The following is a 57,671-nucleotide window of genomic DNA, read 5'->3' on the forward strand; positions in this document are numbered from 1 at the left end:
GTGCACATCGGGGTTTTAGGTTCGCACGGGTGAGTGCAGTGGGACAAAGTGGCTCTTTAACAGGTTGTTATTAAAGAAAAAATCCCGGCCAAAAAGTATGGTCGTGTCGGGGCAGTCCCTAAGACCCCTTTGGATTGATGGTTGTTACTGGTGTGACCAAAAATGGACTTTCCCGAGTGAGCCCTGAATGGCGAAGACTTTATGGTCCAGCAACAATGAGAGACCACCATCTGATACCCCAAGCCATGATGAATGATAAAACGTTCATGATACAAATGAAAAATGCAGGAATCTCAGATCCAACAGACTATATTCATCGACAAATATCCAGGATACCAAATACTCAACATATAGATGTTCATGATGCTGGTTGGAACAAACAATTTAAACAATGGTTTAAAGATAATCCTAACTTCACGAAACAAGAATTACAGAAAAATATTAAAGAAATGATGGTGGAACATAACATCCCTAAATCCTCAAGGAATGGTATACCCCGCTATAAGAAATGTGGAGGATAATATGAATCTATATTTGATAGAGAATAAGATAAACTCATGGGGAGATTGGGGAGAAATCCTTTGGGCAGGCTTTGCCCCTTGGGATGATAATAGTAATTTAGTTTATATAGAACGAACTGGTCCATTTACCCCATCTATTTATATTGCAGATGGAAATCTAATTATTTCTAATGAAGTAAAATTAAAATTAGAGCACTCTTCACTCAAAGGGATTTCATTCTCTTATAAACTTGAAAAGAAAAAAATAGTCAATATCGATTGGAGCAATTGGGATAAAAATGAAAATATATCATCATATGTTGATGATATACATGAACCAGAAGATCTAATCTATAACAACCCTCATGACAGTTGGACTATGAAAAATATGCCAGATTTATGGCTGGGTGAAATTGACAATAGAATACATCTAATTTCAGATCGGAGTAAAAAAACATCTACCCCATCAGATTATATATATATAGAAAATGGTTACAAAAATGAGAGCAATATTGATTTCTTTATGGGAATAGAAAGAATTGGGTACTTTATAACTCCAAAAGCAAAAGAATGGATGGAGAAAAATTGTCCAAATTGTTTTGACTTTTTCCCAATAGAACAAAAATAGAAAACATTTAGGAGGACAGAATAAAATGCAAATTTTTGTTAAAGAACCTTGGAAAATAGATGGTGTCAAAGTATTACAAGATTGGCCTTTGAGGTGATATATGGATTCTATTGAACAAGCTGAAAAATTACGACTGCTTTTCACTTCATTATGGGAAACCATGTATAACAATGGTGAGAGAAATTGGATAAATGGCATCAATATAATTATCACCTCTCTGACCCTGCCAAATTATAATAGCCTTGAAAATGCAAAAGATGCAATTGAAAGCGCTAACCAAACATTTGGCTCTATGTTAAGAGGAAATGGTAGTTTTTCTGATTATTTTATTTGGAAAGACGATTTCAAAGAGAGAATTAAAGCCAATGAAGAATTTGATAAAATAAAGAATGATATTTATAATTTACTGCCTTAATTAAATATTTTTTATCAAAAACAATTACAGCCGGAAGATAATAAGAGTTTTCCGGCTTTTTAATGTTAGATCGTAATGTTCAGGTAAACTTACCTTGCGTTGTCAGATAACAATAAGATGGGATATTAACTGAAGGTATTATCAGGCTAGGGCAGAATTACTCTAAGTAGTTGTTCCTAATACAGCTATAGTTGGCTTATTTGACCCGTTCGGTCTAGCACAATGTCCAACAGTTAAAGTTGATAAAAATGGGCGGTTACGCTCAGCAAGAACAACTGTAACCCCAGATGTTCTTGGAACAGGCTCAGTTACAAATGCATCATCTCGTAAGTATGCAAGATCGCTTGGTAATAACGATGATGATGCAGGACATATATTAGGTAACGTTCTTGGCGGTCAAGGCAGTAAAAAGAATGTATTTCCTCAATTGCCAGAAATAAATCGCGGTCAGTATAGGGTATTTGAAGATCAAGTAAGGCAATTTATTGAGACAAACGGCCTAGTAGACATCAAATGGAGATTTATATATGGAAATGGTGGTACAAGGCCAACAGAAGTTGCTTATTTGGTCTATCAAGATGGCCAGAGGATTCTTGGAAAGATCTTTAGTAATTAGGTGATTATATGAACAATATTGAGAGAGCACAATCTGTTCTTGAAACATTTATTCAAGAAATGAATAAATGGGAAGTATTTTATTACCGTGAGGGTAGCAGAAAAAGAAATACCCCTATAGTTAAGGAGAAAATGAAAAATGAGCTGGATGAAATTTTTTCAAAAAATTGTACCTTAAAAGAAAGAAAACAAGGGCGGCAAGTCTCATTAATGCTTAGTTCTCCTCCTGATAATGATGAAATCACCTCAAAAGAGCTGGATAAAAATAAGGCTATTTTTATAATTCAGAAACATACAGGATTTAAAAATAAATATCGTTATACATTGCACTTTAAGAATAATGAATGGCGGGTAGATAAGAAAGAATGGCTTTCTGGAGATAAGTGGAAGCAGGATTACCTTTAAACAAAAAAACCGGAAGATTACAAAGATCTTCCGGCTTTCTTATGATCTACCGTGGCGCATACCCACAGTATGCCAGTGCCGACTGGAGCTTAGCGATCGCATCCTTAATCTGATACGCTTCCTCGTCATTTACGGCACAGGCCCGTATCTCCGCCCAGTTCAGCCGCTTCACCAGTTGGGCTAAGGCCAGCGCTTCAAAGTGGGTTAACTGAATGTCCTGCAAATGTTCAATCACCACTTCAGATTATATAAGGAAGAATGCAGATCTTCGCAGATAACACGAACCTTTTGCGACGCCCTCTTTTCAACGAGGTTTGTCAGCAATCTGAGACAGAAGGGACATTTCGCCCCTTCTGTTGTTTCAGGTATTACCTTAGGACAGCGATGACACCAGCACCGACAGTGAAGCCTGACGGATTTGCGGCAAGTGCTCGCGGGCGCCGCCGGTATCAGGGAACGAGGCCATAGCCCCGCTCAGCTTGGCTAGGTTCGGTTTCTCCGCCCCCGGTACTGCGTCAACTGCATGGGTTGTGATGACAGGTTGATTGCTAGCCCAGGACAGTTCCATCAGACCTTCCTTGGTGTAACTCCGTCGGGTAAAGCCCTCGACTAGGTGGTCCACGTTGATCACCGACGAGGAACCTTCCAGCTCGATTTGCAGGTGCCGATGGGCCATAGCCTGACTGCCAAATACCTGACGCACCACCAGAGCCGTTCCGTTGCTGGAATCGGTTAACACCAAGTCGTCATCGTGGCGGTTCACTAGGATGCTCTGCGGATCAGCCAATGGTAGGATCAGGCGGTCTAGGGCTTGGCCTCGGTCGTCGTTATCGATGATGACTGTACGGTAATGGGACCACATCGCCTTGTTGAGGCGGTAGGTATCGTCATCGGCTCCGCCATGCAGAACCACACTGTCGACACCGGCAATGATCGGCGGCGTCAGATCATCTTTGCTGCCGCCAACTCCTCCGCCTTGGAGCAGAAGGGAAGAACCGATGCGCTCCACTGCCGTAAACTTGTTGAGCATCTGCGCGTTACCATCCTTGATCTGATACAGCGCCTGAGTCGTCGGACTGTATACATACGCCGCCTTTTCGCCTGCGGCAATCCCTACGAAGCGCAGATTGTCCGAGACAGGGATGCCATTACCCGAAAATATCTGACCGCTGCCGATATCGAACCAGCCTGGCTCCTTGTTGTCCTGCAAGGTCAGTATCCCTTTGGCCTGCCACTGATCGGCGAGTTTGGTGAGTGCCTGTGACAGTTGGGCCAAGTTATTCTGCTGCCAGCCTTTGTCAACGCCAACTAGCTGCAACTCGCCGTTGTTGGTTCGCAGCAAGATCTCGCCTTTGACCGTGATCAGGCGCATGCCGACGTCGACTTGTTGCGCTGACTTGAGGTGCAACTCGGGCGTCAACTCACTGGCAGCGGGAAGTTGCGCCGAATCGTCAAGCACTTGGTCGGCGCCAAAGGCTGCGGCCAACGCATTCGCGGTCATGGCTGGTTGGCGATACAGCTTGCCGCTTTCTGGCTCAAAGAGACGCGCGGAGGTGCCATCCATTTCGAATCCCAAGAACTGCAACGATTTGTCTGACAGTGCTGCCGAAGCCGCCACCACCTGGCCGTTGTGGTACCACACCGGTAACAGGCTCTTGCCGTCGCTACCTTTGATCCCGAACACGGCCAGAGTGGTGGTGTCGGTGATATTAGCCAGATCCCGCCACCAGTGGGTACGCCCCTTGAGCCAATGTTCGTTGACCGCTTCGTAGTTAAGTTGCCCTTGCGCATCGAGCCGGGCCACACGACCATCCTCGGTGATGGCGAGCAGGCTACCGTTCAGGTTGACCAGATTAGCCAACTCTGGAGTGCTGATACGCAATGCACTAGGATGGTTGGCGTCGAGAACAGTCTGGCCGGGACCTTCTTGACGGAACAGGGCTTTCTGTTCCTTGCTGTAGAAGAAGAATACTTCTGTACCCGCAGGGCGGGGAATGCTGCCCGCCAACACGAGATCGGCTGGGATCGGCCAGGCGCTGCGGGTCTGTTCGTGCGCTTCAAAGTGCAAGGTCCAATCCGCCGGTGGCGCCAGATTCGGCTTGATCAGCGTACCGTCGCTGGTGCGTATCCAGTAGCGATGCGCCACGCCAGCCGTATCCACGCCGAATACCGTGACCAGCGCCGCGCTGGTCGGCTGGATTAGTCGTGCGCCTAACATATACGTCGGAGTTTCACGCTGGGTGCTATTGCTCTCATAGCCCTGGAGTATGGTTTTGAGTTCATCACCATGCCGACCAGTACGTGCCGAAAGCTGGAGTAGCGCATCATCACCCACCGCGCTGACCAACTCCATTCGGTCACCGAGGAGCCGATAGCTCAGTTCAGCTTCCTTCCCTTTTAGCTGATAACGGCGAGCCAAATAAACCGCGTCCCCTTCTTGCCATAACCGACTGATCTGGCCCGCACTCTGGTTGAACCAAGGCTCAAACTGCGCGTCGATCTGTCCAGTGGCGATGTCTACCCGCCACGCCGCCGCGTTGTCGGCATCGTAGAAATAGGCATGGTTGCCCATCACTGCACCTAGTTGGGCATGCTTGGTCTGTTCGTGAGTGGTGTCGGTGAACAGCATCCGTTTGTTGGTCACGTCGTAGAACGCTCGACCAACATCACGCCCATTGTGGCTGTAGTTCTCTACCACCACATACTGCCCGTGCAACTGATGTGCCTTGGCTAGATCATTCAGGTGCTGCTCAATTTGTTGGCCGGGCACCTGCCACTTGCTCGCATCTTCGCTGACTACCTGAGCTGTCAGGCTGGCGAAGTCGACTTCGCGCACTTCGCCCTTGCGGTTGACTACCAGCACTTGCTCTTTCCAGTCTGAATCGAGTTCGACCGCCATTCCACCAACTACCAGTCGGTTCTTCGATACACTGATACTGTCACTGGCAAGCTGGCTGCTGTCGATGATCCAGCGCGATGGCGTACTGCCGACCAGATTGTGTGGGGCGTCGCTCGTGAGCTTCACGCTGGCGCCTTCGTTCAGCCCGATCAGGTACTCACCACCTGCGCCTTTGATCTCGTAATGCAGGTAGCCATGTAATTCCTTGGGCAGTTCGGGCACTATCAGTTGCCGGTTGCGTTGGTCGAGCACCACTTCGATCGGTGTCGCGACATACTCCTGATGAATCCTACGAATTGTTACTTCCCCCGGAAAGATGTAGAAGTCGTAGTCGAACCGTTTATCCTCTTCGAGCCTGCGGATCACATCAAAACCGGCATCATGACGCGTAGTCGCGCCGGGGAGCTGCATGTATTCGTAGTTGATGTAGGACTTAGGTGTACCCGGCAAGATCACAACATTGCTGTCGCCATGTTCAAGAGACCGGGAGGCATCCTTGTAACCAATGCCGCTGCGCACCTCGATCGCCTGACTACGGTCATGGACCATCTTTGGAAAGTCGCCGATCCAGAAGAAGTAATTGATTCTCCCTGAGCCGGTAGAGCCAGAATGGGTGCGGTAAATATATTGACTGTCGAAGTCGATCTGATTCTTGCGCAGATCCAGGGTTTTGATCACAGCCCCGGGCAGGGGTACCAGCACTTTCTTCTCGTTGTCATACCGATAGCCATTGCCTTTGTAGGCATCGTCGAGCGTGTTGAAGTAACGGCCTACCGCCTTGGCATCCTCGGCGACCGCGCCAAAGGCTTGCGCCAGTGCCGTAAAGCCTACCGCAAGCCCGCCAAGGATCACGCCAGCCCCACCGAGTACCGCCCCAGCTGTCGAGGCGCCCATCAACCCGGCGCCCACTCCGGCGGTACCGGTGACGAAGCTGGCTGAGTCGAACGCTAGCTGGGTACCGAATACCGCTTTCTGCACATCGTTCTCAGCATGGGCCAGCTCATAAGCATCCAGACCGACCATAGCGCCGCCAAACAGCACCCCTGCGCCTTCGTTAACAGTGTGCCCCAGGATGGAGGTAAAGTCCTTGAGTGAGGTTTCGGCGGCCATCACTTCGCCGCGCAGCGCCGTGCGCACCAGCGCAGTGATCTTGGTTACATCCTGTACGCCACCATGAGCCATCTGGACAAAGTTGAGGTAGCTGTGGACCTTGAGCGCGGTGGCCAGGTCAGGAGAAGCGATCCCACGTGCCGCATCGTTGCGGTTCTTGTCGGCAAACCATTGGATCAGCGTCTGTATTGCAAACCCGGCGTTTAACCCATCAACCGGAGCTGCTTCGCTGATACCGCTTTTAGGCCGTATCTGGCCGTGTTCGAAGGTGAAATGTTGGCTTAGGGTGAGCATATGTTCATCAACGAAGCGGCGGAATTCGATAAAGGTGGTATCGCCGCTGCTCACCCAACGGGTCTCCTCGGGTTGGTCGCGATTGATGAACTGGACTCGGTAGCGGCCTTCGCCTTGGTCTTCGGTATTACTAATCACCGGCATCCAGCGCTGGTCAAGGTTGTTTTCTTGGGCGAGCCGTGTGCTGGCCTCAGCGAACCTCGCTCCCCACTGTTCGGCGTCGAGGGTCGCCAACGCAGTGTGCAACCGAGCGTCCTTGGCAATCCGTACTTGGGCGTTAACCGCCTGTTCAACCTGCCGCCGTTGCTCTATGACCGTGGTTAGTTCATCGGGGCGGGTCAGGTCGGCCACGTTCAGGTCGTTGCCCACCGGCACCTTTGCCATCTTGCCGGTATCGATCTCCACCAGGTTGAAGATAGGGGTCAACTCGTCGCCAAGCGAACCGTAGTGGGCGGCCAGTTTGCGCCCCACCAAGTGATTCTTCATGGCCCGGAAGAAGCTGACTGCATCGTTGAAGGCAAAAATCCCGACATTCGGGTCATAGAAATAGTAACGACGTCCTTCGAGTCCGATTGTATTTCCCACCATCATTGAGTGATTTGGGGTATTGAGCGCGAACATTGAGGTTTTGGTCGCCCCTTTTAGCAGGGAAACTACTTCGGACAATTTAACCTGCCCCCGCGCCGTTGATGCTTGTACGGCCTCAACGTTATTGGAGTGTAGTCTGATCAGACTGTTTGTCAGTAGCGTGGAACTGCTTGCGTGGGGATCGGCGGCAGCCAGGAAGAGTTTTTCCACCAGACTGTTGATACCTGTTTCGCCGTTGTTAGCCAGCGCCACCGCCATCGCCCTGACCAAGGGGTAGCAACGGCCGCCGGACTTGTCGCCGACCAGTGACAGGTAAAAATCCTGTGGCGCCAGACGGTCGAAGCTACTTCCGGCGCGATGAAAGTCCTCGCTGTACACCGCCGTCCACTTCAATACTTTGTCGATGTACTCTGCCTGGCTGGTTTCAGTGATGTGAACGCTCAAAGCGCCTTGCTGCTCGGGAGTGAGCTGGCCTTTGAGAAACAGGCTCTTCATCTCCAGGGCCGACATTCTGTCGTACAGCCCGGGGATGTTGATATCGCGGAAGTGGCGCTGACCATTGGTAAACGCGGTACCATGCACATTATGTTGGTGAGCTTCGGCGATCGCATAACGTTCGCCCACGCTACTGGTATGCTCCGGTCCGCTGTTCTGCATGGACGTATTGTCGATCCGCACCACGGCGGCCATGCCGTCCCTGGATTTGATCTGCTGCCATAACCAGCTTTGTTCGACGAAGCTAGCTTCACGCAGAACCGTATCGTATTGCGCTTTGTAGTACTCCAGAGTGATATTGATCTGTTTTATCTGTTGGTCAATCAGGTCGTGCCGAGAGCTAGTGCGCCGCTCTTCATAAAGTTTGTCTCGCTTGTTCGTCAACTGCTTGGTATCAGTGTTAATCCTGTCGTAAACTTCGGTGCGCAGCTTGGTCCACGCGGCAATTGCGGGATGATCAAGAGAAAACTCACCCTCTCTGTATACACCGTCGGCGATCCCTTCGACTGATACCCCGAACTGGGCAGCTACTTTTTTTAGTCGTTGGTGAATTTCTTCACGGTAAGTGGCGAATTGAGCTTGGTTGCGTTCAATTACTTGACTGTCTGCGATCTGGATCGAGAGTGGTTCTTCGCCGCCGCGTAATTTTAGCCGAAGCGTCTGGCCGTCTTGCTGATACTCCTGGCGCTGGAGCGCTAACTGCCATTGGTCATTGACGTATTGCATGTACGCCACGGCGAGGTTTTCGGTGGTGGCTGCTGCTTGGTAATCTTTGTAGTCCACTGCCATCACCACGTTATCGTATAGCAGCGAACTGTTGACTCGGCCATCGTGGTAGACCCGGTAGGTATTGGCATCTAGGCTGGTCACCACCACCGAGCCGCCCGATAGCGTTCCGGTAAACAGAAAGCTTCCCGCGATCGCATGCTTAGGAATGTCTACATAGGCTGGTGACGCATTGGCTTGGTCGGTGCTGTCGTAGCCGAGAAAATACGCTGGCATGCTGTTAGCGCCTTCTGCCGCTACATCGTTATTAGCGTTTCGATCGGTGTAGTCTAGCTCGTACAAGCCTGAGCCGATTTTCACTAGCAGGGCGTTCCCTTCTGCCGGGAGGCTACCCGACCTGATCAGTGTTTCGGCGTTGATGGTGTTGGATTTGGCGAATAACACAGGATTGGCGGCGAACTGATGGATATCGGCGCTGCCCCGACGAGGCTCAGAGCCGCCATTCATGGGCACTAGCTCCCCTTTGAGTTCACTATCCCGTAGTGCTTGTGAGAGCAGCGCCGGGTTGTGTACATCGTACCCGCGCGTCTGCAAGGTATGCGCCAGGGCCTTCTCGATCGGAATATCGGTCAGCAAGGAGTGTGTACCTGCCGCCGCAATCAGTTGCGCTCGGGACTGACCATGACTGCTCGATCCGCCCGCGGCCGTTTCAGAATAGGAAATGCCTTTGCCCACGCGATACATACCAGTCGGAGTGTGTTCGACAAAGGCTGTCGCCGGTAACAGTTCGTTAAGCTTTTTGCCGATGGTTTGGGCATGCTCGATCCCGGCTCTGGAAAGGTAGATAACGGCTTGGTCGGTACGGCTGCCCAGATTTTTCGGCCCCATGATCTTGGCCTGTTCCAGCCAGCCGCGATTGTCATCATTGAACAATTGGGTCAATGCCCGGGCAAGCACGTTGAAATGCACCTTGCTAACGTTGATGGTCAGCCGTGCGCCAAGCTTGCCGCGGGCGCCATAACGTTGCGCAAAATCCTTGGGCAGCATTCGGAAAGCTTCAGCATTGCCCAAGGCGTCATCAGTTTGCGAAGCCAGAGCTGTTTTCTCATTGCCTTGTACCAAGATGTCGACTGTCGTGGCGCGTGTCGCCAGTGCCTTGATATAACCGACAAATGCCTGTTGCTCGTTTTTATCGAGGCTACTGATACCGACCGGCCTGTCATTACTGTAGCGCCGATAAGCGTTGCCCTCTAGCGTCTGTTCCAGCGTTTTCTGTTGCTGGAGAAGCTGAGGACTCCACTTGCGACCGTTTTCACGGAACCCCTTCTTGATCTCTTGGATCAGCATTTGGATCTTCGGTTTGCTCTTCATCTCTTTAAAGGTCGCCTGCGCAGATGCAAGCAGCGACTGGTAGCTGTTACTAGGCATGATGGTTCTCCTTAGGAAAATCCTACTTTGGTATTTACGGGTTACAACGCTTCATGAATGGCTGGATTACGGTGGACACGGTTGGTCGTTTGCGAGCTGAGAATCTTTCATCTGTAAGGTCCACAGCCGGGTATAGAGTCCGTCCAGAGCGAGCAGTTGCTCGTGGCTGCCCTGTTCGACCACTTGACCTTGGTCGATCACCAGAATCCGCTGGGCATGGCGCAGGGTATTAAGACGATGGGCGACGCTGATCACTGTACGGCCCTGAGCAATGCGCTGTAGGTTAGCCATCACCGCTGCTTCCGACTCGTAGTCCAGGGCGCTAGTGGCCTCATCCAGTAGTAGTATCCCCGGATTGGTCAGCAACGCTCGGGCTAGGGCGATGCGTTGGCGTTGCCCACCGGAAAGCTGGCCGCCACGCTCGCCGACTTGGGTTTCATAGCCTCGGTCCAGCGCGTTGATAAAACTATCGGCTCCGGCCAGAGTCGCTGCTTCATGCACCTCCGCATCGCTGGCTTGGGGTCGGCATAAGCGGATGTTTTCGGCGATGGTGCCGGCAAACAGCACGCTTTCTTGCAGTACTATGCTCATGTTGCGACGCAACGCTGCCGGATCTGCGATCGCCAAATCGATTCCATCCACCAACACTTGGCCGTGTTGGGGCACATAGAGGCGCTGCAACAACCGGGCTAGGGTGGATTTACCTGAGCCGGACGGACCTGTGATGCCGACGAATTCGCCGGGATGAATTTCGATGTTGAGGTTGCGTAACACCTCATGACCATCCTTGTCATAGCGAAAGCGCACGCCCTTGAAGCTCACTCCTCCCTGTAACTTGGGTACGGAGGCCAGGCCGCCATTGCCACTTTCCCCCTCCTCATCAAGAATGTCGCCAATCCTGCGCATTGAGATCAGGGTGTGCTGGAAATCCTGGCAGATCTGGGCCAGACGCAGAATCGGTTGGGTCACGTGTTCTGAAAGCATGTTGAAAGCCACCAGCTCCCCTGGGCTGAGTTTGCCCTCCATGACCAGAGTAACGCCCCACCACAGCAGCAGGGCGGAGGTTAGCTTCTGGATTAGGTCGATCCCCTGACCGGCCAGAATCCCTACCACTTTGGCGCGGAATGAGGCGCGGACGAAGGCGGATAGCTGCCGCTCCCAGCGGTGTAGGAAGCCGGCTTCGGTGGCGCTGGTTTTGATGGTTTCGATGCCGGTGACCGACTCGGTAAGGAAGGCGGTGTTGTCGGCCCCTAACTCGTATTCCCGTAATACCCGGGTACGCAGTATGGGTCCGATACATAGCCAGAACAGGAAGTAGAGCGCCAGGGAACCGAGTACCAGCCAGGTTAGCTCGGTGGCGTAGAGGAACATCACGGCTACAAACAGGCCAACAAAGGCCAGATCCAGTACCATAGTCAGCGCCGAACCGGTGAGGAATTGACGGATCTGGTTCATTTCGCGCACCCGGGCGATGATCTCTCCGGTCTGACGTTGCTGGAAATAGCTCATAGGCAGGGATGTTAGGTGCTGATAAAGGCGGCTGGAAAGCTCGGAGTTGACCTTGCTGGCGAGGTTGGCGAATAGCCAGGAACGAAGGAATCCATAGACTGGCTCGAACAAAGCCAGGGTTAACATGGCGATTCCTAGCACTTGCAGGCTAGATAGACTACGGCTGACCAGCACCCGATCGATCACGTTTTCGAACAGTATGGGAGTCACCAAGGCGATCACTTGTAGCATCAGAGACACTAAGATCACGTTCCTGAACTGGCTGACATGCTTACGGATGGAAGGCACGAACCAGCCGAAGCCAAATTTCTGCCGTTTCGGCGGTTCGGTCGCTTCCGCCAGCAGCACGGCGCCGCCTTGCCAATGGCTGGCGAGGACGGACCGGGGATAGCGACATGTCTTGCTCGCGCTTGGCTGATACAAGGTAACTAACTCGCCCTCGACTTTTTCTAGCACCAGCCAGCCCTGTTCCGTATCCAGCAGGATAGGAAGAGGCAGAGTGTTGAGACGGCTCATATCTGTGGTGATGTGGCGTGCCCTCAGGCCGATCCACTGGGCGCAGCGGCATAGATCTTGGCTGTTCGAGACTCCTTGGGCGCGTCCGAGACGGTGGCTCAGTTGTTCCGGTTCCACCGCCAAGTTGAAATGGCGGGCGGCATGAGCCAGAGCCAGTAGGCCGCCATCCGTTACAGCCTTGGATTTGTCGACGGTGGTCGGTTTCGACAGAATAGATTCGATGGTTGACATTATCGTTCCCTCAATGCTTCAGACTGGTACTGTTGCAGTGGGCTGAGTAGGTAGTCGATCACCCGCCGCTCACCAGTGCGGATTTCGGCGGTGATACTCATGCCTGCTTGTAGCGGTACCTCATGTTCGTCCATTGCGATGGAGGAGCGTTCCATCTGGATCTGTGCGGGGAATATCAAGCCTAGTTGTTCATCCTTGACCGCATCCTTGGAGACGTGGGCGACCTTACCCCGTATAGTGCCATAGCGGGTATAGGGAAATGAGTCGACTTTAATCTCCACCGGCTGGCCCGCGTGCACGAACCCCACATCTTTGTTCAACACCATCACCTCGGCCTCCAGGGGGGTATCATCGGGCACGATCACCATTAGCTGTTGGGCCGATTGCACTACGCCTCCCAGCGTGTGGATCGCTAACTGTTGCACCACGCCGTCGACCGGCGCCCGCAGGCTCTGGAGCCGCTGTTTTTCGCCGGCCTTTATCAATTGCTGTGTCATGACCGCGACGGCGGTTTGAGCTTCGTTCAACTGGTCGTAGTATTCCCGGCGGGTCTTGGTCAGGTAGCGGTTCCGGCTCTCCTCTAGTACCTGATATTGCGCCTTGAGGACGGCCAACTCGGCGTACTGTTGAGAAAGGATACGTTCGATCTCTAGTTTTTCCTTCTCCTGTTCTAGTAGCTCGACTTTTGGCAGTAGCTTGCTGGCGGCCAGGGTACGACGGGCCTCAAGACGCACTTTGATATTGGTTAGTAGTTTCTCCAGCTCAGTGATATCGGCGTTACGCGCACTCTGGTTCGCTTGGTTGACGTTCATCTCTCCATCCAGACTTTCTAAATTGGCGACCATCTCTTTCCAGATGCTGACCAAGTGCTCTCTAGCTAGCTCGACCTGTGCCTGCGGTATACTTTCCTGTACGGCGAAATGCTCAGTAGGGGTTTCGGTTAGCAGGGCCTGTAATCTAGCTAGCTCCAACCGCTTGAAGTTTAGTTGCTCCTGCCGCTCTTTCAGCTCGGCCTCGACTCCTATGGGGTTGAGTTTGATCAGTACATCTCCGGCCTTAACCTTTTGTCCGTCACGTACATGAATCGCCACAATCTCGCCGGGTTCAAGGGACTGGATCACCTTAGAGTGGCTGGACACCAGCAGCCGGCCTGTGGCGTTGGCATGAATATCTAGGCGACCGCCAATGGACCAGAGTAGAACCACCAGCAGAAATAGGGTCAATGCTATCGCTGTGCGCCTTGCCCAAGGAGCGGGAGGGCGTTCAACGATCTCCAGGTAGCCGGGCTGAAATTCGTACTCGTCGCGGGTGCGTTTCATCGCTTTAGGAGCGTTACGCTCCCGACGCCAGGCCAGGAGGACGGTTTTTAGGTGTTTCTTGAACGACATCATGCCGTCTCCTTTCGTAATTCTTGCTGTATTTGCCACAATCTGGCGTAGCAGCCTTCCTTAGCCAGCAACTGGTGATGGTTGCCTGATTCGGTGATAAGGCCCTGCTCCAAAGTGATGATGCGGTCGCAGTGACGCACCGTGGACAGGCGGTGGGCAATGATGATGACGGTGCGCCCTAGAGCGATCTCGGCCATGTTGGCTTGGATCAGCGCCTGGGATTCGTCATCAAGGGCGCTGGTCGCTTCGTCGAAGATCAATATCTTGGGATTAGCCATCAGCGCACGGGCGATGGCAATGCGCTGGCGCTGTCCTCCCGATAGGGAGCTGCCAGCCTCGGCCAGAACCGTGTCATAACCCAGAGGTAGTTGCAGGATAAAGTCATGTGCGCCTGCCAGTTTAGCGACTGTCATCACCTTCTCCAGCGAGGCGGAAGGATCTTTGAGTGCTATGTTGTGGCGCACGCTACGGTTGAACAGATAGTTCTCCTGTAGTACCACCCCAATCTGGCCGCGCAGGTAGCCGGGATCTAGCTGGTGTAGAGGAATGCCGTCGATTAAGATCTCCCCTTCGTCCGGAGCGTAGAGCTTCTGTAATAAGCGGGTCAGCGTACTCTTACCCGAACCGGAGGGACCGACAATGCCTAAGTTCTCGCCGGATCTGATATGCAGGGTAATCCTCTGCAACACTGGGGCTTGATGGGGCTGGTAGCGGAACACTAGGTTGCGTATTTGTAGATCGCCAGAGAGTGGTTGTTGAGGACGGATGTTCCCCTGCTCCTGCTCGACGGGCAGGTTGAGTATGTCGCCGAGCTTATCGACAGCGACCCGGGTTTGGACAAACTGTTGCCACAGGTCGATGAGTTTGGCGATGGGTTGATTGGTGTGGGATACCATCATGTTGAAAGCGATCAGTTGGCCTATGGTGAGTTCCAGAGAGATCACCATGTTGGCGCCCAGCCAGATGATCCCGACGCCGGTCGTTTTTTGTAGCAGCATAACCCCGTGGCTGATGAAGCTGTTGAGGGTCTGAGTGCGGAAACCGGCTTCGACCATGTTCGCGGTCTGGGATTCCCAGCGCCGTTGCATCCTAGGTTCTACCGCCAGGCTCTTGATGGTTTCAGCGCCGCTGACGGACTCGTTCAGGAATGAGGTATTGAGGGCCGCTGTCTGGAACTGTTGTTCGATGCGCTGTTGCAACGGTTTGGAGCTAAACCAGGCCAGCAGGAAATAGAGAGGTAATATCGCTAGTACCACACAGGTTAGGGACGGCGATAGCCAGGCCATTACCCCGAAGAAGACAAAGGCGGAGGCTAGGTCCACGCACAGGGTTAGCATGGAGCCGGTCAGGAAGTCACGAATGTTGTCGAGCTCTTGCACTCGGGTGATGATAGCGCCTACCTGACGGTGTTTGAAGTAGAGAAGGGGCAGGCCGAGTAGGTGCCGGAACAGCTTGATCCCCAAGGTGATATCGATGCGGTTGGCGGTGTGGGCGAAAAGATATTCGCGTAGTCCCCGGAGCACCACTTCGAACAGCCCAACCACCACCAGCACGATTACCAGTACGTCCAGGGTGGACAGCGCTTTGTGTACCAACACTTTGTCCATCACCACTTGGAAAAACAGGGGGGTGACTAGGGCAAGTAATTGAAGCATTAGGGAAAAAAGCAGCACCTCGCCGAGGAGGCGGCGATGATGGATAAACGCAGGTATAAACCAAGAGACATCGAACCGGAGGGAAGCTTCCCCTAACCGGATCACCTCCCCGCTCCATCTGGCTTCTAGCTCGTTGATGGGGAGTATTTCGGGTGAAACGGCATTAGGAGATTGGATCAGGGCCTGATCAGTGGAAAGGCGAGCTAATACAACAAATCCTCCCTGTTTGTCGCGAAAGGCCAGAGGCAGGAGCTTGGGAGTTAATCTGGAGAATTTTAAGCGGCACAATGCCAGATCAACATCATGTGCCTTGCCGTACTCTTTTATTGCAGGTTTCAGTTTGCCGTGAGAGAGCAAAGGCTGTGGTTCCTGAGCCTCACCTTTAGCTAATTGTAATAATAATCGGCAGCAGTTAAGAGCGGATGGCAATGTATCGGCATTGCCGGATATATTTTCCCTATTCATTATAATTTTCCCTCACGTGATACCGTTCTCACGTTATTGGCATAAAAAAAAATCTCTCCGCAAGATGATGTATTGCAGAGTCAATTAATAATAATTTGTATTAATAGCACGGGCTTTAATTCGACTATATGTCATTTCCATAGGTGGGTGCAAGTTAAAGCTAATGAAAGTTGCGATTAATTAATTGATATTATATTAAAAAATAGGAATGAAAATAAAATATCTCATTTTGGATCATAAGATGAATTATTTATTTCATTGCGGGAAAAGTAGTGTCAAAAAATTGTTAATTTATCGTTGCTAATATTTCGTTATTAATCGGGCTATGGTATTCATCATCTGAATATATTGAATTGATATTAAACATATCCGTTTTTATTTTTTATGGAGGGAAAGAAGTTAAGAGAGAAATATTGGTGATGGTTGTCAGGAATACCGCTTTCAAATTTTTAACAAATTCGTTTAGGTTATAAATGACCCTTTACTACTAACTGTTTTGCAACCTCCTCAGTTACCTTGTCGAAACAGCCAGAGAGTGAACAGAACTCAGTTGGGTAATGAATCAGCAGATTTGCATGCTGATATGGTCACACGCAAAAATTGGAAGTAGACGAGCATCATTCATAACGTTGCATCAGAATCTTCTCCCGCTGTTTTTTTGTAATGGATGAAAAGCCAGAGTCTGTGAGCATAGAGTCGTCGTTGGGCTGGAAACGGGTAATGCCTGATACTTCTCTTGAGCTGATTGCGATACCCGGTAGCTATTTTAGTTTGTTAGAGAATAATGAGAATAAAACTGTTTTAGTTCAGGCTTTGAATAAGGCGTTAGCAATTAGTTATTCAGTTGTAAAGCGGAAGTGTAATACTGATATTAGTCAGGAATATTGAATAATTTAACCTTGATATGATAATCCAGTACATGTTGTTTATACCGGATTTTTCTTAAAACAGAATAATGAAAGAGATTATCTTAATAATCCTGTTTAACCAGAAAAAGCATCAGGGAAACACCAATGCTGCACCATATTTTTTCCATTCCCAATAATAATTGTCTTTTGAAAACTATCTATTTTATTATTTTTCTGATTAGTCAGATTGTTATTGAGAAAACAACTTATAGAAAATAAGACAAGTCTGAAAATGCGTTTTAATTGTAATGTCAACTTTGTTACTTTGTTGTTAAATACAAACACTTAAGTAATAAAATGAAAATATATAGTATTATGCTGTAGGTTGAGGCTATTGCATTTGAAGGACATTTGTGAGAGTTTGTTTTTTAATTGATATAGAGGGAGTTTTGAATAATCATTTAAATGCATAACAGTATATTATCTACCTATTCCATATTCATAATAATGACCTGAAATAATACTTATTATGATGGAGCTAATTTGGTTTTAATTTATATTGATCTGTTTTTGGCATTTGCCTTAACAGTTACATCTTTGGTTGTATAATTTAGTATCGTCCAATAAAAATTTCAGAGATTAATTTAATTTATCTAAGGAAATAGGAAAGATTAAATATCTTATTTCAGATAATAAGATGAATTATTTATTCCGTTGTCAGGAAAATTAGCATTGAAGAATTGTTAATTAATAGTAATTAGCCGGGCTATGACATCCAATATCTGAGAATTTTGAATTGATGTCAGGCATGCCGGTTTTTATTTCTTGGGAGCAAGAAATAAAAGAAAAACTCTTGCGATAACTGTCATTCAAGACAGTTTCCAAATTCCGAACAGGTTCGTTGAGGTAGTAGTAAATGAAAGATAGCGTTGTTAAACAAGAAAAAATTGTTAAAGCTGAATTCCTCTCTCAGACATTAGAAAACATAACCAGTGCGAATGATATTTCACAACAGACTCAGAACGTGAAGAATATCCCCAAGGCATTGACACCGAGTGAATTATTCTGGTGCGAACGTCTTACTATGTTTGAGCCCCTTCAATTACCTTTTGAAAGCGCCGGAAACCAGACAGAACCCAGATGGGTAATGAGTCCTTGGCAGCCACCACTACCCAAAAACGATGAAGGGGACGCATGGCGGACCCTATTACAAGCATTCGTTATTTATCTTGCGCGTTTGACTCAGCAGACTGAATTCCAAATTGGTTGGTGTGTGAATGAGACAAAAGATAAACCGGATATGTTGACGGATTTGTCACCGGTGGCGCCGATGGTTGTTGAGGTGGCGTTTGATAAGCCTTGGTGCGCAGTAGCTGACTGGGTTGATAACGAACTTGCCCGGTTGGCGCAGCACCATACATTTAGTTGTGATCTCCTTTCTCACTCTCCCGCACTACGAACTATTCCTGAGTTAACAACAAGTCGACCGTGGCGGATCGCTGTCTCTGTGATACAGGATGACAGCCAGTATGATCAGAAGGTGCGCGGTGAATTGCTGACTCTCCAGATAAATGCTCAGGGCGGTTTTCGCTGGATCTATGATGTAAATCGTCTGAGCGCCGAAATTGTTCAGCGAATGAGCGAACATTTACAGGTGTTGATATCGTCGAAAGTGAAGGGGGATGAAACTCCTATCAGGCAGCTTAATTTGTTGCCTGAGGCTGAACGTACGTTGTTACTGGAAACCTGGAACTCGACGGAAACCGCGTATCCTGACACGTTATGTATTCATCAGTTGTTTGAACAACAGGTAGAGAAAACTCCTGACGCGATAGCGTTAGTGCATGAAGAGCAAACCCTTAGCTATGCTGAGTTAAATGCCCGCGCCAACCGACTGGCTCATCAGTTGATTGCATTGGGTGTCGTACCGGACCAACGGGTGGCGATTTGTGTGTCACGTTCACCGGCAATGGTGGTGGCATTGTTGGCGGTGCTGAAAGCGGGTGGAGCTTATGTGCCGCTGGACCCGGTTTATACGGGTGAGCGTCTGGCACATATTCTGACTGATGCTACTCCGGCTATTTTACTGGCGGATAACACCGGATGTGATGTACTGGGAGAGGCGGTGTTGGCAGGCTTGACGGTACTTGATCCGAATATCCTGCCTGATAGACCGGACAGTAACCCACAAGTACCGGGATTGACCGCACAGCATTTGGCCTATGTGATTTACACCTCCGGCTCAACCGGCACGCCGAAAGGGGTGATGGTGGAACATCGTAATATCCAGCGTTTATTTGACGCGACTGAATCCTGGTATCACTTTAACCGGCAAGATGTTTGGTGCCTGTTCCATTCCATTGCGTTTGACTTCTCGGTGTGGGAATTATGGGGAGCTTTACGCTACGGCGCTAAACTGGTTTTGGTACCGCACGCGATTGCCCGTTCACCTCAAGAACTGCATCAATTCGTGTGTCAGCACGGTATCACGGTGTTGAATCAGACTCCTAGTGCTTTCAAAGCTTTTATTGCTAGTTATGTCGCCAATCCATTACCGGACTGCTTGCGTTATATCATCTTTGGCGGGGAAGCCCTCGATCCCAGTATTCTGAAGCCGTGGTATGCCCTGCGTGAAGAGAAATCACCTCAGTTGGTGAATATGTACGGCATCACGGAGACCACAGTTCACGTCACTTACCGGGAATTGGATCACCATGATGTCGCGCGGGTAGTAAGTCCTGTTGGCACCCGTATTCCCGATTTAACACTCTATTTGTTAGATAAATATGGTCAGCCGGTGCCGTTGGGGGCGGAGGGGGAGTTATATGTTGGTGGTGCTGGTGTGGCCCGTGGTTACCTTAATCGCCCTGAATTGACCGCTGAACGTTTCCTTATCAATCCGTTTAGTGATAAACCCGATACACGCATGTACCGCACTGGGGATTTGGCTCGTTATCTGCCGGATGGCGATTTGGAATTTATTGGTCGCAATGACCAGCAAGTGAAAATTCGTGGCTTCCGTATTGAACCAGGGGAAATTGAAGCCCGATTGATGGAATATCCTGCGGTAAGTGAATCTGTAGTACTGGCGATGGGAGACGGGCAGGACAAGCGTTTGGTTGCTTATGTGGTAGCGCGGGCTGATGATGAGTTGGTCAATAGTTTGCGTGAACATTTGCGTGTTCGGTTGCCTGACTACATGGTACCGTCGGCTTTTGTACGTCTGGATGCTTTTCCGTTGACCCCGAACGGTAAGTTGGATCGCAGGGCATTACCGGTGCCGGGAGTGGAAGCTTTTGCTCGTCAGGTTTATGAGGCGCCACAAGGGGAGATGGAAATTACGCTGGCCGCTATCTGGCGTGAGTTGCTAGGGATCGAGCAGATAAGTCGCCATGACAGTTTTTTTGCGTTAGGTGGTCATTCATTGCTCGGTGTGCAGATGATTGAACGTTTGCGTAGTTTGGGACTAACACTGGCCGCGCGTGACCTATTCCAATTCCCTGTACTATCAGAATTGACCCAAACATTAGGACAGCATCAGGCCGTGGTGGTGCCGTCGAACGTTATTACTTCGACGACGACGGAACTCACACCGGCGATGTTGCCGTTGATTGATCTGACTCAGACTGACATTGACCATATTGTTGAACAAGTACCGGGCGGGATCGCCAATATTCAGGATATCTATGCTCTGTCGCCGTTGCAGGACGGCATTTTGTTTCATCATCTACTGGCAAAGGAAGGCGACCCCTATCAGTTGGCTTATCCGATGATTTTTGCTGACCGGGAATTGCTGGACCGCTATCTGGCCGCGGTACAACAAGTCATTGATCGCCATGATATCCTGCGGACCGCGTTTATCTGGCAGGGATTATCCGCACCGGTTCAGGTGGTTTGGCGTCAAGCGCCTTTATCAGTTACTGAACTGACATTGAACCCGGCTGATGGCCCAGCCGGTGAGCAATTGGCTCAACGTTTTGACCCGCGTCAGTATCGCTTTGAACTGAGTCAGGCCCCGTTGTTGCGGTTTGCGGTGGCGCAGGAAACCGATGGTCGCTGGCATGTACTGCAATTACAGCATCATTTGATTGGTGACCATACCACGATGGAAGTGATGAAGCGGGAAATTCAAGCGTATCTTGCCGGACAGGGGGATGACCTACCTGTTCCCGCACCTTTCCGCAATCTGGTGGCTCAGGCTCGGTTGGGAGTGAGTCAGCAAGAGCATATTCATTTCTTTACTGACATGCTGGCTGAGGTAGATGAACCGACGTTACCTTTCGGGTTGACGGAGGTACATCGTGATGGTTCGTTGGTGATGGAGTCGCACCGGATGCTGACGCCTGAACTGAATGACCGTTTGCGTCGTCAGGCGAGACGTTTGGAGGTGAGTCTGGCGGCGTTGTGTCATCTGGCTTGGGCGCAGGTGTTGTCGCGTGCTAGTGGTCAAAAGAAAGTGGTGTTTGGTACCGTACTATTTGGACGGATGCAAGCGGGGGAAGGTGTTGACAGTGGAATGGGGCTATTTATCAATACCTTGCCATTGCTGCTAGATATCGATGATACCCCTGTATGGGACAGTGTACGGACAGCACATAGCCGGTTGGCCGGGTTATTGGATCATGAACACGCTTCATTGGCACTGGCTCAACGGTGTAGTGGTGTACAAAATGGCGTTCCACTTTTTAGTTCTCTACTCAACTACCGGCATAACACATTACCCGTGGTTTCGGGTGAAATCATCAGTGGCATCGAATTCCTTGGGGAACAGGAGAGGACTAACTATCCGTTAGCGCTATCGATAGAGGATTTTGGTGACGCACTGGGGCTGACCGCTCAGGTAGTTCAATCGTTTAGTCCAGAAAGAATATGTGGTTATATGCAACAGGCGTTGGAAAGTTTGGTGGAAGCCCTTGAGCAGGCTCCGGAGACACAGGTACGGACCCTGAACATCTTGCCGGAAACGGAGCGCACACTGTTACTGGAAACCTGGAATGCCACGGAATCCACCTATCCTGATACGTTATGTATTCATCAGTTATTTGAACAACAGGCGGAGAAAAACCCGGATGCCACCGCATTGGTGTATGAAAATCAAACTCTTAGTTATGCGGAGCTGAATGCTTGTGCTAACCGACTGGCTCATCAACTGATTGCACTAGGGGTAGAGCCGGATCAGCGAGTGGCGATTTGCGTGTCTCGTTCACCGGCGATGGTGGTGGGATTGTTGGCGGTACTAAAAGCCGGTGGAGCCTATGTTCCGCTGGACCCGGCTTATCCGGGCGAGCGCCTGGCGCATATTCTGACGGATGCCGCCCCAACTATTTTGCTGGCGGATGATACTGGGCGTATAGCGTTGGGTGAGAAAGCATTGGCAGAACGAACTGTGCTCGATCCAAATACCCTGTTTGATCGGCTGGACAGTAACCCACAGATACCGACATTAACTTCACAGCATTTGGCGTATGTGATTTACACCTCCGGTTCGACCGGTACGCCGAAAGGGGTGATGATCGAGCATCGTGGTGTGGTTAATCTGGCTTTGGCACAGGTGACTCGGCTTGATGTTCGGGTAACCAGCCGGATGTTGCAGTTTGCCTCATTTGGCTTTGATGCCAGTGTCTGGGAAATCATGATAACGCTGAGCAGTGGAGCCGGTTTGATTATCCCTACTGACTTGGTTCGTCAGGACCCTCATCGTCTCTGGCGTTACTTGGAAGAACAAGCGGTGACGCACGCTTGCCTGACACCGGCCCTGCTTCGTGATGGTACGGATTTGCCGACGATAACAACCATTCCGACATTGGTACTGGCGGGTGAAGCACTCAGTGCGGCGTTGTTCCAGACTCTGCGTGGTCGGGTAAACTTGTTCAATGCGTATGGACCGACAGAGATGACGGTTTGTGCCACAACTTGGCATTGTCCGTCAGACTATACGGATACAGAGGTGCCTATCGGGCGCCCAACGGCCAACACGCGGGTTTATCTGCTGGATGCTTGTGGGCAGCCAGTACCATTGGGAGGTGTGGGTGAGCTGTATATTGGCGGAGTAGGTATTGCCCGCGGCTATCTGAACCGACCTGAACTGACTGCTGAGCGTTTCCTTACCGATCCATTTAGTGATGCGTTGGATGCGCGGATGTACCGTACCGGAGACTTGGCTCGTTACTTGCCGGACGGCAATCTGGCGTTCCTGGGCCGTAATGATCAGCAGATTAAAATCCGGGGTTTCCGGATCGAGCCGGGGGAAATTGAGACGCGTCTGGCAGAGCATCCGGCGGTGCGTGAGGTTACTGTGTTGGCGCTGGGGGAAGGGCAAGATAAACGGCTGGTGGCTTATGTGGCGGCGGAAGCGGCTGACGGGCTGGTGAACAGCCTGCGTACTCATCTGAGTGGAATGTTGCCTGATTATATGGTACCGGCGGCTTTTGTGCGTCTCGATGCGTTCCCACTGACCCCGAACGGTAAGCTAGATCGTCGTGCGCTACCGGCACCGGACAATAAAGCTTTTGCCCGTCAAGTTTACGCCGCGCCCCAGGGAGAAATGGAAATAGCACTGGCGGCCATTTGGCGTGAATTACTGGGGATTGAACAGGTCAGCCGGTATGACAGCTTTTTTGCCTTGGGTGGTCATTCACTGATGGCGATACGAATGGTTGAACGCCTGCGTCATCTTGGGTTGACGTTAGCGGTGCGTGATCTATTCCAGTCACCGGTGCTGTCTGAACTGGCGCAAACCCTAGGGCAGCATCAGGCTGTCGTGGCGCCAACGAATATGATTACACCAGAGGCAACGCAAATCACGCCGGCGATGTTGCCGCTGATTAATCTGACCCAGCCTGAAATTGATCTGATTGTCGAACAGGTACCGGGTGGTCTCGCTAATATTCAGGATATCTACGCCTTGTCGCCGTTGCAGGATGGTATTTTGTTTCATCACCTGTTGGCAAATGAAGGTGACCCGTATCTGTTGATAGGTCAGATGGCTTTTGCTGACCGGGCTCTGTTGGATCGTTATCTGACAGCGGTGCAACAGGTGGTTGATCGGCACGATATCTTACGGACGGCTTTTATCTGGCAGGGATTATCCGTACCCGCTCAGGTGGTTTTGCGTCAAGCCGCCTTATCCGTGACGGAACTGACATTAAACCCGGCTGACGGTCCGGTCAGTCAGCAGTTAACCCGGCGTTTTGATCCGCGTCAACATCGTCTCGATCTGAGTGAAGCGCCGTTATTGCGTTTTGTGGCGGCACAGGAAACCGATGGTCGTTGGTTCCTGCTGCAACTATTGCATCACCTGATTGGCGACCATACCACGCTAGATGTGATGAACCATGAAGTACGGGCATACCTTGCCGACCAAGGAAACCGCCTGCCAGCGCCAGTCCCTTTCCGTAATCTGGTGGCTCAGGTCCGGTTGGGTATCAGTCAGGAAGCACATACTCGTTTCTTTACTGATATGTTAGCGGAGGTAGATGAACCGACCTTACCGTTTGGCTTGGCGGAAGTGCATCGTGATGGCTCACAGGTGACGGAATCGCACCGGATGCTGACGGCAGCCTTGAATGACCGTCTGCGTAATCAGGCAAGACATTTGGGGGTCAGCCTGGCGGCGTTGTGTCATTTGGCTTGGGCGCAGGTGTTATCACGTACCAGTGGTCAGGAAAAAGTGGTGTTCGGCACCGTGCTGTTTGGGCGGATGCAAGCGGGAGAGGGGGCAGACAATGGCATGGGACTGTTTATTAATACCTTGCCGTTACGGTTGGATATCAATGATACGCCAGTACGTGACAGTGTACAGGCAGCGCACACCCGACTCGCCGGACTACTAGCACATGAACATGCCTCACTGGCGCTGGCTCAGCGTTGTAGTGGTGTGAAGGGTGAGATCCCCCTTTTTAATAGCTTGTTGAACTATCGGCATAATACCTTACCGACAATGTTGGATGACAGCATCAGCGGTATTGAATTTCTGGGTGGACAGGAGCGGACTAACTATCCGTTTATGCTGTCGGTGGAGGATTTTGGTGACGCACTGGGGCTGACTGCTCAGGTGGTACAACCGTTTGATCCGGAAAGGTTATGCGGTTATATGCAACAGGCGTTGGAGAGTCTGGCGGAGGCCCTTGAGCAAGCACCGGACATGCCTGTTCGGGCGTTGGAAATCCTGCCAAAAGTGGAGCGCACGCTGTTACTGGAAACTTGGAACGCCACGGAAACAGTCTATCCTGAGGTGTTATGTATTCATCAGTTGTTTGAACAACAGGTGGAGGCAAACCCGGATGCGACAGCATTGATGTATGAAAACCAGACTTTCAGCTATGCGGAATTAAATGCCCGCGCTAACCGACTGGCCCACCAATTGATTGCTCTGGGTGTTGTACCGGACCAACAGGTGGCGATTTGCGTGTCTCGTTCACCGGCAATGGTGGTGGCGTTGTTAGCGGTGTTGAAAGCGGGTGGAGCCTATGTACCGTTGGACCCAGCCTATACGGGGGAACGTCTGGCGCATATCCTGCGTGATGCTGCTCCGACTGTTGTACTGGCGGATAATGTCGGACGTACGACATTGGGTGAGAAGGCATTGGCAGAACGAGTTGTGCTTGACCCGAATGCCCTACCTAGCCAGCCGGATAGCAACCCGCAGATTCCTGGGTTGACCTCCCGTCATTTAGCGTATGTGATTTACACCTCCGGCTCTACGGGTGTACCTAAAGGGGTGATGATTGAGCACCGCAATACAGTTAACTTCTTGCACTGGGCACAACAGGCTTTTGTGGCCGAAGAAAGCCGAGAAACGCTTTTTTCAACGTCGATAAATTTCGATCTGTCTGTTTTTGAATGTTTTATGCCGTTATCTCGTGGTACGGCAATTCATTTGGTCGATAATGCCTTGTCATTGATACGGCATGTTTTGCCGATAACATTGCTCAACTCAGTACCGTCTGCGATGAAGCCTTTATTGCAGGCTCAGGCGCTGATAGCGTCGGTTCATACCGTCAATCTGGCAGGTGAACCGCTTAAAAGCGCCTTAATTGAACAGATCTTCGAAGAAACTCAAGTACAGCGGTTATGTAATCTCTACGGGCCTTCCGAAACGACAACGTACTCTACTTGGTTGCCAATATGGCGGGGTGACAGGGTTGTTGAAAGTATTGGGCGTCCGATAGCCAACACCTGCCTTTACTTGCTCGATAGGCATGGTCAACCTGTGCCATTGGGCGTGGTAGGTGAAATTTATATCGGGGGCGCGGGAGTGGCGCGCGGCTACCTCAATCGCCCTGACTTGACGGCTGAACGTTTCCTTATCGATCCGTTTAGTGATGTACCGGATGCCCGCATGTACCGCACCGGCGATTTGGCCCGCTATCTGCCGGATGGCAACCTGGAATTTCTGGGGCGTAATGACCAGCAGGTTAAAATCCGCGGTTTCCGTATTGAACTGGGTGAAATTGAGGCTCGGTTGGTGGAACATCCCGCAGTGAGTGAATCTGTGGTGTTGGTACAAAATGAAGGGCAGGATAAGCGGCTGGTTGCCTATGTGGTGGCAGAAGCTCATGACGGGCTGGTAAATAGCCTACGTACTCACCTGAAAGCCACTTTACCTGACTATATGGTGCCAACGGCTTTTGTGCGTCTGGATGTCTTTCCGTTAACCCCGAACGGTAAATTGGATCGTCTGGCGCTGCCGACACCGAACAACGAGGCTTTTGCCCGTCAGGTTTATGTAGCGCCGCAAGGAGAAATGGAAACTACATTGGCGGCTATCTGGCGAGAGATACTGGGGATTGAACAGATCGGCCGATACGATAGCTTCTTTGCACTGGGTGGTCATTCTCTACTGGTGGTACGAATGATTGAAAGCTTGCGTAAATTGGGATTGACGCTGGCGGTGCGTGACTTATTCCAGTCTCCGGTACTGTCTGAACTGGCGCAAACACTGGGGCGGCATCAGGTCGTAGTGGTACCACCGAATGTCATTACGCCAGCGGCAACGAAAATCACGCCGACAATGTTGCCACTGATCAATCTGACCCAGCCTGAAATTGATCTTATCGTCGGGCAGGTGCCACGCGGTATCGCCAATATTCAGGATATCTATGCGTTGTCGCCGTTGCAGGATGGTATTTTGTTTCATCACTTGTTAACGAAGAAAGGTGATCCGTATCTGTTGATGGGTCAGATGGCCTTTGCTGATCGGTCTCTGTTGGATCGTTATTTGGAGGCTGTTCAACAGGTGGTTGATCGGCACGATATCTTACGTACCGCCTTTATCTGGCAAGGATTGTCAGTCCCGGTACAGGTGGTTTTACGCCAGGCCACCTTGTCGGTGACTGAACTGACATTAAACCCGGCTGACGGTCCGGTCAGTGACCAGTTAACCCGGCGCTTTGATCCACGTCAGCATCGTCTCGACTTGGGGGAAGCGCCGTTATTGCGCTTCGTGGTGGCGCAGGAAACCGATGGTCGTTGGCTCCTGTTGCAACTACTGCATCACCTGATTGGCGACCATACCACGTTGGACATAATGAATCGTGAAGTGCGGGTCTATCTTGCCGGACAAGGGAATCGCCTGCCGGCGCCAGTCCCTTTCCGTAATCTGGTGGCTCAGGTCCAGTTGGGTATCAGCCAGGAAGAACACGCTCGTTTCTTTACGGGCATGTTAGCGGAGGTAGATGAACCGACTTTACCGTTTGGTTTGACGGAGGTGCGTCGTGATGGCTCGCAGGTGACGGAATCGCACCGGATGCTAACGGTTGCCTTGAATGACCGTCTGCGCAGTCAGGCCCGGTGTTTGGGTGTTAGTGTGGCGGCGTTGTGCCATTTGGCTTGGGCGCAGGTGTTAGCGCGTACCAGCGGTCGGGAAAAAGTGGTATTCGGCACCGTGCTGTTTGGGCGGATGCAGGCAGGTGAAGGGGCAGACAATGGTATGGGGCTGTTTATTAATACCTTGCCGTTGCGGCTGGATATCAATGATACGTCGGTACGGGATAGCGTAAGAGCAGCCCATAGCCGGTTGGCGGGATTGTTGGTGCATGAGCACGCGTCACTGGCGCTGGCCCAGCGTTGCAGTGGTGTGCAAGGGGAGATCCCTCTCTTTAGTAGCTTGTTGAATTATCGACATAATGCATTGTCAACAACGTCAGATGAACTGATAAACGGTGTTGAATTTATTGGTGGACAGGAGCGGACTAACTATCCGTTTGTGTTGTCGGTAGAGGATTTTGGTGACGCATTGGGGTTGACCGCTCAGGTGGTACAACCTTTTGATCCGGAAAGCCTATGCGGTTATATGCAACAGGCGCTGGAAAGTTTGGTGGAAGCGCTGGAGCAAGTTCCAGACATGCCTGTTCGGGCATTGGAAATCCTGCCGGATGCGGAACGTACGATGTTGTTAACAACCTGGAACGCGACGGAAACCGTGTATCCTGAGGCGTTATGTATCCATCAGTTGTTTGAACAACAGGTGGAGAAAACCCCGGAAGCGACGGCATTGATAGCGGCAGACAAAATCCTGAGTTATACGGAACTGAATACCCGCGCTAATCGGTTGGCTCGTCAGCTCATCGAACACGGGGTGTGTCCCGGTGATCATGTTGCGCTCCTGTTAGAGCGTTCGATGGAACTGGTGGTGGCCCAATTGGCGATTCTCAAAGCCGGCGCTGTTTATGTGCCGGTTGATCCCAGTGTGCCGGATGAGCGGAAAAACTGGCTGATAAGTGATTGTTCCGCTAGGTTGCTAATCACCGATATACAGACTGATATTCCGGCTAATCTGGCTGTGCCGCTACTTCGTCTTTCGGATGAATCAGGCACTGACAGAGAGCAGGAGTGTCTCAACCTTGAATTACCGCATTCCAGCGCCGAGTTAGCGTATATCATGTACACCTCCGGTTCTACCGGTACACCTAAAGGAGTCTTGGTGCCGCATCGTGCGGTGGTCCGACTGGTCATCAATAATGGTTATGCCGACATCGGACCGGATGATCGGGTTGCCTTTACAGCTAATCCCGCTTTCGACGCCAGCACGTTTGAAGTTTGGGCTCCGTTGCTCAACGGTGGTGCTTTGGTGGTGATTGACCGCGCCACGTTATTAACACCTCAGGAGTTAGTACGAGTTTTACAAGCTGATCGCATTACGGTTCTGTGGTTGACTATCGGATTGTTTAACCGGTTGGCAATAGAGTTATCTCCGGTTCTGCCGCAGATTAAGATCCTGATTTTCGGGGGAGATATACCCGATTTACATGTGATTGCTCAGGTTCTGGATAATCGTCCGCCACAACAATTATTACAAGCTTATGGCCCGAGTGAGGGAACCACCTTTACCACGATATATCCTATTGAGGCGTTAGCGCAGGGAGCGACCCGGATCCCTATTGGCCGGCCGATAGCCAACACGCGAGTTTATTTGTTGGATGCGTATGGTCAGCCGGTACCATTGGGGGCGACCGGAGAGATTTATGTCGGGGGAGATGGCGTAGCCTTGGGTTATTTCAATCGCCCTGAATTAACCGCCGAACGTTTCCTTATTGATCCGTTTAGTGATAATCCAGATGCGCGCATGTATCGCACCGGGGATTTAGCCCGCTATTTGCTGGATGGCAATCTGGAATTTTTGGGGCGTAACGATCAACAAGTTAAAATTCGCGGTTTCCGCATTGAACCGGGAGAAATTGAAGCTCGGTTGACAGAGTATGCATCGGTGCGTGAAGCGGCTGTGCTGGTCTTAGGTGATGGGCCGGAAAAACGGCTAGTGGCCTATGTGGCGGCGGAAGCTCAGGAGGGGCTGGTGAACAGCCTGCGTGCTCACCTACAAGCTACTTTGCCTGATTATATGGTGCCGACGGCTTTTGTGCGGCTGGATGGCTTTCCGTTAACCCCTAATGGTAAGTTGGATCGTCGTGCGCTACCGGCACCGGATAGTGAAGCCGTTGCCCGTCAGGTTTATGCAGCGCCCCAAGGGGAAACAGAAATGATATTGGCAGCGATTTGGCGTGAATTGCTGGGTATAGAACAGATTAGCCGGCACGATAGCTTCTTTGCACTGGGCGGTCATTCTTTGCTTGCTGTGCGCATGATTGAACGCCTGCGTCACTTGGGGTTGACCCTAGCGGTGCGTGACTTGTTCCAGTCTCCGGTGCTGTCTGAACTGGCGCAAACCTTGGGGCAACATCAGGTTGTAGTGGTGCCGCCGAATGTCATTACGCCAGCGGCGACGAAAATCACCCCGACGATGTTGCCGCTGATTAACCTGACTCAGCCTGAAATTGATCTTATTGTTGGGCAGGTGCCGGGCGGTATCGCCAATATTCAGGATATCTATGCGTTGTCGCCGTTACAGGATGGTATTTTGTTTCATCATCTGTTGGCAAACGAAGGTGACCCGTATCTGTTGATGGGTCAGATGGCCTTTGCTGATCGGTCTCTGTTGGATCGTTATTTGGAGGCTGTTCAACAGGTGGTTGATCGGCACGATATCTTACGTACCGCCTTTATCTGGCAAGGATTGTCAGTTCAGGCACAAGTGGTCTTACGTCAGGCCACCTTATCGGTAACTGAACTGACACTAAACTCGATTGACGGTCCGATCAGCGACCAACTAGCTCAGCGTTTTGATCCCCGTCATTATCGTCTTGACCTGAGCGAAGCCCCGTTGTTGCGCTTTGTAGTGGCACAGGAAACTGATGGTCGTTGGATCCTGTTGCAACTACTGCATCACCTGATTGGCGACCATACCACGCTGGAAGTGATGAATCGTGAAGTACAAACTTATCTGGACGGACAGGAGGACAGTTTGCCTGTACCGGCCCCTTTCCGCAATTTGATAGCACAGGCCCGGCTGGGTGTCAGTCAAGCGGAACATATCCGCTTCTTTACCGATATGTTAGCGGAGGTGGATGAACCGACCTTGCCATTTGGTTTGACGGAAGTGCATCGTGATGGCTCGCAAGTGACGGAATCGAACCGGATGTTGACGGCCGGGTTAAATGGCCGTTTGCGTAATCAAGCGAGACATTTGGGCGTCAGTCTGGCAGCGCTGTGCCATTTGGCTTGGGCGCAGGTGTTGTCGCGTACCAGCGGTCAGGAGAAAGTGGTGTTCGGCACGGTACTGTTTGGACGGATGCAGGCAGGGGACGGTGCTGACAACGGCATGGGGTTGTTTATCAATACCTTACCGTTGAGGCTGGATATCAATGATACGCCGGTACGGGACAGTGTGCAGGCAGCCCATACCCGACTGGCCGGGTTGTTAGAACATGAACATGCTTCACTGGCGCTGGCTCAGCGTTGTAGTGGCGTACAGGGTGAGATCCCCCTCTTTAATAGCCTGTTGAATTATCGACATAATGCATTGTCAACAACGTCAGATGAACTGATAAACGGTGTCGAGTTTCTTGGCGGACAGGAGCGGACTAATTATCCGTTTATGTTGTCGGTGGAGGATTTTGGTGACGCATTGGGGCTGACCGCTCAGGCGGTACAACCATTTGATCCAGAAAGCTTATGCGGTTATATGCAGCAGGCACTGGAAAGTTTGGTGGATGCCCTTGAGCAAGCCTCGGACATGCCCGTTCGGGCATTGGAAATCTTGCCGGAAGCGGAACGCACGTTGTTATTGAAAACCTGGAACGCCACGGAAACCGTATACCCTAATCAGTTATGTATTCATCATTTGTTTGAACAACAGGTGGAGAAAACCCCTGACTCGATAGCGTTAGTGTATGAAGAGCAGACCTTCAGTTATACCGAATTAAATACCCGCGCCAACCGGTTGGCTCATCAACTTATTGCGTTGGGCGTCGTACCGGACCAGCGAGTGGCGATTTGCGTGTCTCGTTCACCGGCAATGGTGGTGGCGTTGTTAGCGGTGCTGAAAGCCGGCGGGGCTTATGTACCATTAGATCCGGCCTATCCGGGTGAACGTCTGGCGCATATCCTGCATGATGCCGCACCGTCAGTGGTACTGGCGGATGAGGTAGGATGCGTTGCACTGGGCGAAGAAGCGCTTGCTGAATTGACGGTACTGGACCCCAATATTTTGCCTGATCAAGTGGACAATAATCCTCAGCTACCTGCGCTAACTTCACGGCATCTGGCGTATGTGATTTACACCTCCGGCTCCACTGGGATGCCAAAAGGGGTGATGATTGAGCACCGGAATACGGTTAACTTCCTGCGCTGGGCACAACAGGCTTTTGCGGCCGAAGAAATCCGAGAGACGCTTTTTTCAACATCGATGAACTTCGACTTGTCCATTTTTGAATGTTTTATGCCGTTATTCCGTGGTGCGGCGATTCATTTGGTGGATGATGTCTTGGCATTGATGCAGCGTGCTCTGCCGGTGACCTTGCTCAATTCAGTCCCCTCTGCGATGAAACCATTATTGCAGGTTCAGGCACTGATGGCGTCGGTTCATACCGTTAATCTGGCGGGTGAACCGCTTAAAAGCGCTTTAATTGAACAGATTTTCGAAGAAACGCAAGTACAGCGGTTATGTAATCTCTATGGGCCTTCCGAAACAACAACCTATTCTACTTGGTTGCCGATACAGCGGGGTGACAGGATTATTGAAAGTATCGGCCGTCCGATAGCCAACACCTGCCTTTACTTGCTCGATAGGCATGGTCAACCTGTGCCATTGGGCGTGGTGGGGGAAATTTATATTGGGGGCGCGGGAGTGGCGCGTGGTTACCTCAATCGCCCTGACTTGACGGCTGAACGTTTCCTGAACGATCCCTTTAATGATAAACCCGATGCACGAATGTACCGTACCGGGGATTTAGCCCGCTACTTGCCGGACGGCAACTTGGAATTCTTGGGCCGTAACGACCAGCAGGTTAAAATCCGTGGTTTCCGCATTGAACCGGGTGAAATTGAATCCCGGTTGGTGGAACACCCGGCGGTAAGTGAATCAGTGGTATTGGCACAAGGGGAAGGGCAGGAGAAACGGTTAGTCGCTTATGTGGTAGCGGAAGCCCATGAGGAGCTGGTGAATAGTCTGCGTACCCATTTGAAGGCCACTTTACCTGACTATATGGTGCCATCAGCCTTTGTGCGGTTGGATGTGTTTCCATTAACACCGAATGGCAAGTTGGATCGTCAGGCGCTGCCGGCACCGAACAACGAGGCTTTTGCCCGTCAGATCTATGAGGTGCCGCAAGGAGAAATGGAAACTACATTGGCGGCCATTTGGTGTGAATTACTGGGCATTGAACAGATCAGCCGGCACGATAACTTTTTCACTCTGGGCGGTCATTCTCTTCTGTCAGTACGGATGATTGAAAGCCTGCGTAAATTGGGGCTGACGTTAGCGGTGCGTGACCTATTCCAGTCGCCGGTGTTGGCTGACTTGGCGCAAACATTGGGGCAGCATCAGGTTGTGGTGGTACCGCCGAATATGATTACACCAGTGACGACGGTACTCACGCCGGCGATGTTGCCGCTAATTAACCTGACCCAGCCTGAAATTGATCTTATCGTCGGACAGGTGCCATTCGGTATCGCCAATATTCAGGATATCTATGCGTTGTCGCCGTTGCAGGACGGTATTTTGTTTCATCATTTGTTGGCGAATCAGGGGGACCCGTATCTGCTGGTTGAACAGATGATTTTTACTGATCGGTCTCTGTTAAATCGTTATTTGTCCGCGGTTCAATGGGTAGTTGATCGTCATGACATCTTACGTACGGCTTTTATCTGGCAAGGATTATCTGTACCGGCTCAGATAGTTTGGCGTCAAGCCACTGTCTCCGTGACGGAACTGGCCTTGGATCCGACTGACGGCCCGGTCAGTGAGCAGTTAACCCGGCGCTTTGATCCACGTCATTATCGTCTCGACCTGAACGAAGCACCGTTATTGCGTTTTGTAGTGGCGCAGGAAACCGATGGCCGTTGGACCCTGTTGCAACTGCTGCATCATCTGATTGGCGACCATACCACGTTGGACGTAATGAATCGTGAAGTGCAAGCGTACCTTGCTGGACAAGAGAATCGCCTGCCGGCGCCAGTCCCTTTCCGTAATCTGGTGGCTCAGGTTCGGCTGGGGATGAGTCAGGAAGAACACGCCTGTTTCTTTACTGACATGTTAGCGGAGGTAGATGAGCCGACCTTGCCGTTTGGTTTGACGGAGGTACATCATGATGGCTCGCAAGTGACGGAATCTCACCGGATGCTGACGGCTGCCTTGAATGATCGTCTGCGCAGTCAGGCCCGGTGTTTGGGTGTTAGTGTGGCGGCGTTGTGCCATCTGGCCTGGGCACAGGTGTTGTCGCGTACCAGTGGACAGGAAAAAGTGGTATTTGGCACTGTGCTGTTTGGACGGATGCAGGCAGGTGAAGGGGCAGACAATGGCATGGGGCTGTTTATTAATACCTTGCCGTTGCGGCTGGATATCAATGATACACCGATACAGGATAGCGTAAGAGCAGCGCATAGCCGGTTGGCGGAATTGTTGGTGCATGAGCACGCATCGCTGGCGCTGGCTCAGCGTTGTAGTGGGGTGCAGGGTGATATCCCCCTCTTTAGTAGCTTGCTGAATTATCGACATAATGCATTGTTAACAATGTCAGATGAACTGATAAGCGGTATTGAGTTTATTAGTGGACAGGAGCGAACTAACTATCCGTTCGTGCTGTCGGTGGAGGATTTTGGTGACGCACTGGGGCTGACCGCTCAGGTAGTACAACCGTTTGATCCGGAAAGGCTATGCGGCTATATGCAACAGGCGCTGGAAAGTTTGGTAGAAGCGCTTGAGCAAGCTCCGGGAATGCCCGTTCGGGCCCTGAATATTTTGCCGGAAACGGAATGTTCATTGCTGTTAAGAACCTGGAACGCAACGGAAACCGAATATCCTGACCAATTGTGTATCCATCAGTTGTTTGAACAACAGGTGGAGAAAAACCCGGATGCCACAGCATTGGTGTATGAAAATCAAACTCTCAGCTATGCCGAACTGAATGCCCGCGCCAACCGACTGGCCCATCAGCTGATTGCGCTAGGTGTAGAGCCGGACCAGCGGGTGGCGATTTGTGTGTCACGTTCTCCGGCAATGGTAGTGGGATTGTTGGCGGTGTTGAAAGCGGGTGGCGCTTATGTGCCGTTGGACCTAACTTATCCTGACGAGCGTCTGGCGTATATTCTGATGGATGCCGCGCCGACTATTTTACTGGCGGATAATGCTGGACGTACAGCATTGGGTGAGAAGGTACTGGCAAAACAGGTTGTGCTCGACCCAAACACCCTGTTTGACCAACCGGGCGGCAACCCAAAGAGATCAATGCTAACCTCACGGCATCTGGCGTATGTGATTTACACTTCTGGTTCGACTGGTGTGCCGAAAGGGGTAATGGTTGAACATCGAGGGCTGGTCAATCTTATCCGGGATAAAATCACCCAATTCGCTATTCACTCTGGTAGCCGGATGTTGCAGTTTGCTTCATTTGGCTTTGATGCCAGTGTCTGGGAAATCATGATGGCGCTGTGCGGTGGCGCTACTTTGGCTATTTCTGTTGATATCGTTCGTCAGGACCCGCGCCGCCTCTGGTGTTATCTGGAGGAACAGGCGATAACACACGCCTGTTTAACACCGGCCCTGCTTCGGGATGGTGCTGATTTACCGATGATAACGATAAAACCGACCTTGATTCTGGGAGGTGAAGCCCCCAGTGTGGCGCTGCTCCGGGCATTGTGTGGTCGGGCAACGCTATTCAACGCGTATGGGCCGACAGAGATAACGGTTTGTGCCACAACCTGGCATTGTCCGTCAGACTATATGGATACAGAGGTGCTTATCGGGCGTCCAACGGCCAATACGTGGGTTTATCTGTTGGATGCTGATGGTCAGCCGGTTCCGTTAGGATGTGTGGGAGAGCTGTATATTGGCGGCGCAGGTGTTGCCCGTGGCTATCTGAATCGCCCTGAATTAACTATTGAGCGTTTCTTGGCGGATTCGTTTAGTGATATGCCGGATGCTCGGATGTATCGCACCGGCGATTTAGCTCGTTACCTGCCGGATGGCAATTTACTGTTTGTCGGTCGTAATGATCAGCAAATTAAGATCCGCGGCTTCCGGATTGAGCCGGGGGAAATCGAAGCTCGGCTGATAGAACATCCGATGGTGCGAGAAGCCACAGTGTTAGCGTTAGGTGATGGTCATGACAAGCGTCTAGTTGCCTATATGGTAGCACCAGAGGATGACGGGCTGGCGAACAACCTGCGTACTCACCTGCAAACTATTTTGCCAGACTATATGGTGCCGGCAGCCTTTGTGCGTCTCGATGCGTTCCCACTAACCCCGAACGGTAAGTTAGATCGTCGTGCGCTACCGGCACCGGACAGTAAAGCGTTTGCCCGTCAGGTTTACGCCGCTCCCCAGGGAGAAACGGAAATGGCGCTGGCCGCGATTTGGTGTGAATTGCTGGGGGTTGAACAGATAAGCCGGTATGACAGCTTTTTTGCCTTGGGAGGGCATTCGTTGCTTGCTGTACGTATGATTGAACGCCTACGTCACTTAGGGTTGACATTGGCGGTGCGTGATCTATTCCAGTCGCCGGTGCTGTCTGACTTGGCGCAAACCCTGGGGCAGCATCGGGTTGTCGTGGTGCCGCCGAATGTGATTACGCCAGCGACGACGGCACTCACACCGGTGATGTTGCCATTGATTAATTTGAACCAGCCTGAAATTGATCTTATCGTCGGGCAGATACCGGGCGGTATTGCCAATATTCAGGATATCTACGCGTTGTCGCCGTTGCAGGATGGCATTTTGTTTCATCACTTGTTGGCAAATGAAGGTGACCCGTATCTATTGATAGGTCAGATGGCTTTTGCTAACCGGTCTCTATTAGATCGTTATCTAGTGGCTGTTCAGCAGGTGGTTGATCGGCACGATATCTTACGGACGGCTTTTATCTGGCAGGGATTATCCGTACCCGCTCAGGTGGTTTTGCGTCAAGCCGCCTTATCCGTGACGGAACTGACATTAAACCCGGCTGACGGTCCGGTCAGCCAGCAGTTAACTCGGCGTTTTGATCCGCGTCAACATCGTCTCGATCTGAGTGAAGCGCCGTTATTGCGTTTTGTGGTGGCACAGGAAACCGATGGTCGTTGGTTTCTGCTGCAACTGCTGCATCACCTGATTGGCGACCATACCACGCTGGAGGTGATGGACCGTGAAGTACACGCTTATCTGGAAGGACAAGAGGGCAACCTGCCTGGCCCGACACCTTTCCGCAATTTGATAGCGCAGGCCCGTCTGGGTGTCAGTCAAGCGGAACATATTCGCTTCTTTACCGATATGTTAGCGGAGGTGGATGAACCGACTTTGCCGTTTGGTTTAACGGAAGTGCATCGTGATGGCTCGCAAGTGACGGAATCGCACCGGATGCTGACGGCAGCCTTGAATGACCGTCTGCGTAGTCAGGCTCGACGTTTGGGGGTCAGTCTGGCGGCGCTGTGCCACTTGGCTTGGGCGCAGGTGTTGTCGCGTACCAGCGGTCAGGAAAAAGTGGTGTTCGGCACCGTGCTGTTTGGACGGATGCAGGCAAGCGAAGGTGCTGACAATAGTATGGGACTGTTTATCAATACCTTGCCGTTACGGTTGGATATGGATGATACCCCGGTATGGGACACTGTACAGGCAGCGCATACCCGACTCGCCGGACTATTAGAGCATGAACATGCCTCACTGGCGTTGGCTCAGCGTTGTAGTGGCGTGCCGGGTGAGAGTCCTCTCTTTAGTAGTTTGTTGAATTATCGACATAATGCATTGTCAACAACGTCAGATGAACTGATAAATGATCTTGAATTTATTAGCGGACAGGAGCGGACCAACTATCCGTTAGCGCTATCGGTGGAGGATTTTGGAGACGCTCTGGGACTGACTGCTCAGGTGGTACAACCGTTTGATCCGGCAAGGCTATGTGGTTATATGCAACAGGCGTTGGAAAGTCTGGTAGAAGCGCTTGAACAGGCGCCAGAGACACCGGTGAGGGCATTAAATATTCTGCCGGAAGCTGAGCGTACGTTATTGTTAACAACCTGGAACGCTACGGAAACAGTCTATCCTGAGGCGCTATGTATTCATCAGTTGTTTGAACAACAGGTGGAGAAAAATCCGGATGCGATAGCGTTGGTGTATGAAGATCAGACCCTCAGTTATACTGAATTAAATGCCCTCGCTAACCGACTGGCCCATCAATTGATTGCTCTGGGTGTTGTACCGGACCAGCGGGTAGCGATTTGCGTGTCACGTTCTCCGGCAATGGTGGTGGGATTGTTGGCGGTATTAAAAGCCGGAGGAGCTTATGTGCCGCTAGATCCGGCCTATCCGGGTGAACGTCTGGCGCATATCTTGATTGATTCCACTCCTGTAGTCGTGTTGGCTGATGGTATTGGACGGGAGGCACTCAGTGAAACAGGAGTGGCGGAACGGATTGTACTCGACCCGAATATCCAATTTAATCAGCCGGACAGCAACCCACAGGTTACGGCGTTGACGCCACAGCATCTGGCGTATGTGATTTACACCTCCGGCTCAACCGGGCAACCGAAAGGCGTAATGGTAGAACATCAGGCTGTTTATCAACGTAGTTTGGGTTTTAGTGAGACCTATGCAGTGACGGCGCAAGACCGGGTACTACAATTTTCCTCTTTTGCGTTTGATGCTTCAGTAGAAGAATTCTTTTCGTCATTATGTCATGGCGCCACGTTGGTTATCCGGAATGATAGTTGGCTGACTTCGGTGCCGGTATTTATCTCTTTAATCCGGCAACATGGTATTACAGTGATGTCTCTACCGACTCTATTTTTGTCTGAATTGGCGGTTGTAGGCGGTACATCACGGCTTCCTGAGTGCCTCCGGTTAGTCATTATTGGTGGCGAGGCGGTGAAAAAGAGCGTCATTCAGGCGTGGTTTGCTCAAGAAACCTACCATCCACGGTTGTTAAATACGTATGGCCCAACGGAAAGTACTGTAATTGCAACCAGTCGGGAGATATTATCACCAGAAAATGATCGTTCAATTGGTCGGCCGGTTAAAAATACCTGTATTTACCTGTTGGACAGATACGGCCAACCGGTGCCATTAGGTAGTATTGGCGAGATATATATTGGTGGTGTTGGCGTGGCGCGTGGTTATCTGAACCGACCTGAATTGACGGCTGAACGTTTCCTTATCGATCCATTTAGCGATAAGCCGGGTGCACGGATGTACCGAACCGGGGATTTGGCCCGTTACCTGCCGGATGGCAATTTGGAATTCTTGGGGCGTAACGACCATCAGGTGAAAATCCGCGGTTTCCGCATTGAACCCGGTGAAATTGAGGCTCGGTTGGTGGAGCACCCGGCGGTGAGTGAATCTGTGGTATTGGCGCAAGGGGAAGGGCAGGAGAAACGGTTGATTGCCTATGTTGTGGCACAGGCGGATGAAGGGCTGGCTAATAGCCTACGTACTCACTTGAGCGCTATTTTGCCTGATTATATGGTGCCGTCGGCTTTTGTGCGTCTGGATGCCTTCCCGTTAACCCCTAACGGTAAGTTGGATCGTCGTGCGCTGCCGACACCGGACAATGAAGCGTTTGCTCATCAGGTTTTCGAAGCGCCACAAGGCGAAACGGAAACTGTATTAGCGGCGATTTGGTGTGAATTGCTAGGGGTTGAGCAGATTAGCCGGCATGACAGCTTCTTCGCGTTGGGCGGTCATTCCTTGCTCGCTATGCGAATGGTAAACCTTGCCGCGGGTCGTGGTTTAGTTTGTACATTGAATGCTGTGTTCCAATTCCCGGTGCTGACTGAACTGGCTGCAAAAATCACTTCAGATTTATTATCTCAGCCACAAAGTGAGGCTATATCGGTGCGACCTGACGGAACGGGGCTGCCGTTGTTCTTTGTTCCCAGTGGCATGGGTGACCACTCCTATGTCTTTGGGTTAGCTCAGCATATCCAGTCAGGTTATCCAATTTATGCTTTGCCTTGGCCGTCCATCCATGAGGAGCCGATGTCAACGATGGAGGAGCAAGCTGTCAGAATGATCACCTTGATGAAAACTGTTCAACCGGTAGGCCCGTACCAGATATGCGGTTACTCTTCTGGTGGGATATTGGCTTACGCTATTGCTCAACAGCTTTTGAATGCCGGAGAAACGGTTAATTTCCTGGGCTTGATTGATACGCCTGCGCCTCATTATTTTAGGAAAGAGTCCATACAGCCCAAATATCACTTCTTTACTGATCTGGCCCGGCGGTCAGGGGAGGAATTCCCAGAAGAGATTGCGGCGTTGTATCGGCAAATTGATGAGTTGAATTTGGTGCAGTTTATTGCAGCGGCGCAGGAACTGGCGTTATACCCTGCAAATCTGTGTGCTGATGTGATCGCAAAACGTTGGGAACAGATCGCGCGTTATGCACAAATAGTTGCCAATTATGAGCCGTCGACATTAGCAATAACGTTGCATCAATTCTATGCGGTAGACCCTTCCCCTGCGATTTCTTTTGTGACGGATGAAAAACCAAAGTCCATAAGCATAGAACCGTCGTTGGGCTGGGAACGGATAATGCCTAATACTTCTCTTGAGTTGATTGCGATGCCGGGTAACCATTTTAGTTTATTAGAGGATAATGAGAATAAAACTGTTTTAGCTCAAGCTTTGAATAGGGTGCTGGCAATCAGTTTTGAAAAGGAGGTGGCGTGATACTAATAAGTAAGGAATATTGGATAATTTAACGTTGGTGTGACAATCCGGTATATATTGTTTATACCGGATTGTTTTTGTTTTAAAACAGAATAATAGAATTGATAATTTCCATATGGGTTATTTAATCAAGTTTTTTCTGTCATCGATAGTAATTTAATCTAATCTGGCTTTGTTTTTTACTGATTTTCTTTGCTATATATAAAAATATATTTCATTGTTGTTTTCATGAATGATTAAGAATAATTAATGTAAAATATTGAAAATAGTCATATATTTTCCATTGTTAATATTGACCAATATCATGTCTATATATTTCTTTGATATGTTGAAATTAAACTATAAATTAATAAATGTCGCAGGGGTAAAGTAAATTACCGTGTAGAACGATTTACTTGGGGGATATTGTCCTGTAATGAATGATTCATTACATAGCTTATTGTTTTATAGCATTAATGTTTATTGTAAGATAGTGTGTAATAAAGCCATTTCTAGTTTTAAATTGTTTCTTTATGGTATTAAACATAGTCATATTTATATCGGCTTTATAATCTTATTATTATAAAACAATATAATGAATTTAATTTGAATTTGTATTGGTTCGTTTACGGTATTTACATTAACGATATTATTTATTTGTTGAAAAATAGTGCGTTATGAATTACTTTAACCCAGACTTATATCTTCAAATAATTGAATATATAGGAAGGCTTGTAAATGTTGAATAAGTTACATTTGTAATTGAAATATTAGTTAATTATTAAGGTAAAGAATTTATTTTATAGGTAATTATCAAAGTAAACTTTTTTGATAATTGAGGGTTAATTTATTCATTTTATCTTTATAAATTTTTAATTTATTTTTGAAATGATTTTAATTAGATATTAATAGAGAATTAGATAAAATACAGGAGTGATTTAGTATTTATCCATAATTAAATAAAGTTAACGATTCCATCTTAAATGATGGAATTCAATGTCAGCCAATTAAAATTGCAGTCAATTAATAGAATTTATCTAAAAAACAGGGACAAAAATAAAATATTTTATTCCGGATTATAAGATGAATTATTTACTCCGTTGTCAGGAAAATTAGTGTCAAAAAATTGTTAATTAGTTGTTGTCAACCGGACTGTAGCATCCCGTATTTGAATGTCTTGAATTGATGTCAGATGTGTCCGTTTTTATTTCTTGGGGGCAAGAAGTAAGAAAGAAATATTGGTAATGGTTGTCAGAAATGACAGTTTTCAAATTTCTAACAGATTCGTTGAGGTAGTAAATGAAAGATAGCATTACTCAAGCAGGAAGTGCTTTTAAAGCTGAACTCCTCTCTCAAACATCAGAAAATATAACCAACGTAAATAACATTTTGCCACCGACTCAGAATGTAAAGAATATTCCCCAGACGTTTACATTCAGTGAATCATTTTGGTGTGAACGTCTTGCTGCTTTGCAACCCCTCCAATTACCTTTTGAAACCGCCGGAGAACAAGCGGAACCCAGTTGGGTAATCAGTGACTGGCAGCCCCCGTTGCCAAAAAATGGTGAAGAAGAGCCACTACGAACGTTGTTGCAGGCATTCGTTATCTATCTTGCGCGTCTGACTCAACAGACGACATTCCAAATTGGTTGGTGCGTGGATGGAGTAAACGATAAGTCGGCAGATTTGGCGCCGGTGGCGCCAATGGTCGTTGAGATGGAGTTTGATAAGCCCTGGCATGTGGCAGCGAACGGGTTGGATGGTGAGTTGGCCCGGTTGAGCCGGTACCACACATTTAGTCGAGATCTCCTCGCGCGCGCTCCTTCATTGTGGGCTATTCCGGCGTTGACAACTCATTGTCCGTGGCGGATAGCCGTTTCTGTCATAGCGGAAGATAGGCCGTGTGATCAGGCGCCACAGGGCGAATTACTGACGCTGCAAATCAATGCGCAGGGCGGTTTTCGTTGGATCTACGATGAAAATCGCCTGAGTACGGAAGTGGTTCTGCGCATGGGTGAACATTTACAGGTGCTGGCAGCGTCACAAAGACAGGGAGAGGAAATCCCTATCTGGCAGCTTAATTTGTTATCTGAAGCTGAGCGTACCTTGCTACTGGAAACCTGGAACGCCACGGAGACCCCTTATCCTGATCCATTATGTATTCATCAATTATTTGAGCAACAGGCAGAACAAGCCCCGCACGCCACGGCGTTGGAATATCAAGAACAGACCCTCAATTATGCGGAATTGAATACCCGTGCTAACCGATTGGCTCATCAACTGATTGCGCTGGGCGTCACACCGGACCGGCGGGTAGCGATTTGTGTGGAGCGCTCCCCGATGATGGTGGTGGCATTGCTGGCAGTGCTGAAAGCCGGTGGGGCTTATGTGCCGCTGGATTCGACTTATCCGCGGGAACGTCTGGCATATATCCTGAGTGACAGTGCGCCGTCAGTGGTGCTGGTTGATGAAGCTGGCCGGGCGGCGCTGGGCGAACAGGCGCTGGTAGGCATGACGATACTAGACCCGAATATCCAACTTAACCAGCCTGACAGCAACCCGCAGATCCCGGCGTTGACGCCACAGCATCTGGCCTATGTGATTTACACCTCCGGCTCTACTGGGCAGCCGAAAGGGGTGATGGTGGAACATCAGGCAATTTACCAACGTTATCTGGGTTTTAATGACACCTATGCCGTCACCGCGCAAGACCGGCTATTGCAGTTTGCCGCGTTTGCGTTTGATGTTTCAGTGGAAGATTTCTTTTCGTCATTATGCAACGGGGCCACACTGGTTATCCGGGATGATAGCTGGCTGGCTTCGATACCAGAATTTATTGCCTTAACCCGACAATATCGTATTACGATGATGTCACTGCCGACGCTATTCTGGTCTGAGCTGGCGGCCAGAGATAGTGGATTACCGCTACCAGATTGTCTCCGGCTCATCATCATTGGAGGGGAGGCGGTGAAAAAGAGCGCCATTCAGGCGTGGTTTAGACAGACGGGCCACCGGCCCCGGCTATTGAATGGTTATGGCCCGACGGAAAACACCGTGACGGTGACCTATAAGGACGTGCTATCCCCGGAAGATGCCCGTTCTATCGGCCGACCGGCTAAAAATGCCCGTATCTACCTGTTGGGCAAATATGGCGAACTGGTACCCGTAGGTTGCGTGGGCGAGATGTACATTGGCGGCGTGGGTGTGGCTCGGGGTTATCTCAACCGGCCAGCGTTGAGCGTGGAACGTTTTATGCTGGATACTTTTAGTCCGGTATCCGGCGAACGGATGTATCGTTCTGGGGATTTGGCCCGCTATCTGCCGGATGGTGACTTAGAATTTCTGGGCCGTAACGATGAGCAGGTTAAAATTCGCGGTTTTCGAATTGAACTGGGGGAAATTGAAACCCGGCTAACGGAACATCCGGCGGTACAAGAGGCGGTGGTGTTGGCACTGGATGGCGATCAGGGCAAACGGCTGGTGGCCTATGTGGAGGCGGAAGCAAATGAGAGATTAGCGGCTGATTTGCGTGAATACCTGAGTGCCATTTTACCTGACTATATGGTACCGGCGGCTTTTGTGCGTCTGGATACCTTCCCGCAAACTCCGAGTGGCAAGTTAGATCGCCGGGCGTTGCCAGCGCCAGGGGAAGACGATTTTGCCCGTCAGATTTATGAAGCTCCACAAGGGAAGGCTGAAATCACTCTAGCGGCCATTTGGCGTGAATTATTGGGCATTGAACAAATCAGTCGGCATGACAGTTTCTTTGCGTTGGGTGGTCATTCCCTACTCGGCGTGCAGATGATTGAGCATTTGCGTCACTTGGGTTTGACGCTGACGGCGCGTGATCTGTTCCAGTCGCCGGTGCTGTCAGCATTGGCTCAAACGTTGGGACAGCATCAGGCTGTGATAGTGCCGCCTAACGTCATCACGCCAGCCACCACGGCTCTAACGCCGGAGATGTTGCCGCTGATTGATTTGATTCAGACTGACATTGACCGCATCGTCGAGCAGGTACCGGGGGGAATGACGAATATTCAGGATATCTATGCGTTGTCGCCGTTACAGGACGGTATCCTGTTCCACCACCTGTTGGAACAGGAAGGCGACCCCTATTTGGTGCTCTATCCGGTGGCTTTTGCTAACCGCTCTTTGCTGGATCGTTATCTGACGGCAGTACAACAGGCGATTGATCGCCATGATATCTTGCGGACGGCTTTTATCTGGCAAGGATTGTCAGTCCCGGCGCAGGTGGTCTTGCGTCGGGCGCGGTTGCCTGTGACGGAACTGACCCTAGATCCGGCTGACGGCCCAGTCATTGACCAGTTAACCCGGCGTTTTGATCCCGCGCAGTATCGTCTTGACTTGCGTCAGGCGCCGCTACTGCATTTTGTTATCGCCCAAGAAACCGATGGCCGTTGGTTCTTACTGGAATTACAACATCACTTGATCGGTGACCATGAAACGATGGAAGTGATGCACCGTGAAGTGCGGGCCTATTTTACCGGACAGGGGGAGCATCTGCCAGCGCCGGTGCCGTTCCGTAATCTGGTGGCCGAGGCCCGGTTGGGAGTGAGTCAGGCAGCGCATACCCATTTCTTCACCGATATGTTGGCGGCAGTGGATGAGCCAACGTTGCCGTTTGGGCTGACAGGTGTGCATCGTGATGGATCTCAGAAGACGGAATCTCACTGGATATTAGCTCCTGAGTTAAATGGCCGTTTGCGCAGTCAGGCTCGGAGTTTGGGCGTCAGTCTGGCGGCGTTGTGTCATCTGGCCTGGGCGCAAGTGTTATCGCGTACCAGCGGACAGGAAAAAGTGGTGTTTGGTACCGTCCTGTTTGGACGCATGGCCGTGGGGGAAGGAATGGGATTGTTCATCAATACCCTGCCGTTGAGGCTGGATATGGATGAGACCCCGGTACGGGACAGTGTGCGGGAGGCGCATCTGCGGCTGGCTGAATTGTTGGAACATGAGCATGCTCCGTTGGCGCTGGCTCAACGATGCAGTGGGGTTGACAGAGGTACGCCGCTCTTTAGCGCCCTGTTGAACTATCGCCATAATGAGCAGCCCGATCCTTTGGATGAAACAATGGCCGGGATTGAATTCTTGGGCGAACAGGAGCGAACTAACTATCCGTTTGTGCTGTCGGTAGAGGATGGCGGTTCTACTCTGGGGCTGACGGCTCAGGTCGTGCAACCGTTTGATCCGGAAAGCCTATGCGGTTATATGCAACAGTCACTGGAGAGTTTGGCGGCAGCGCTGGAGCAAACCCCGGACATGCCCGTTCGGGTATTGGATATCCTGCCGGAAGCGGAGCGTACCTTGTTGTTAGAAACTTGGAACGCCACGGAAACCGTCTATCCTGAACAGTTATGTATCCAGCAGTTGTTTGAACAACAGGTAGAAAAAACTCCAACGGCGACAGCGCTGATAGCTGGAGATAAAACTCTGAGCTATACAGAACTGAATACCCGTGCTAACCGGCTAGCTCGTCAGTTAATCGAACAAGGGATTTGTCCCGGTGATCATATTGCGCTTTTGCTAGAGCGATCGATAGAACTGGTGGTAGCTCAATTGGCTATTCTTAAAGCCGGTGCCGTTTACGTGCCGGTTGATCCCAGTGTGCCGGATGATCGGAAGAATTGGCTGATAAATGACTGTTCAGCTAAGTTGCTGATTACTGATGAACAATCTGAGATTCCTGTCGGCCTTTTGGTTCCGCTGTTTCGTCTCTCGAATAAGACAGACACGAGCAAAGAGGAAGATTGCCTCAACCCTGATTTACCGCATTCCAGTGCCGATTTAGCGTATATCATGTACACCTCCGGTTCTACCGGTACCCCAAAAGGGGTATTGGTACCTCATCGTGCGGTGGCACGGTTGGTTATCAATAATGGTTATGCCGAAATCGGTCAGGATGATCGGGTTGCTTTTACAGCTAATCCTGCTTTCGATGCCAGCACATTTGAAGTCTGGGCGCCGTTACTCAATGGCGGAGCATTAGTGGTTATTGACCGCTCCACGTTATTAACACCACAGGAGTTAGTGCGGGTTTTACAGGCCCGCCAGATCACGGTTCTGTGGCTGACTATCGGGTTGTTTAACCGGCTGGCGGCAGAGTTATCTCCGGTTCTGCCGCAGATTAAGATCCTGATTTTCGGGGGAGACATACCCGATTTACATGTGATTGCTCAGGTTCTGGATAATCGTCCGCCACAACAATTATTGCAGGCTTATGGTCCGAGTGAGGGAACCACTTTTACCACCATGTATCCTATTGCGGCATTAGCGCAGGGAGTGACTCGCATTCCCATTGGTCGGCCGATAGCCAATACACGTATTTATCTGCTGGATGCTTATGGTCAGCCGGTACCGTCAGGTGCGATTGGTGAGATTTATGTAGGGGGAGATGGAGTGGCCTGCGGTTATCTTAATCGCCCTGACCAAACTGCTGAACGTTTCCTGACAGATCCATTTAGTGATCAACCGGATGCGCGTATGTATCGGACCGGGGATTTGGCCCGTTATCTGCCGGATGGCAATCTGGAATTTCTGGGCCGTAATGACCAACAGGTTAAAATCCGCGGCTTCCGTATTGAACCGGGGGAAATTGAGAATCGTCTAGTGGAGCATCCGGCGGTGCGAGAGGCGGCGGTGTTGGCGTTAGGCGATGGGCCGGAAAAACGGCTGGTGGCCTATGTGGCGGCGGAAGCCCATGAGGGGCTGGCGATGAGTTTACGTGATCACCTGAGCGCCATTTTACCGGATTACATGGTGCCGACAGCCTTTGTGCGTCTGGATGGGTTTCCACTGACTCCGAACGGTAAACTGGATCGCCGAGCGCTCCCAGCACCGGACAATGAAGCTTTGGCCCGTCAGGTTTATGCTGCGCCGCAAGGCGAAACGGAAATGGTTCTGGCGACGATTTGGCGTGAATTACTGGGAATTGAACAGGTCAGTCGGTATGACAGTTTCTTCGCACTGGGCGGTCACTCGTTGCTCGCTGTGCGGATGGTTGAACGTTTGCGTCACTTGGGGTTGACGCTGGCAGTGCGCGACCTGTTCCAATCGCCAGTGTTGTTTGAATTAGCACAAACACTGGGGCAGCAACCGGTTATGGCGGTGCCGCCGAATGTGATTACGCCAGCGACGACGAAAATTACCCCAGAAATGTTGCCGCTGATTGATCTGACTCAGGCTGAGATTGACCGTATCGTCGGGCAGGTGCCGGGCGGGATGACTAATATTCAGGATATCTATGCCTTGTCGCCGTTGCAGGACGGTATTTTGTTCCACCATTTATTGGCAAACGAAGGCGATCCCTATCTGGTGGTCAGCCAGATGGCCTTTGCTAATCGCTCTCTGCTAGACCGTTATTTGGCGGCGGTGCAACAGGTGATTGATCGTCACGATATTCTGCGTACCGCCTTTATCTGGCAAGAGTTGTCAGTACCGGCTCAGGTAGTCTGGCGTCAGGCATCCTTGTCGGTGACTGAGCTGGCGCTGAACCCGGCTGATGGCCCGATTTGTGATCAACTGGTTCAACGTTTTAACCCCCGTCATTATCGTCTCGATTTGAGTCAGGCCCCGCTGTTGTGTTTTGTGGCGGCACAGGAGACCGATGGCCGCTGGTTGTTACTGGAATTGCAGCACCACCTGATTGGCGACCATACCGCAATGAAAGTGATGAACCGTGAAGTGCAGGCGTACCTTGCCGGACAAGGGAATAGCCTGCCTGACCCGGTACCGTTCCGCAATCTGGTGGCGCAGGCCCGGTTAGGAGGGTATCAGGAAGCGTATACCCGTTTCTTTACCGAGATGCTAGCGGAGGTGGATGAGCCAACGCTGCCGTTCGGGCTGACGGATGTGCATCGTGATGGATCTCAGGAGATAGCGTCCCATCGGCTGTTGACGGCCAGCTTGAATGATCGTCTGCGTAGTCAGGCTCGGCGTTTGGGCGTCAGTCTGGCGGCGTTGTGTCATTTGGCTTGGGCGCGGGTATTGTCGTGTACCAGTGGTCAGGAGAAAGTGGTGTTTGGCACCGTGCTGTTTGGGCGCATGGCGGCGGGAGAAGGGGCAGACAATGGCATGGGGTTATTTATTAATACCCTGCCGCTACGGCTGGACATCGATGATACGTCGGTACGAGACAGCGTACAGGTAGTACATACCCGGCTGGCGGGATTGTTGGAACATGAACATGCTTCACTGGCGCTGGCTCAACGATGCAGTGGGGTTGCCAGCGGTACGCCGCTCTTTAGTGCCCTGATGAACTACCGCCATAATGATCAGGCGGCTTCCTTGGATAAAATGATGGAGGGGGTTGAATTCCTGGGCGAACAGGAGAGCACTAACTACCCCTTTGGGATGTCGGTGGAGGACGATGGAGCTACATTGGGGTTGATCGCTCATGTGGTGCAACCGTTTGATCCGGGAAGTCTATGCAATTATATGCAGCAGGCGCTGGAGAGTTTGGCAGAGGCCCTTGAGCAGGCTCCAGAGACACCAGTACGGGTACTGAATATCCTGCCGGAAACTGAACGCACATTATTACTGGAAACTTGGAACGCTACGGAGACCCCATATCCAGAGGCGTTATGCATTCATCAGTTGTTTGAACAACAGGTGGAGAAAACCCCGGAGGCCACGGCACTGGTGTATCAAGAGCAGACGCTAAGTTATGCCGAATTAAATGCCTGCGCCAACCGGTTGGCCCATCAACTGATTGCATGTGGCGTAACACTGGAGCAACCGGTGGCGATTTGCGTGGCCCGCTCACCGGCGATGGTGGTGGCGTTGTTGGCGGTGTTGAAAGCCGGTGGAGCTTACGTGCCGCTGGATTCAACCTACCCGGAGGAGCGTCTGACCTATATCCTGCATGACACGGCCCCATCAGTGGTCTTGGCTGATGCGATCGGACAGGCCGCACTGGGTGGCGAGGCATTGGCTGGGCTGACTGTACTTGACCCGAATATCCAGCCTGATCAACCGGACAGCAATCCATTAGTGACGGCATTGACGCCACAGCATCTGGCCTATGTGATTTACACCTCCGGTTCAACCGGGCAGCCGAAAGGGGTGATGGTAGAACATCAGGCGGTGTATCAACGTTATCTGGGGGTTAATGAACCCTATGCCATCACCGCGCAAGACCGGGTATTGCAATTTGCCGCGTTTGCGTTTGATGTTTCAGTGGAAGAGTGTTTCTCGTCATTATGCAACGGCGCCACGCTAGTGATTCGCGATGATAGCTGGCTGGCTTCAATGGCGGAATTTATTGCTTTAGCCCGGCAAAACCATATCACTGTGATGTTTCTGCCGACCTTATTCTGGTCTGAACTGGCGGCCAGAGACAACGAATTACCGTTGCCGGAGTGTCTCCGGCTGATCATCATTGGCAGTGAGGCGGTCAAAAAGAACGCTATTCAGGATTGGTTTAGGCAGCAAGGCCACCGACCTCGGCTACTGAACGCTTATGGTCCGACGGAAAATACCGTGACGGCGACCTGTAAAGAAATCTTATCCCCGGCAGATGATCGTTCTATCGGTCGACCGATTAGAAATACTCGTGTCTATCTGTTGGATAAATACAGCCAACCTGTGCCATTGGGCTGCGTGGGCGAAATGTATATTGGGGGCGTAGGTGTGGCACGGGGTTATCTGAACCGGCTGACATTGAGCGAAGAACGTTTTATGCCAGATTCCTTTAGTCCGGTGTCCAATGCGCGAATGTATCGCACCGGAGATTTAGCGCGTTATCTGCCGGACGGTGAGTTGGAATTCTTCGGTCGTAACGACCAACAGGTTAAAATTCGCGGCTTCCGGGTTGAACTGGGGGAAATTGAAACTCGGCTGGTGGAACATCCGGCGGTACAGGAAGCGGTGGTGCTGGCGCTGGATGATGAGCTGGGCAAACGGCTGGTTGCTTATGTAGCGGCACAAGCGCATGAGAAATTGACGGCTGATTTACGCGAACACCTGTGCGCAGTTTTACCTGACTATATGATACCGGCGGCCTTTGTGCGACTGGATAGCTTCCCGCAAACGCCGAATGGCAAGCTGGATCGCCGGGCGTTGCCGGCACCGGGGGAGGCGGCGTTTGCCCGTCAAGTTTATGAAGCCCCGCAAGGGAAGGTAGAAACGATGTTGGCGGCTGTTTGGTGTGAGTTACTGGGCGTTGAACAGATTAGCCGACATGACAGCTTCTTTGCATTGGGCGGCCACTCCTTACTCGCCGTGCGTATGATTGAACGATTGCGGCGTGTCGGTCTGGGTGTATCAGTACAAATGCTATTTCAGCATCCAACACTCCGTGTTCTGGCACAGTCTCTGGTTCAGCATGATGAAATCCGGGTACCTGACAACGGTATTACATCGGATACAACGGTGCTGACACCTGAAATGTTGCCGCTGATTGATTTAACTCAGGCTGATATTGACCGCATCGTCGGACAGGTACCGGGTGGGATGGCGAATATTCAGGATATCTATGCGCTGTCGCCATTGCAGGATGGTATTTTGTTCCACCATCTGTTGGAGAATGAAGGTGATACGTATCTGTTAGTCAGCCAGATGGTCTTTGCTGACCGGGCGCTATTGGATCGTTATCTGGCGGCGATTCAACAGACCATTGATCGGCACGATATCTTACGTACCGCCTTTATCTGGCAAGGATTGTCAATGCCGGCGCAGGTGGTCTGGCGTCAGGCCCCATTGTCAGTGACTGAATTGACGCTAAACCCGGCTGACGGTCCGGTCAGTGACCAGTTAACTCGGCGTTTTGATCCCGCTCACTATCGTCTTGATCTGAGCCAAGCCCCGTTACTGCGTTTTGTTATCGCTCAAGAAACGGATGGTCGTTGGTTGTTACTGGAATTGCATCATCACTTGATCGGTGACCATGAAACGATGGAAGTGATGCACCGTGAAGTGCAGGCGTATCTGACGGGGCAAGAGGAGCGCTTGCCGACGCCGGTTCCTTTCCGCAATCTGGTGGCGCAGGCCCGGTTGGGCGTCAGTCAGGAAGAACACACCCGCTTCTTTACCGAGATGTTGGCGGAGGTGGATGAATCGACATTACCGTTCGGGCTGACGGAGGTGCATCGTGATGGTTCGCAGGTGACGGAATCCCACCGGATGTTGGTTCCTGAGCTAAATGACCGTTTGCGTAGTCAGGCCAGGCGTTTGGGTGTCAGTCTGGCGGCGCTGTGTCATCTGGCTTGGGCGCAGGTGTTGTCCTGTACCAGTGGTCAGCAGAGTGTCGTATTTGGTACGGTGCTGTTTGGGCGTATGCAGGCGGGGGAGGGTGCTGACAATGGCATGGGGTTGTTTATCAATACCTTACCGTTGCGGCTGGATATCGATGAGACCCCAGTACGGGATAGCGTACAGGCCGCCCATACCCGACTCGCCGGCTTATTGGCGCATGAGCATGCTTCACTGGCGCTGGCTCAACGTTGCAGTGGGGTTGCCAGCGGTACGCCGCTCTTTAGCGCACTGTTGAACTATCGGCACAATGCTTTGTCGGCAACGTCAGATGAACTGATCAGCGGTATTGAATTTCTTGATGCACAGGAGCGAACCAACTACCCATTTGTACTGTCGGTGGAGGACTTTGGCGAATCTCTGGGGCTGACGGCTCAGGTAGTGCAACCGTTTGATCCGGAAAGCCTGTGCGGTTATATGCAGCAGGCGCTGGAGAGTCTGGTGGAAGCTTTGGAGCAAGCGCCGGAGACACCGATACGCGCCTTGAACATCCTGCCTGAAACAGAACGCACACTGTTGCTGGAAACCTGGAACGCTACGGAAACCGCCTATCCTGATGCGTTATGTATTCATCAATTGTTTGAGCAGCAGGTAGAGAAGACCCCGGAGGCGACGGCGCTGATAGCGGGAGATAAAACCTTAAGCTATACGGAACTGAATACATGCGCTAACCGATTGGCTCATCAGCTAATCGAACAGGGAATTCGTCCGAATGACCATGTTGCGATCCTGTTAGAGCGCTCAATGGAGCTGGTGGTGGCCCAATTGGCGATTCTTAAAGCCGGTGCTGTTTACGTGCCGGTTGATCCCAGTATGCCGGATGAACGGAAAAATTGGCTGATAAGTGATTGTTCCGCTCGGTTGCTGCTTACCGATACACGGACTGATATTCCGGCTAACTTGACTGTTCCGCTATTGCGTCTCTCGGATGAGAAAAGTGCGAACAGAGAACAAGATCGTATCAACCCTGATTTGCCGCGTTCCAGCACCGAGTTAGCGTATATCATGTATACCTCCGGTTCGACCGGCACGCCCAAAGGGGTTTTAGTGCAGCATCGTGCTATGGTTCGGTTGGTCATTAATAATGGCTATGCCAACATCGGGCCGGAGGATAGGGTTGCCTTTACGGCCAATCCGGCTTTTGATGCCAGCACGTTTGAAGTTTGGGCGCCGTTGCTTAACGGTGGTGCTTTAGTGGTTATCGACCGCGCCACCTTATTGACGCCACAGGAGTTAGTGCTGACTTTACAAGAGCGCCGCATCACGGTTCTATGGCTAACTATCGGGTTGTTTAACCGGTTGGCGGCAGAGTTATCTCCCATTCTTCCGCAAATTAAGATCCTGATTTTTGGCGGAGATATCCCCGATTTACAGGTGATTGCTCAGGTTCTGGATAATCGTCCGCCACAACGACTCTTGCAAGCCTATGGTCCGAGTGAAGGGACCACTTTTACCACCATGTATCCTATCGAGGCGTTACCGCAGGGAGCGAGCCGGATACCTATTGGTCGGCCAATAGCGAACACGCGGGTTTATGTGCTGGATGCGTATGGTCATCCGGTACCGCCGGGTGTGATCGGTGAAATTTATGTCGGTGGCGATGGGGTCGCTCAAGGTTATTTGAATTGCCCTGAGTTAACCGCCGAACGTTTCCTGATCGATCCATTCAGTGATGAACCTGATGCTCGTATGTACCGAACTGGAGATTTGGCCCGTTACCTACCGGACGGTAATCTGGAATTCCTGGGTCGTAATGACCAGCAGGTGAAAATCCGAGGGTTCCGCATTGAACCGGGAGAGATTGAGGCGCGTCTGGTGGAGCATCCGGCGGTGCGTGAGGCGGCGGTATCGGCGCTAGGGGATGGGCCGGATAAACGGCTGGTGGCCTATGTGGCGGCGCCCGCGGATGACGGGCTGGTGAATAGTTTGCGTGATTACCTGAGCAAAATTTTGCCTGACTATATGGTGCCGTCAGCTTTTGTACGTCTGGATACGTTTCCATTGACGCCGAACGGTAAGTTGGATCGTCGGGCGCTACCGGCACCGGACAGTGAAGCCGTTGCTCGTCAGGCTTACGTAGCGCCGCAAGGCGAAACGGAAATGACGCTAGCGGCGATTTGGCGTGAATTACTGGGGATTGAACAGGTTAGCCGGTATGACAGCTTCTTTGCGTTGGGCGGCCATTCACTACTCGCTGTGCGCATGATTGAACGCCTGCGTCACTTGGGGTTGACGCTGGCGGCGCGTGATCTGTTCCAGTCGCCGGTGCTGTCAGATCTGGCGCAAACGTTGGGACAGCATCAGGCCGTAATCGTGCCGGGTAACGTGATCACCCCGGCAACTACGATGCTGACACCGGCAATGTTGCCGCTAATTGATTTGACCCAAACTGACATTGATCGCATCGTCGGGCAAGTGCCGGGCGGGGTTGCCAATATTCAGGATATCTATGCCCTGTCGCCATTGCAGGACGGTATTTTGTTCCACCACCTACTGGCAAACAAAGGGGACCCCTATTTATTAACTGGTCAGATGGTTTTTACTGAGCGGACTTTGCTGGACCGTTATCTGGCGGCGGTGCAACAGGTAGTTAATAGACACGATATCTTGCGTACTGCCTTTATCTGGCAAGGATTGTCAGTGCCTGCTCAAGTGGTTTGGCATCAGGCATCCTTGTCGGTGACTGAGTTGACACTGAACCTAGCCGATGGACCGGTTAGCGGGCAATTGGCTGAGCGTTTTGATCCCCGTCACCATCGTTTAGACCTGAGCGAAGCCCCGTTATTGCGCTTTGTGATAGCCCAGGAAACCGATGGCCGTTGGATTGTGCTGCAATTACTGCATCATTTGATTGGCGACCATACCACGTTGGACGTGATGAACCGTGAAGTCCAGGCTTATCTGGACGGACAGGAGGAGAGCCTGCCAACGCCGACGCCTTTCCGCAATTTGGTGGCGCAGGCCCGGCTGGGAATGAGTCAGGAAGCGCATATTCGTTTCTTTACCGACATGTTAGCCGGGGTGGATGAGCCCACGCTGCCGTTCGGATTGACGGAGGTGCATCGTGATGGTTCGCAGGTGACGGAATCGCAGCGGATGTTGGCCCCTGAGCTGAATGACCGCTTGCGTAGTCAAGCCCGGCGTTTAGGGGTGAGTCTGGCGGCTTTATGTCATCTGGCTTGGGCGCAGGTGTTGTCGCGTACCAGCGGACAGGAACAGGTGGTGTTCGGTACCGTAATATTTGGGCGTATGGCGGTGGGGAAAGGGGTTGACAGCGGCATGGGGCTGTTTATCAATACTTTGCCGTTGCGGCTGGATATGGATGAGACGCCGGTGCGTGATAGTGTACAGGCAGTACATCGCCGACTAGCGGGGTTGTTAGAACATGAGCATGCCTCACTGGCGCTGGCCCAGCGTTGTAGCGGGGTGTTGGATGGCATGCCGCTGTTTAGCGCCTTGTTGAATTACCGGCATAACGATCAGCCTGATCCTCTGGATGGAACGATGGACGGCATTGAATTCCTTGGAGCGCAGGAGTTTACCAACTATCCGTTTGCCTTGTCGGTGGAAGATTTTGGTGACGCACTGGGGCTGACGGCTCAAGTTATCCAGCCGTTTGAGCCTGAACGGGTATGTGGCTATATGCAGCAGGCACTGGAGAGCTTGGCGGCGGTACTGGAACAGACCCCGGAAACGCCGGTACGGACATTGAACATTCTGCCTGAAACGGAGTGTACGTTACTGTTGAATACTTGGAATGCGACGGAAACCTCGTATCTGGAACCGTTATGTATTCATCAATTGTTTGAACAACAGGTAGAGCGAACCCCGGACGCGACAGCGTTAGTCTATGAGGAGCAAACTCTCAGTTATGCCGAATTAAATGCTCGTGCTAACCGGTTAGCCCATCAGCTAATTGCGCTAGGTGTAGAACCGGACCAGCGGGTGGCGATTTGCGTGGCACGTTCACCGGCGATGGTAGTGGGATTGTTGGCGGTGCTGAAAGCGGGCGCGGCTTATGTGCCGCTGGACCCGGATTATCCGGGCGAACGTCTATCACATATTTTGGCCGATGTTTCACCGGTTATTTTGCTGGCTGACGCCGTTGGGCGTACCGTGTTGGGTGAAAACGTGCTGACCGGGCTGACAGTGCTTGATCCGAATACATTGCCTGACCTGCCAGACAGCAATCCACAGATACCGGAATTGACCTCACGGCATCTGGCGTATGTGATTTACACCTCCGGTTCGACCGGTACGCCAAAGGGGGTGATGGTTGAACATAGGCAACTGGTCAGTCAAATTACTTCGTTGAACATGAAGTGGTCGCTTAACGCATCTGACCGTATATTACAATTTTGCAACCCCTCTTTTGACGTTTGTGCATCAGAAATATTTTGCGCAATAACACTGGGGGCACAATTAGTCTTAAGGACAAATCAATGGCTCCTGAGTGCGCAGGAGTTCTGGCGTCTGTGCGAGTTTTATAAAATTACCTACATTGCGATACCTGCCCAATTCTGGCGGATAATATCAAATGTTAATAAAGGCGATATCTATCAGGGCGTAAGAATTATTTGCATTGGTGGGGAAGCGATACCTGATCATGAGTTACAACGCTGGCTATTGGTTCATGGCGAATACCCTGTTCTGGTTAATTGCTACGGTCCGACAGAAGCTACGATTACTACAACGACATCCTGCCTAAACGAGGGGGTGGGGCAGGCCAATATCATTGGTCGTCCGCTGCCGAATACCCGTGTTTACTTGCTCGACGTTCAGGAGCAGCCAGTACCGTTAGGCGCGGTGGGGGAATTGTATATTGGGGGAGCGGGTGTAGCGCGGGGTTATCTCAACCGTGCTGAACTGACTGCGGAATACTTCCTGACTGATCCGTTTGACGATAATCCAAATGCACGAATGTATCGCACCGGGGATTTGGTTCGCTATCTGCCGGATGGCAATCTGGAATTCCTGGGCCGCAATGATCATCAGGTGAAAATTCGCGGTTTCCGTGTTGAACCGGGTGAAATTGAGGCCCGGTTGGTGGAACATCCTGCGGTAAGTCAATCTGTGGTGCTGACGTTGGGTAAAGGTCAGGATAAACGCTTGGTTGCTTATGTAGTGGCGCAAGCGGATGAGAGGCTGGCGAATAACTTGCGTACCCACTTGAGTGTTATTTTACCTGACTATATGGTGCCGTCAGCCTTTGTGCGTTTGGACGCTTTTCCATTGACGCCAAACGGTAAGTTGAATCGTCATGCGTTACCGGAGCCGGACAGTGAAGCGTTTGCTCGTCAGGCTTACGAGGCGCCACAAGGCGAAACGGAAACCGTATTAGCGGCGATTTGGTGTGAATTGCTAGGGATTGAGCAGGTTAGCCGGTATGACAATTTCTTCGCGTTGGGCGGCCACTCGCTGCTTGCTATGCGAATGATGAATCTTGCCGCCGGTCGGGGTTTGATTTTTACACTGAATACTTTGTTCCAATTCCCTGGGTTGTCCGAATTGGCCGCAAAAATCACCTCAGATTTATTGTCTCAACCGCAAAGCAGCGTTATATCGGTGCGACCTGATGGCGCAGGATTGCCATTGTTCTTTGTTCCCAGTGGGATGGGTGATTATTCTTATGTCTTCGGGCTGGCTCAACATATCCCGTCGGGCTATCCGATTTATGCACTGCCTTGGCCGTCCATCAGTGAAGAACCGATGTTAACGATGGAAGAGCAGGCTGCCAGAATGATCGCCTTGATGAAAGCCGTTCAACCGGCAGGCCCATACCGGATAAGCGGCTACTCGTCTGGTGGAATATTGGCTTATGCCATTGCTCAGCAGCTTTTGAGTACTGGTGAGCGAGTCAGTTTCTTGGGGTTGATTGATACGCCTGCGCCTCATTATTTTGGCAAAGAGGCCATGCAGTCCAAACATCATTTCTTTACTGAGTTGGCCCGGCAGTCAGGGGAGGCGTGCAAAGAAGAGATTGCGGCGTTATATCGGCGAATTGATGAGTTGAATTT

Annotated in this window: 13 protein-coding genes (1 of these 13 running past the window's edge); 8 read left to right on the forward strand and 5 right to left on the reverse strand. The window is 51.0% G+C overall.

The window, feature by feature from the left end:
* The first annotated feature begins 137 nt into the window (after nucleotides 1-137).
* From EAE93_RS16695 to EAE93_RS16715, 5 genes are all read left to right on the forward strand, one after another.
* The gene (locus tag EAE93_RS16695; protein WP_214040149.1) at nucleotides 138-521 is read left to right on the forward strand and encodes a DUF2380 domain-containing protein; all 384 of its coding nucleotides are present in this window, start codon (nucleotides 138-140) and stop codon (nucleotides 519-521) included.
* Nucleotide 522: 1 nt separating this feature from the next.
* Complete coding sequence (locus tag EAE93_RS16700; protein ID WP_214040150.1) at nucleotides 523-1,128, forward strand: hypothetical protein; 606 nt, start codon at nucleotides 523-525, stop codon at nucleotides 1,126-1,128.
* A gap of 100 nt (nucleotides 1,129-1,228) precedes the next feature.
* Nucleotides 1,229-1,543 carry a hypothetical protein gene (locus EAE93_RS16705; protein ID WP_214040151.1) on the forward strand — a complete coding sequence of 105 codons (315 nt, stop codon included), beginning with the start codon at nucleotides 1,229-1,231 and terminating at the stop codon, nucleotides 1,541-1,543.
* 187 nt (nucleotides 1,544-1,730) lie between these two features.
* A complete protein-coding gene (locus tag EAE93_RS16710; RefSeq protein ID WP_214040158.1) occupies nucleotides 1,731-2,159 on the forward strand; it encodes a DNA/RNA non-specific endonuclease in 429 nt (142 codons plus the stop codon).
* A gap of 8 nt (nucleotides 2,160-2,167) precedes the next feature.
* The gene (locus tag EAE93_RS16715; protein ID WP_214040152.1) at nucleotides 2,168-2,563 is read left to right on the forward strand and encodes an NTF2 fold immunity protein; all 396 of its coding nucleotides are present in this window, start codon (nucleotides 2,168-2,170) and stop codon (nucleotides 2,561-2,563) included.
* 46 nt (nucleotides 2,564-2,609) lie between these two features.
* Here EAE93_RS16715 and EAE93_RS25345 read toward each other — a convergent pair whose 3' ends face one another.
* The 5 genes from EAE93_RS25345 to EAE93_RS16735 form a co-directional block, all read right to left on the reverse strand.
* Nucleotides 2,610-2,801 carry a DUF7706 family protein gene (locus EAE93_RS25345; RefSeq protein WP_415186297.1) on the reverse strand — a complete coding sequence of 64 codons (192 nt, stop codon included), beginning with the start codon at nucleotides 2,799-2,801 and terminating at the stop codon, nucleotides 2,610-2,612.
* A 135-nt stretch (nucleotides 2,802-2,936) separates the two neighbouring features.
* Entirely contained in the window at nucleotides 2,937-10,103 is a 7,167-nt protein-coding gene (locus EAE93_RS16720; protein ID WP_214040153.1) for a TcdA/TcdB pore-forming domain-containing protein, read from the reverse strand.
* Nucleotides 10,104-10,169: 66 nt separating this feature from the next.
* Nucleotides 10,170-12,359 (reverse strand): type I secretion system permease/ATPase, encoded by a 2,190-nt coding sequence (locus tag EAE93_RS16725; RefSeq protein WP_250151075.1) that lies wholly within the window; start codon nucleotides 12,357-12,359, stop codon nucleotides 10,170-10,172.
* Nucleotides 12,359-13,747 (reverse strand): HlyD family type I secretion periplasmic adaptor subunit, encoded by a 1,389-nt coding sequence (locus EAE93_RS16730; RefSeq protein ID WP_044467128.1) that lies wholly within the window; start codon nucleotides 13,745-13,747, stop codon nucleotides 12,359-12,361. Before EAE93_RS16730 ends, EAE93_RS16725 begins: the two co-directional genes overlap by 1 nt.
* On the reverse strand, nucleotides 13,747-15,867 hold the full coding sequence (locus EAE93_RS16735; protein ID WP_214040154.1) for a type I secretion system permease/ATPase: 2,121 nt from the start codon (nucleotides 15,865-15,867) through the stop codon (nucleotides 13,747-13,749). The genes EAE93_RS16730 and EAE93_RS16735 overlap by 1 nt, the downstream gene beginning before the upstream one ends.
* A gap of 720 nt (nucleotides 15,868-16,587) precedes the next feature.
* Between EAE93_RS16735 and EAE93_RS16740 the strand changes: the two genes are divergently transcribed.
* The 3 genes from EAE93_RS16740 to EAE93_RS16750 form a co-directional block, all read left to right on the forward strand.
* The gene (locus EAE93_RS16740) at nucleotides 16,588-16,755 is read left to right on the forward strand and encodes a hypothetical protein (RefSeq protein WP_157297547.1); all 168 of its coding nucleotides are present in this window, start codon (nucleotides 16,588-16,590) and stop codon (nucleotides 16,753-16,755) included.
* Between the two features lie 876 nt (nucleotides 16,756-17,631).
* Nucleotides 17,632-40,407, forward strand: coding sequence for a non-ribosomal peptide synthase/polyketide synthase (locus EAE93_RS16745; protein ID WP_214040155.1), 22,776 nt, complete (start codon nucleotides 17,632-17,634; stop codon nucleotides 40,405-40,407).
* A 1,278-nt stretch (nucleotides 40,408-41,685) separates the two neighbouring features.
* On the forward strand, nucleotides 41,686-57,671 hold the 5' portion of the coding sequence (locus EAE93_RS16750; RefSeq protein WP_214040156.1) for a non-ribosomal peptide synthetase. The gene runs 385 nt beyond the window's last position; only the first 15,986 of its 16,371 coding nucleotides appear in the window; the start codon lies at nucleotides 41,686-41,688; its stop codon lies off the right edge, out of view.

This window comes from Photorhabdus akhurstii (assembly GCF_018448925.1).
Taxonomy (GTDB): Bacteria; Pseudomonadota; Gammaproteobacteria; order Enterobacterales; family Enterobacteriaceae; genus Photorhabdus; species Photorhabdus akhurstii.

What these genes read in the sequence shown, in the direction of transcription:
- EAE93_RS16725 (WP_250151075.1), bottom strand. Translation starts at nt 12,359, where the DNA reads ATGTCAACCATCGAATCTATTCTGTCGAAACCGACCACCGTCGACAAA.
- EAE93_RS16700 (WP_214040150.1), top strand. Translation starts at nt 523, where the DNA reads ATGAATCTATATTTGATAGAGAATAAGATAAACTCATGGGGAGATTGG.
- EAE93_RS16745 (WP_214040155.1), top strand. Translation starts at nt 17,632, where the DNA reads ATGAAAGATAGCGTTGTTAAACAAGAAAAAATTGTTAAAGCTGAATTC.
- EAE93_RS16695 (WP_214040149.1), top strand. Translation starts at nt 138, where the DNA reads ATGGTTGTTACTGGTGTGACCAAAAATGGACTTTCCCGAGTGAGCCCT.
- EAE93_RS16720 (WP_214040153.1), bottom strand. Translation starts at nt 10,103, where the DNA reads ATGCCTAGTAACAGCTACCAGTCGCTGCTTGCATCTGCGCAGGCGACC.
- EAE93_RS16730 (WP_044467128.1), bottom strand. Translation starts at nt 13,747, where the DNA reads ATGTCGTTCAAGAAACACCTAAAAACCGTCCTCCTGGCCTGGCGTCGG.
- EAE93_RS16740 (WP_157297547.1), top strand. Translation starts at nt 16,588, where the DNA reads ATGCCTGATACTTCTCTTGAGCTGATTGCGATACCCGGTAGCTATTTT.
- EAE93_RS16715 (WP_214040152.1), top strand. Translation starts at nt 2,168, where the DNA reads ATGAACAATATTGAGAGAGCACAATCTGTTCTTGAAACATTTATTCAA.
- EAE93_RS16705 (WP_214040151.1), top strand. Translation starts at nt 1,229, where the DNA reads ATGGATTCTATTGAACAAGCTGAAAAATTACGACTGCTTTTCACTTCA.
- EAE93_RS16735 (WP_214040154.1), bottom strand. Translation starts at nt 15,867, where the DNA reads ATGAATAGGGAAAATATATCCGGCAATGCCGATACATTGCCATCCGCT.